Origin of the sequence: Butyrivibrio sp. NC2007 (genome assembly GCF_000421405.1) — a bacterium.
Taxonomy (GTDB): Bacteria; Bacillota; Clostridia; order Lachnospirales; family Lachnospiraceae; genus Butyrivibrio.
In genome coordinates, this window is sequence record NZ_ATWY01000015.1 from 1 (window position 1) to 57671 (window position 57671).

The following is a 57671-nucleotide window of genomic DNA, read 5'->3' on the forward strand; positions in this document are numbered from 1 at the left end:
GATTCATACAGATTCCCCCTTTGCTCATTATATCAGCAAAGACAGCCTAATCTGTGTCCACATATCGGAAATGTAATAGATATTTCCAGGAAAGTATATTTTTTTACTGCCCATTTCGTGTCCACGTCTTGAATCTGCTGCAAAAATACTGCCTAAACTGTTTAATGACGTGTCCACTTTCTAGGGTCCATTTTACATTTTTCATTACGGTATAAATTCAATTTTTTCATCAGGACAGTAAGACTTCTCGCAACAACCTGTTTTTCATTACGGTATTTTTGAAGTTTTTGCTCTGGGACAGTAGTACTTCATTGATCAGCCTGATTTTCATTACGGTATATATTCAATTTTTCCTCCAGGACAGTAGCATTTCCCAATCACCCCATTTTTCATTACGGTATAATTTCAATTCTTCCGCCAGGACAGTAACATCTCCCGTAATCAGCGCTCTCCCCTGCCTACACCTCGCCGGATACCTCCACGCCGAGCTAAATTTGCACAAGAATTACTCAGACCGGAACGCATTCTAAATGCGATACCGTAGCTCCTGCCTCTGCGCCTGGTAAAGACAATCCCCTTCGCCTTCACTCCTCCTGCCTTCCCCCTTAGTGACCTAAATGCATAAAACGCCGGGCGGTCAAGGATGCGCTGCTTTTTAGCGCACTTTAGCTTGTCCTTGACGGCCCGGCGTTTTATGCTACAATCCCCTTGGCAGGGGAAGGCAGCTGCTATTAAATTCATCGCAAGTTTTCCCAACCTCTTACGATTATTCCTCTTCCTCATCTATATCATCCATCTCATCAAATGCGATAATGGAATCAATGATATCCTCGAAGTCCTCCTGAAGTTCCTCCAGAGTATCACCTTCATAGGTGTATATACGATCGTCTATCTTCACCTCTCCTGTATAATAGTCACACTTTTCATCATAATTGACAGTTCCGACATAGCCTTCATATTCCAGTTTATCCATCACTTTATCTTCCTTGTTGATTCACCTATTATCAGCTCACCCGGGAACACGATGTGCTTGTGTCCGGATTCCTTGTCGATGATACTGAACAGAAGCTTCATCGCTTCCTTGGAAATATCTACCATGGGCTGCCTGAGTGTGGTAAGTCTCGGTACGCAGTACTCTGCGATCTCCTGTCCGTCGTATCCGACAACGCTTACATCCTCGGGAACCTTGATCCCTGAATCTGCCAGGGCTCTGAGAGCTCCTACTGCCAGCACATCTGAAATGCAGTACAGTGCAGTAAACTTCTCTCCCGATTCAATAAGTGCCTTGGTAGTATCGTATCCGTTACTGAATGTATAAATTCTTCGGTCAACGTATCTGATGAGCTTCTCGTCAGGCTTAATCCCGTGCTTTTCAAGAGCGCCGAGATATCCCTTAAGACGGAGCTTAACGATTGAAGGTGTATCGCTTCCCTCGGTCAGGATCGCAATCTTCTTGTGTCCAAGACCGATGAGATATTCAACGACCTTAAAGCTCTCTTTCTCATCATCAACAGAGACTGTTGAGTACTCGTTTCTGCTGAGGTCATCTGCGATATCGGAGCCGATGGTTGCAAACACAACAGGGACGCTGAGCTGCTTGATCTTCTCAGCTGAGTGCTTGGCTGCTCCGCCCATAAAGATGATTCCGCGAAGACGCTTTTCTTTCTCAAGCTCAAGCGCCACGTCAACTTCGTCCTCGTGAGATTCAACGTGTCTCATTACCAGAGCATACTTTCTCTCCTCAACTTCCTTCTCAACTACCTCGATCATAGGAGCAAAGAAAGGATTGGTGATTCCCCTTACAAGAACTGCGATACACTTGGCATCCGTTCTCTTAAGGTTCCTGGCACTGTTGTTGGGGATGTATCCGGTTTCCCTGATAACCTCCATTATTCTCTTTTTGGTTTCGGGATTGATATCCGAATGATTATTTATAGCCCTTGATACGGTGCTGACACCAACACCGCATCTTCTGGCTATTTCTACAATTGTAATTTCTGACATTAAACATTAACCTGCCAATTTATTATTTGGAAAGTCTTCTGTAAATCCTTGCAAAGTCATGCATCTTAGCGCAAAGCTCAGGTGAGAGTGCATCCTTCTTCATTCTCCAAACCCAGTTTCCACCGAGGGTTGAAGGAGTATTGATTCTTGCATAACCAGGAAGTTCAAGATAATCCTGCATAGGAATTATAACAGTATCCGACACACTTGCAAAGCTTGCTCTTATTGTAGCCCAAACAGCATCCTTGCCTGTCTTGATTCCAAGATATTCCTTGGCAAATTTCTTGTCATCTCTCGGAAGCTTGTCAAACCAGCTTCTGGTGGTGTCGTTGTCGTGAGTTCCGGTATAAACGATGCAGTTATTGGTATAGTTGTGAGGAAGATAATCGCTCTCTTCCCTTGAATCAAAAGCAAACTGCAGAATCTTCATTCCGGGATAGCCTGTCTTTTTAACAAGCTTGATAACAGAAGGTGTAAGGAATCCAAGATCCTCAGCAATTACCTTCTTATCTCCGAGCTCTTTCTTCATGGTTTCAAAGAGCTTGTAGCCCGGGCCCTTTCTCCACTCACCGAACTCAGCTGTAGGATCACCGTAAGGAATTGCATAATACTCATCAAATCCGCGGAAGTGGTCGATTCTTACAACATCGTAAAGCTTGTAGCAGTGAGCAATTCTCTTCATCCACCACTTGTAGCCTGTCTTCTCATGGTAGTCCCACTTATAAAGAGGATTTCCCCAGAGCTGGCCTGTAGCAGAAAATGCATCGGGGGGACAACCGGCAACATCAATGGGAGTATTCTTTTTATCCAGCTGGAAAAGCTCCGGATTAGCCCAGGTATCAGCACTGTCAAAAGCAACATAGATCGGGATATCTCCAATGATCTCAATTCCGTTGTCGTTGGCATACTTCTTAAGAGCCAGCCACTGCTCAGAAAACAGGAACTGAAGGAAGCAGTAGAAGTCAATCTCCCCTGCATACTTCTCCTTGGCCTGTTTCATAGCTGCAGGCTTCCTGAGGCGTATTCCCTCCTCCCAGGTATTCCATGCTCTTCCGTCATAGTCATTCTTGAGCGCCATGAAAAGAGAATAGTCAGCAAGCCAGTCATTGTCGCGTTTTTTCTTGAATGTCTCAAAGTCTTTTTTGAGTTTGTCTGCATTTTTAGCCTTACCCATGTTCTCGTAGGCTTTCTTAAGCAGCACAAACCTTGATTTGTACATCTTCTCATAGTCGATGTACTCCTCAGATCCACCGAAGTCGCACTTGTCAGCATCTTTTTTTGTCAAAAGACCTTGTTCAATAAGTGTAGTTATATCGATAAAATAAGGATTTCCCGCAAATGTTGAAAAAGACTGATACGGCGAATCGCCATAGCTTGTGGGACCTAAAGGAAGGATCTGCCAGTAGCTCTGTCCGGCCTCCTTAAGGAAATCCACAAATTCATAAGCCTCCTTAGAAAAAGTTCCGATTCCGTACTCGGAAGACAGCGAGAAAATAGGAAGTAATACTCCGCATTTTCTGCCTGATTTACTGTTTGCCTTTGCCATATCTACCCTCTCCTTTTGCGTAAAACCTGTAATTAGTTTAAATGAGCTACGGAAATTTTACCGTTACCGGTAACGTTTCCATAGCTCTACTTTACCACATTTTTTGAAACTTTATCAAGAAAATTTCTATTAATTCTGATTCTCTTCAAAAGCACTTTTCTTGATGCCCCAAATGAGGTTCCTCCACTGATCAAGCTGATCCGGTGTCATGAATCCGTTTGAGGTTCCCATGTATCCGATCTTGTAGGATGCAAAAAGAAGTGCATTTTTGATGGCATTTACACTGTCACCTGTCTCCATATAGTAGTGAAGGAAGCATGCAAACAGCGCATTTCCTGCACCTATGGTATTTACAACCTCATTGGTCTTAACTGTGTTGTAGTGAACCCTTAGGTCTTTTGTCTTGTCAAAGAGAATAAGTCCCTCACTGCCCTGTCCGAGAATGATGATCTCTGTTCCGTAGGTCCCGGAAATACGGTCGATGAACTCGTACGGATCCTCGGTCAGCGTATCATCACTAAAGTACAGAATCTTCGCGGGTTTTAGGAAGTCGGTGTTGTACTTCTCCTTCTCGGGATTATAGTTTCTGATATTAACTGCAACCGGCTTATTGTGCTCTGAAGCCACCTTGGCAAACGGTCTGCAGAAATTGGCATTGGCAAGCACCATCATATCGCATTCCTCTGCAATAGGTGGCACCATGGACATATCATAAACATTGTCTCTAAGGTCCTTGATATCCTCAAAGATCTGCTGTTTTCTGTCCTTGTCATAGAGAACAACCTCAGTAGGTGTAGCCTTCATCTGAGGGATTATGTACTGGGTTGAAAGAGTGATCTTGCGATCGTGCGGATTTATCAGGCTAAGGTCCTGATTTCTTCCCACAATGGACATGAAGCAAACGTCGTCTCCGAGCCACTTCAGCGCCAGAGACTCGTTGTATGCATCGCCGCCCATGGCTGTAAAAATGGAGTCGGTGGCACTGGTAAGAGGAGCATAGCTCACAGGAATCTTATCAACTCTTACGATGGTCTCAATCTGTGTAACACCTGCTACTAAGAACTTGCTCATATAACCCTCCTTGTTCTTATGATGTCATAGTCTGCATCATATCAACATATTCTGTGGCCTCCTCCAAAAAGAAGTCAGCCCTGAAGTTCTCTGATAGTACGGATTTCTGTATAAGCCCGTCTATTGTGTAATCAAGTATCACCCCAACTTTTTCGAAATCGATCCCCGGTATAAAGGTGGTAATATCCGCCCTCTCCCTCAGGGCGTGCATTATCCTCTGATATTTCTCACGTCTCTCACTAATAACCGAGACAGCTTCAATATCAGTTTCTTCATCTGCTTTGTTCAGGAAAAGAAATATGAAAGGATACTGGGACATTGAATTTGCCTTGGCAGAGAGGATCTGTTTGTAGAGTTCGAAATATCTGTTCTCACTCTTTTCCACATTGGCTGTTAGCTCCAGTGTCACAAACCTTGTTGCATAGTCATACAAAAAGGCATAGAGTCCTATCTTGCTCTCAAAGTAGTGGAACAAAAGCCCCTTGCTGATCCCCGCTCCTTTTACGATCTCATCCGTGCTGGCATGTTTGTAGCCATACTGGGAAAAGACCTTTAGAGCTGAATTTATCATTCTGTCCTGCTTTTCTTTTTTTAACTCCCAAAACCTGTCGTTCATGGAATATCCTCATTCCGAGCGAATTGACTAAATCAGTCTAAAACTAGTTTACCATTTATAAAAAATCACATCAAACGATTTTTCGTTATTTATCAAATTTTAATACTCAGGTCTTTTATTTAAAAACAAATTGTATTAAAATTTAAATAACCGTTTGAAATAGGAGGGGAGCTAAAAATGTCCAAGAACAACGCATTCGGTAAGTTCGTTTTATTCTGTGCCGCTGCCGGAGCTGCTGCAGCCGGAGCATATTACTATCTCAGCAAGAGAGAAGAGGAAATCGCAGACAGTTTTGATGACGATGATTTCGACGATTTCGACGACTTTGATGATGACGAGGATACAAGCTCAGACTCAAAGTTCGGTTCACGTAAATATGTTGATATCACAAAGTCCGCATCAGATTCCGATTCTGAAGAGGCTCCTGCAGAGCCTGAGAAAGAGCCAGAAGCTGAGGCTGAGGCTAAAGAGGATCCTGAAGAGTCAGAAGAATTCTTCGACGACGAGGATAAATAATTATTATGAACATGAATAAATCCCTTACAGAGTGATCTGTAAGGGATTTTTATTTTGCTTATATTTATTCTTTTTCCATCAGCATTTCCTTGAGTACTCTTGCCTTGTCCTTAATCCTGCTGTTGGCAACCCTTGATGTGAGAATCTCGCCTATCATCTTGGATGCCATATCTCTCTGGCCCGTCTCAACAGCCAGGGCAGCCATCAAATAGTCAAGTGTTGTGGCATCCATTCCTGCAATGGGGAATTCCTCTGTCTGTCTGGCCATTGCAAAACCGTTAAGGGCATTTACCAGAAGCTCTTTTTCCTGAGCATCATTCTCTGCCTTCCTGGTCTCGTAATCGTCATCGTTAGGGTCAAGTCTCTGGGTCTCTCCTCTGATAACCCAGGCTGATTTCAAGCAGATATATGCCTTTTCACTGTTCTTGGCCTTCTTGACCACAGCGTTTGCCAGGCATAGCTGGTAGAGCCTCTTGGCATACTCATAGGTGTAGACAGGATCTTTGCAGGGCTCGTGCTTATAGTTCATACAGATCTTAACTCTGATGTCATCAATCTGGTACTTGGTGAGGTTCGGGAAGTATCTGCCAAGAGCAGCATATCCGCAAGCAGGGCAGGCAATTACATCATATTTGTTCTGATCAAGCTCCTCATAGTCAGGTCTAAGATCTATATCCACGTTCTTAATTTTGACCTTACCTGTTCTTACGGTCCTTGCTTCAAAATCAGAATCACAGACCGGGCATTTATATTTTTTATCAAAGAGATAATCCTCTTCGTTCACCAGCTGAAGTTTTTTCTTGGGTTCTTCCTTTTTGACTACCGTCTCCTTTTTTCTGGGATCCTCAAAAAGTGCTTCTCCTTCGATATTGCCAAGCCCAAGTTTTTCAAATCCGGAAAATATGCCCATACCTACACCTCTCCTTAAAAGTTAGTTTTTAGGTAGCACGAATGAACTCTTAAGTGAAACTATTCTGTTAAATACCGGTGCTCCCTCTTTTGAGTCCTTGCAATCCACACAGAAAAATCCGTTTCTGACAAACTGGAATTTCTCAAAAGCCTTGGCGTTTGCAAGCTCCGGCTCAAGTTTAGCATTCTTAATGACCTTGATGGAATTGGGGTTAAGATTAAGAGATCCGTCTTCCTCGTTGTAAACACCCTTCTCCTCATCAATGATGTTCTCGTAAAGTCTTACCTCTGCGGTAAGTGCCTCCTTGGCAGCTACCCAGTGGATTGTTCCCTTTACCTTTCTGCCGTCCGGGCTGTCTCCGCCCTTGGTTGCAGGATCATATGTACAGTGAATTTCTGTGATATTGCCATTCTCATCCTTCTCAAAGCCTGTACATGTAACAAAGTAAGCGTTCATAAGTCTTACTTCGTTGCCCGGGAACAGTCTGAAGTACTTCTTTGGAGGCTCCTCCATGAAGTCTTCTCTCTCTATCCAAAGCTCTTTTCCGAATGGGATCTTACGGCTTCCCATCTCAGGAACTTCCTTGTTGTTCTCGATATCAAGGTACTCTGTCTCGCCCTCAGGATAGTTGTCGATGATGAGCTTAACAGGATCAAGAACTGCCTGCATTCTCTTTGCCTTGAGCTTTAAGTCCTCTCTGATGCAGTACTCGAGCATTGCATACTCTGCTGTCGCCTGTGCCTTACTGATTCCGCACATATCAACGAACATCTTGATTGACTCGGGTGTAAAGCCTCTTCTGCGGAGTGATGCGATGGTAACAAGTCTTGGATCATCCCATCCGTCAACAATTCCGTCCTCTACAAGCTTCTTGATATATCTCTTTCCTGTAACCACGTTGTTGAGGTACATCTTGGCGAACTCAATCTGACGTGGAGGATTCTTGTATTCGCACTCTGTCTTAACCCAGTCGTAAAGAGGTCTGTGGTCCTCAAACTCCAGTGTGCAGAGTGAATGTGTGATACCCTCGATGGCATCCTCGATAGGATGAGCAAAGTCGTACATAGGATAGATGCACCACTTATCTCCGCATCTTGCGTGTGACATGTGAGCAACACGGTAGATGATAGGATCTCTCATGTTGATGTTAGGTGATGCCATATCGATCTTGGCACGAAGAGTCATAGCTCCGTCAGCAACCTTGCCACTCTTCATCTCTTCAAAGAGGCGAAGGTTCTCCTCTACGCTTCTGTCTCTTCCGGGATCGTTCTTGCCGGGCTCTGTGAGTGTTCCTCTGTATTCTCTGATCTCATCTGCTGTGAGCTCTGAGATATAAGCCTTACCCTTCTTGATGAGCTTGACAGCATCTTCATACATCTCATCAAAATAATCGGATGCATAAAAAAGTCTGTCCTCGTAATCTGCACCAAGCCACTTAACATCCTCGATGATGGCATCCATGAACTCGGATTTCTCCTTGGTAGGATTGGTATCATCGAATCTCATGTTGAACTTGCCGTTATACTCCTTGGCCATTCCGTAGTTGAGAAGTATACTCTTGGCGTGACCGATGTGCAAAAAGCCATTGGGTTCGGGCGGGAAACGGGTTACTACGTGATCGTACACGCCTTCCGCGAGATCCTTGTCGATGGCTCTTTCTATAAAGTTCCTGCCTGAGCCGCTTTCTTCCTCAGGATTTTCGTTTACTTTTGTAATTACTTCATCTGCCATTTACTTTATTAAACCAACTTTCTATAAAAATGTTTACATTCTATTGTAGCATAAACCTACCGGTTATACACATACTTTTCCTCAAAGGCTGCACGGCGCAGTGGCTTATCATAGTAATAGCCCTGAATGTAAGTAACGCCCATGCTCTCAAGGATCTCCATCTGCTCTTTGGTCTCAACACCTTCGATGCAGATATCTGCGCCGATGGATTTTCCCATATCAACCATTGAACGGACAAATGCCTTAGAGTATTCATCCTTCTCTAAATTTTTTACAAACTCTCTGTCAACCTTGATTATGTCAAAAGGCAGAGCTCTTATGCTGGAAAGAGCAGAATAGCCTGTTCCGAAATCATCAAGGGCAAGTCTTATTCCCATATCCTTTATATCAAGGATGGTCTGCTTGGTCCTTGCAAGGTCGTTTATTGCGAGCCTTTCTGTGATCTCAAGGATCAGGTTCTCAGGCTTTAGATTGTTTTCCTCAAGGCAGTTCTTTATGATATCCAGGATATCGTTCTGCATGATCTGCACAACAGAGACATTTACGCTAATGGCAAAGTCACCGTTTCCTGTTTCGTTCCACTGCCTGCAGCACTCGCAAGCTTTTTTGAGCACGTGGTTGCCAATCGGAGTGATAAGTCCAAGATACTCAGCAAGAGGTACGAATTCATCGGGGCTTAAGAAGCCAAGCGACTCGCTGTTCCATCTGACAAGAGCCTCCGCTCCGAGGTGCTTTATCTTGCTCTTCTTTCCTTTGCCCTTTGCCTTGTCATTATAAAAGACAGGTTGGAAGAAAACTTCAAACTCATCAACCTTCTTGGAGATGGCTTTGTGCATGTTCTTCTCAAGATCTATTCTGTGGATGCTGGAGGAATCGATGTTGTCTGAGTACTCCGCGATCCTGTTCTTGCCGGACTTCTTGGCCTCGTACATGGCAACATCTGATTTTCTGATAAGCTCGGATACATTGTCGCCGTGCTCCGGGAACTTAACAACACCCATACTCATGGTGCAGTAGTAGTCGCTGTCCTTGAGATACCATGGCGTTGCGAAGGCATTCTTTATCTCCTCAACGATCTTGTCCATCCTGTGATAGCTCTCAGGTGGAACTATGATTACAAACTCATCTCCGCCCATACGATAGCAGGAATTCGTGATTCCTTCTATCCTACTGATGGCTTTCGAGATATCCTGAAGAAGGGTATCACCGTACTGGTGGCCCAAACTGTCGTTTATATGCTTAAAGTCGTCAAGGTCAAGGTACATAAGAGCACCGGTCTTGCCGGTAGTTCTTGCCTCATCCACATATTTTGCAAGGTCCTTTTCGCAGCACATTCTGTTGAAAAGACCTGTCAAAAAGTCTGTATATGCCTGCTGCTCCATACGTTTCTGGTACAGCTTCTTTTCAGTGATATCGTAAATAGCGCAGAGTGAAACAGGTCTTCCGTCCACCCACTTGATCCTTGTGTAGTAGACGTCGTACCACTTCTCTCTGTCTCTGTGATGTACTTCGTAGTTTCCGCTGTGGCTTCTTGAGGGAATATTTCCTTCAAAGAGTTCAACCAGTCTGTTCTCTGTAAGTTCCTTGCTAAAGTTCTTTTTAAAACTCCTGTTGGCAAAGAGCAGGATTCCCGTACCTATATCCCTTACGTAGATTGAACTTCCCACGTTATCAAGGACCGCTTCCAAAGAGGCAAAAGAGCTTGCCAGCGAATTGGTCTGCAGTCTCTTGGTTATGATACTCTGCAGGATCCTTATGGAGTCATTTATAAACTTAATGTCATCAATGGACCAGACTCTGTTCTCCCTGTTCTCGGTAAGACACGCGTAGAAGGCAGGGTTTCCGCCAATCATGATGGGCATTGCCACAAGAGCCTTGATGCCGAGGTTGTCAATCTGTTCTCTTTCTCCGGCGTTCATCTGAGTGTCGCTGGATATAGCTATCGCCTTGGAACTTCCAAGGAACCAGCAGACCTCCTGATCAGTGGTATTGGAAAAGAGCTTTGGAACTCCGGGCTGTGTCCACTGAACGATGATGTCCATGAGAGTTCCGTGATGGATCTTGCAGGTAAAGGCATTACTAATCTGGAGATAACTGCAAAGCCTTGAAAGGACCTGAGCCATTACCTCCTCTATACCCTCGTCGCTGTCAAGGAGAGATACGATCTCTGTCATGATCTCTGCTCTGTGGAAGGAGCTTGTCATCTCCTTTTCCTGAGCCTTGCTCTCCTCACTTATTGCAACAGCTTTAGACCTTGATGCCTCAACTTTGATGAGGATGTCCAAGGTCTCTCTTAACAGATTGAGTGTCTTATAAAATTTGCTCTCGGAAATCTGATACTGGAAATTGTCAATAGGTGGATAGTGATAGAAGCTCTGATCATACTGGGCATCTGTAAAGAGTCCGCAGACTATCCAGACAGCTTCAATCCTGTCAGCACCACCAACCGCTACCGCAGCGAGCCTGAGATTGGGGATCTCTGTGATCTCCACAGCCTGATCCTCAAGGTCGCTCTCGGAAACCCTCATACAGATGTTGTGGATCCTTATGGGGGTTACATATTTCTGAATTATATCAATCTCGTGTGAATTGCCGGAGAACTCTGTAATAGGAACGCCATCCCCGTCAAGACACTGTACATAGACACCTGCCATCTCACAGAACATATCCTGCCAGGTCTGCAGTTCCTGCCTGTTTTTTGGCGCAAGTTGACCAAGAGCTCCCATCTCCTTAGAGCCAGAGCCCTTGCTTTGTGCCTGCATAAGTTCTGCTGGTGCTTTTGTGTCGCGCATGCAAGCTCTCCTTGCACTTAGATTTTTAACATAAGGTAGTTCTGCTCTCGCGCCGGTGATTACTTGTCGTCAACGCTATAGTTAGGAGCCTCTTTTGTGATCTGAATATCATGTGGATGTGACTCACGAAGAGCTGCGGAGGTCATCTTGATAAATCTTCCGTTCTCTTTAAGTTCCTCGATTGTACCGCATCCGCAATATCCCATACCTGAACGAAGTCCGCCCATGAGCTGGAATACTGTATCTTCAACTGTTCCCTTGTAGGCAACACGTCCTTCAACGCCCTCAGGAACAAGCTTTTTAGCATCTTCCTGGAAATAACGATCCTTTGATCCGTTCTCCATGGCTGCGATGGATCCCATTCCACGGTAAACCTTGTATTTTCTTCCCTGGAACAGTTCGAAGTCTCCGGGAGCCTCGTCACAGCCTGCAAACATTGAACCCATCATTACGATGTTAGCTCCTGCTGCAATAGCCTTGGTAATATCGCCAGAGTACTTGATACCACCATCAGCGATGATCGGAATACCATACTGCTTAGCCATTTCGTAGCAGTCCATAACTGCAGTGATCTGAGGAACACCGATACCTGCAACCACACGTGTTGTGCAGATAGATCCGGGTCCGATACCTACCTTGACAGCATCTGCTCCTGCTTCGATAAGGTCTTTTGTTGCAGCTGCTGTAGCGCAGTTTCCTGCGATAACCTGAAGATCAGGGAATTTCTCTTTTATCATGCGAAGACATTTAAGAACGTTCTCTGAATGTCCGTGTGCTGAATCAAGAACAATAACGTCAACCTTGGCATCAACAAGAGCTGCTACTCTGTCGAGGCAGTTTGCTGAGATACCAACACCTGCTCCGCAGAGAAGACGGCCGTGGTCGTCCTTGGCTGAAAGAGGATATTTGATGGTCTTTTCAATATCCTTGATCGTGATGAGTCCTACAAGATTGTAGTCATCATCTACGATAGGAAGCTTCTCCTTCTTGCTCTTTGCAAGAATGCTCTTTGCTTCCTCAAGTGTAATGCCTTCCTTGGCTGTAACAAGGTTTTCGCTGGTCATTACATCTTTTATCTTCTGTGAGAAGTCTTTTTCAAACTTGAGGTCACGGTTTGTGATGATACCTACAAGCTTTTTGCCCTCTGTGATAGGCACACCTGAAATTCTGAACTTAGCCATGAGAGAATCGGCATCTGCCAGTGTGTGCTCCGGAGAAAGTGAAAATGGATCTGTGATTACGCCGTTCTCTGATCTCTTAACCTTGTCTACCTCCTCAGCCTGAGCCTCGATAGACATGTTCTTGTGAATGATACCGATACCGCCCTGTCTAGCCATGGCGATGGCCATTCTGTGCTCTGTAACTGTGTCCATTCCTGCACTCATCATAGGAATGTTGAGTTTGATCTTCTTGGTAAGATATGTGCTAACATCTACCTGATTAGGTATAACCTGTGAATATGCCGGTACTAAAAGTACGTCATCAAAAGTAATTCCTTCGCCGATAATCTGTCCCATTGTCTCGCTCTCCCTTATTCTTTTCAGTCAGTAAACACCTTGCGAGGTGCTACGTTTTTAACAGCTGTTACAAATTCTGCATTTGGTTCGAATATAACCTTTTCTTTTCCATCATATATAAAGGTATATGTAGGATCAGGCTGGCGGTCCTTCTGTCTTGCAGAGAAATCAACCACCTTCAGGGTTTTATTCTTAAACTCATCGAGATGATAGGAACGAGACGGAGCCATAGCTTCAATCTTGTTGACGTCGTACTTGGCTACATTCTTACGTCTGCTCTTATTGAGGATCTTGTCAACTGTAATCTCCCTCTCACAGTACTGATACTCAAACTCGATATTTGCATTCAAAGTAAGGAAATAATACAAAACTCCTGCACCGATGCACAGGATAAGACCTATGATTCCTAACGGACTGATGACTGATAAAAGAAAGAAAATAATTGCCACAGCAAGAGATAAAAAGCTGAGAATCTTCACCATTGGTGACGCTTTGCTCTCTACCAGGCACTCAACATAATTGTTATCGATACCCATTACAGAACTCATCCTCCTTAAAAAATATCAATTTTAACGATTATGTTACTTTACTTTTCCCAATCTTTCAAGCGTTTTTCACCGTTCTTACCTATCATTTCTATTATATCTGTTTTATCGTAAAAAATGTATTATTTATTTGTAAACTATTGTTTATAGCTAACTTGACAGTTTTCTTTATTAAACGTAAAATTCTCGAATGAGTCCTAAGAAATTCAGGAGGATATTTACATGTCAGTACGTGATGAAATAAAAGAACAACAGAAAAAGCTTAAAGGTCAGGGCTTTAAAGCCCACTGGGATTACTTTTGGGAATACTATAAGATACACACCATTGTGGCGATCGTAGTTCTGATCTTTGTGATCATTACCATAAGAGATGTTACGGACAACAAGCCTTACGCAGTATATTCTATGTTTATCAACAACCGTGGCATGGACACTCAAAACATACTTCAGGATGGTTTTGCAGAATATGCAGGTATTGATACAGAAGAATACGCAGTTATAGTTGATACATCATCAAACTTCATGTCTTCTATAGTAGATACTACTTCTGTTGCCACCAGCGAGAAGCTCATGGCAATGCTTGCAGCACATGAACTTGACACAATAGTTGCAGACGAAAACACCTTCGGTCGCTACGCTTCACAGGATACATTTATTGATCTTAGAACTTTATACAGCGAGAGTGAACTTGAGAGTTTTGGCGATAAAGTTTTCTACGTAGATCAGGGATACATTGATTACCTGAACTCAGATGAGTACACAACTTACATCACTTCAGGTGAATATGACAAGAACAACAAATACGCAGTGATGGCTGCAAAATACGAAGAGGATTTCACCTACCAGAAGGTTGCTAAAGAGGATATGGATGATCCGATTCCTGTTGGAATCATTCTTGATAACTCTGCAGCACTTAAGAGCTGCGAGGCTTTTCCTGATGAAGCTCCGATTGTTGGTATTGCAGTAAACTCTCAGAGAATTGATAACGCTAAGTTATTTCTTGAATATCTTATGAAGTAAAAAAGTGAGTCAGTGGGGACGTTTCAGTTTGACTCATTTTGCCTGGCAAAATGAGTCAAACTGAAACGTCCCCACTGACTCACTTTTATTATCAAAGAGCTGTTGAAACAAATATATCGTAAATAGCTTCAATCGCCTTCTCAAAATCCCTATTCTCAACACCAATAATAATGTTAAGCTCTGAAGATCCCTGATCGATCATGCGGACATTGACGCTGGCGTGAGCAAGTGCAGAGAAGATTCTTCCTGCAGTTCCACGTGTTGACTTCATGCCACGTCCCACAACTGCGATAAGAGCAAGATCTGACTCGATCTCAAGCATGTCGGGATGAGCGAGCTTGTGTATCTCTGATACAACTGCCTGCTCCTTCTCGATGAATTCGTCCTGCTGTACGAATACAGTCATGGTGTCGATTCCAGAAGGAACATGCTCGATGGAAATGTTCTGATCTTCAAAAGCCTGAAGGACTTTTCTTACGAATCCGATCTCTGAGTTCATCTGATCCTTAAGAACGTTTACACAGCAGAAGCCCTTCTTACCGGCAATTCCGGTGATGACATACTTGGACTTTTTAGCTGTTGACTCAACGATCCATGTACCCGGATCATCAGGCTGGTTGGTATTTCTGATATTGATCGGGATACCCTCTTTTCTTACTGGGAAGATCGCATCCTCATGAAGAACGCCGGCGCCCATGTATGCAAGCTCTCTGAGCTCTGTGTATGTGATGGTCTCAATGTACGGAGGCTTATCGATGATCCTGGGATCTGCAACAAGGAATCCTGAAACGTCTGTCCAGTTCTCATATACATCTGCCTTGGTTGCTCTTGATACGATGGATCCTGTGATATCGGATCCGCCTCTTGAAAAGGTCTTTATGCTTCCGTCAGGATATGCGCCGTAAAATCCGGGAACAACGGCCTTTGGAGTCTTCTCCAGTTTCTTGGCCATCAGCTTATTGGTTTTCTCTGCATCGAATTCTCCGTTTTTGTCAAAAGAAATAACGGTAGCAGCGTCAACGAACTCATAGCCAAGGTATGCTGCCATAATGATTCCGTTAAGGTACTCACCTCTGCTGGCTGCATAGTCACTGCCTGCTTGTGCCTTAAAGTTCTTTTCAATGGTCTTAAACTCACCTGAAAGATCCAGCTTTAATTTAAGTCCCTTGATGATCTCATCGTAGCGGGCCTTGATATCTGAAAGCTGCTTACTAAAGTCCTTGCCCGCCTCTGCCAGGGCGTAGGTCTTGTAAAGCATATCTGTTACCTTAGTGTCCTTTGAATTTCTTTTGCCGGGTGCTGAAGGTACTACGTACACTCTGTCCGGATCGGACTTAATGATGTCACCTACCTTCTTGAACTGCTCTGCACTGGCCAGTGAACTTCCGCCAAATTTTACAACCTTTTTCATTGCTCCATCTTCCTTCTATGTTATTTATTCATCAGTAAAGTCTGATGTAACCCTTAACGCTGTCAAACTTCCAAAGCTTCTCATCAAAGTCTTTTTCTGAAATATCATCTGTAATGAAGGCAAACTCGTTATATACGTTATCGCCTGTAACTTCCTCGATACCGTGTCCGAAGATCTCAAAGGCCTGTTCCTTGTACTCAGCTGCAACTCTTACGAAGAACTTTCTTACTGCATTGTCCTTAGGAGAAAGAACTGCCTTCTCTGCATTTAAGTTTACGTCGATGTGCTTGCCCTTGTGTTTGATTATATCGATAACATCAGCTACTACTGCACTTGCTGTAGCGTTCTTACCCGCGCCTCTGCCGTAGAACATAACGTCGCCAACCATGTTCCCGTGAACGTTGATGGCATTGAATACACCGTTTACGTTCGCAAGAGGATTCTCATAAGGGATGAGGAACGGTGCAACTATTGTAAAGAAGCCGTTCTCGTTCTTCTTGCACATTCCAAGGAGCTTAATGGCCATTCCAAGGGTTCTTGCATAGGCGAAGTCCTCGATGCTTATCTTGGAAATTCCCTCTGTGTAAATATCTTCATAATTAACGTGTTTTCCACTCATAAGGCTTGAGAGGATAGCTATCTTACGGCATGCATCGTAACCTTCCACATCGGCCTCAGGATTCTTTTCTGCATAGCCCTTATCCTGTGCTGCCTTAAGGACTGTTGCAAATCCTGCACCCTCTTTGTCCATCTTGGTGAGGATGTAGTTGGTTGTTCCGTTTAAGATACCTGTGATGGAATCGATCTTCTCATGCTTAAGAGAATCATTGATGGTTCTAAGAAGAGGAATTCCGCCGCCTACGCTTGCCTCAAACAGATAGCTTGCTCCGTTCTTCTTGGCAAGCTCAACAAGCTCAGGTCCGCGTGCTGCAACCAGCTCCTTGTTGGAGGTGCAGACACTCTTTCCTCTCTCGAGAGCACTCTTTTCAAAAGAGAATGCCGGCTCAATTCCGCCCATTGTCTCACAGATAACTTCTATCTCAGGATCGTCAAGAATGATGTTGATGTCGTGAACGACCTGTGTCTCATGCTTATCACCGGGGAAGTCTCTAAGATCAAGAATGTACTTAAGTTCAAGCTTTTCCCCTGCGCTTTTTTCGATTTCGGCTGCGTTGTTGTCAAGAACATCAACTACTCCGCTTCCTACTGTACCGTACCCTAATACTGCTACCTTTGCCATATCTTCCTCCTTATGTAAGCGTAGCACTTCGACCGGTAATATGTACCTTGTGCACGCCTTCAGTCTTTTCCATGATGGAGATCATCTCCATGATATCTCTTGTTTCAGGTAAAACCTGGATGGTGATTGAAATAGATGCCACACCGTTTAGTGGTATGGACTGATGTATGGTAAGAATGTTTGCTCCAAACTCAGCTATGAGGTTGAGCACATATGACAGAAGTCCCACCTCATCATTCATCTGGAATGTCAGGGTAAGTGTTGTACCCTGAAGGCTGTCGTGGAACTCATATATATCTTCTTTATATTTGTAAAAAGAGCTGCGGCTGATTCCAAGTTGCTGGGCTGCCTCACTGGCTGTCTTGACCTTCCCGGATTCGAGGAGTTTCTTGGCCTCGACCACCTTGAGCAAAACCTCAGGTACCGCCTGCTTTCTGATTACATAATATCCTGTATCCTGCTGCACTGCTATGTCTCCATAAGTGTTTTTGTATCGCGGACATTTGTCTGCATGAGAAAGATTTTATCACAGTGAAGTTTTAAAGGCAAGCAGAAATGTTTATAAATATTCAAAGTTTATACATTTTTCTTTGTACATTATGACAAAAATAGGACCACAGCCTTTGCCATGGTCCCAAAACATCATATTCGCTATATCTTATTTATTGAGCATCCGTGCTTTCCATATTCTCTTCTGTGCTTGTTACAGCCTCTTCTGAAGCAGTTTCTTTTGCTCCCTCATCTGCTACCGGCTCCTCCATTGTCAGGCCGTATTTACCACCAAGGAAAAGAAATCCTGCATATCCGTTCTTATCAAGAAGAGATATAGTATCCTCTCCCGCAGGAATCACAAAGCTAACACGATTGCCCTTGTATTCCCCGTCAAGAAAACTTACATAGAGCGAAACGTCAGGTCTTTCTTCAAGTGCCTGCATTACCTGTTTGTTGAAATTTATAAACACAGATGTCTTAACCTTAACTGTTGCATTCTCAGGAGCAGTCTCAATTCGTCTTGCAACATCCCCCTGGAAAGCATAGTATGCAGATATAGGTCTGAAGTACCATATCTTACCGCATTCAGGACACATGTAATTGATAGTACCCTCAGCAGATTCACTCTCATTCATGATTGCAACCCACTTAAAATGATGTATATGAGTAGGGTCATTCTGAAGCGCTTTCCTCTTTGCTTCAGCCTCTTTTGCCGCCTGCTCTTCTTCAGTTAACTCCGGCTCATCTTCCTTATTTTCTTCCTGAGCATCTGCAGCACTCTCTATAGTCGTAGCCTCCTCAGCTCTTACAACCTGTGCATTAGGCGCAGGTAAAAGAACTGTGGAAAGAACAATAAACGCAGATGAAAATACGATGGTCAAAACTCTGTTAGCTTTCATTTATCTAAACCTCACAGTACTTGCTATTTACAGTTCCAAATATAGTTTATCACTCTTTTTTATCTCTATCCATCATATTTCAATTGGTTGTTCCAAGCTTATTAGCGAAATATGAGAATCTTGAACAACCATCTTCTGTCGCCGATCCTACATCTTCTCATACATAGTTATGTGCATTGGATCTTTCTACTGAATTTCTCATGATTAGATGTTTCTATATATATGGACAGGAACAACTTCAGGGTATAGAAAACCTTTGTAGGAAAAAATTACATTTGCGATATTTCTATATATAGACGCAGATATGGCATTGAGGTATAGAAATTCAAAGGAATTGAAATCTTTCTCAATCGCATATTTCTATATATGCGTCTAAAAGTCGCTTTAGGATATAGAAAATCATGGAATCAAAGATTTTCACAAGACGATTTTTCTATATATTGAAGCTAAAAGTGGCCTTAGGCTATAGAAAATCCAGAAATCAAAAATTCCGTCCGCTGTGGAAAATACTCTCGCCGGAGGTCCTGTGGGCTGCCACAGCTAAATAGCTAGACCCGCAGCGTAGTATTTTTTCGTGAATTCATGAGTCTTCAGAGGGCGCTTTGCAGCTTCTGCCCATGGATCATCCATAGAAGATGCAAAGCGTTCTATGAAGGCCATGAATTCCGACAAAAATAGTCCGCGAGGAGGATAGCCATTTAGCTGTGGCAGCCCACAGGACCTCCGGCGAGAGTATCCCCTACACAAAGCGAAAAGCCATGACGTCGGGGAACGCCATGGCTTTTCAAAAACGCTTATAAAAGGAAAGAGTAAAATAGGAGGATAGCTAATTTATCATCCCTTTACTGCACCGGCTGATACGCCACCTACGATGTACCTTGAAAGAAGGAGGTAGATAACGATAACCGGGAAGATGGATGCAGCTATCATGATGTAGATCTGACCCATATCGAAACGGAGCCAGTCAGCACCACGGAGCTGTGCAATCATAACAGGAAGTGTCTTCTTAGTATCAGTGTGAAGAATCAGGGCCGGTGTGAAGTAGTTATTCCAGCTTCCTACGAAAGCAAAGATCATCTGTACACTGATAGCCGGCTTAATAAGCGGCATTATGATTGTATTGAATGTTCTGAACTCTCCCGAACCATCAATTCTTGCAGCCTCAACCAGTGACAGAGGCAGGTTACTCTCCATGTACTGCTTCAGATAGAAGTAAGTAACAGGTGATGCAATTGCAGGAATGATAAGAGGTACGATTGAGTCGTCCATTCCAAGTCTTACGATCAAACGCAGGAAACCAAGGGCGGTAACCTGTCCGGGAATCATCATGATTGCCAGAATAAATGTTGCAATAGCAGCTCTTCCCTTGAACTGATATGTATTGATAGCATATGCAGTCATAGCTGAGAAGTATGTACAAAGCACTGCTGTGCAAACTGAAACGATAATACTGTTTAAAAAGCCTCTTGCAATAGGAATAGTTCCGTTTATAAGGCTTGACCAGTTATCAAGAAGATGTGTGCTGGGAAGTACTGTGAATCCCAGTGTCATCTCTGAATGTGATCTGGTTGAGTTAATAAGCAAAATGTAGAACCAAATGAGGCAGAGGAACGAAAAGAATATAAGTGTTATGTAAGCGATAGTTCTTCTTACTCCAATTGGGACTCCATGGGGTTTCATTGTTGTTTCGTTATTCATCCCTATTTCCTCCTTAATTCTTTTCTTTTGAACTGTTAATTCTGAATACTACAAGGCTCAGAATACCGGTTACAACAAACAAGAATACTGACAAAGCACCACCACGGCCTACGTCCTTACTTGTAAGATATCTGTTAAGGAGCATGATTACTGTGGTAAGGGCATCCATAGGATTACCACGACCGTTTGTCAAGATCTGAGGAACATCGAACATCTGCAGACCACCGATAAGAGATGTGATCAGCACGTAGATGAATATAGGACGGAGAATAGGCATTGTGATCTTGAAGAATACCTGTGAAGCTGTAGCTCCGTCAACCTGAGCAGCTTCATAAAGTGATGAGTCGATACCAAGCATACCTGCCATAAGGAGGATGGTTGTATTACCGAACCACATCAGGAAGTTCATGAGCATAACAAGAATTCTTGAAGCACCCACAAACTGGAAGAACTTGAAAGGCTCTTTTATAGCACCGAGACTCAAAAGAATCTGGTTTACAGGGCCGCTGTCTGAGAACAATGCAAAGAACAGCATTGAAAACGCTGATGCCATGATCAGGTTAGGCATGTAGATAACTGTCTTAAAGAATCTCTGACCTTTAAGTCTGAGTGAAGGATCTGAGAACCAGTAAGCCAGTAAAAGAGCTATAACGATCTGTGGGATGAAACCACCAACCCACATGATGAGTGTGTTACCTAAGTATTTCCAAATCTCCGGTGTGGTAAGCAGGTTAACATAGTTGGCACCACCAACAAAGTTAGGTCCGATCTGCTTAAGTCCGGAACGATAGTTCTCAAAGAAACTGTTATATATAGTTGAAAACAGTGGAATAAGGCTGAAGATGATATATGTAACAAAGAATGGTATAAGGAAAATATATCCCCAGCGGTTAAACTTAACCACGTTATGATTGGCTTTAGTGGACTTATTTTTGTCCATACCCTTACCTCCGCAAATATTTTACTCTTTACCCTTGGATTTTTAAGAAATTGCCTGCCGGATAACCCGGCAGGCAACTTATTTTTGAAATACTGACACTTATGCAGAAATTATCTTGTAAGCTCAGGATATCTCTGAAGTGCAAGTGTGTAGAACTGCTCAAGAGCCTCATCATATGTAGCATAGTTGCCGTTGATGTAGTCGCCCATAGCTGTCTGGAAGTCACCAAGAAGTCCCTGGTCATAAGCTGTAAGGTTAGCCATGTCGATGTTGTCAGCGCCTGCACAGAACATCTTAAGAGGGTTCTGTCCACCAAGAACTGCGTTCTGGTAAGAAGGATCGTTTGCAAGCTCTTCCATAACAGGTCTGTTGTTTACGAAGTCATTGTCCTTAAGAACGATGTCCTTCATAACTGCAGGATCCATTGTCATCTTTCTCATGATATCAGCAACGAGTGATGGGTTATCTGTTCCAGCTGCTGCACAGATCCATGTTCCGCCCCAGTAGAAGCCCTGAGGTCCCTCTGTAGCTGCCCAGCCACCATCGTGAGCTACTGAGCCATCTACGTCAGCTGCCATACAGAAGTCGATCAGCCAAGCTGGTCCAAAGTAAGCGAATACCTTTCCTTCAGGATAGAATCCCTTGTTCCAGTCCTCACCCCACTGGCCCCATGTGTTGCAGTAGCCAGCATCTGCAAGCTTCTTAGAATCCTCAACCCACTTCTTAAGGTTGTCATCAACCTGGATCTGTGTTCCGTTAACCCAAGGAAGCTTAGCGTTGTTCTGATATACACGGAATGTATCAGCTGTTGAAGAGATTACATCGTAACCAGCCTTGTCAAGCTCACCGGCTGACTCGAAGAACTTATCCCAATCTGAGAACTTAGCCTGGATCTCTGCAGGCTCATCTGTTCCGAATACTTCCTTAGCGATCTCTCTGTTGTAGATCATAACACCAGGGCAGCCCTGCCATGATGTTCCCTTAAGAACGCCGTTAGAATCTGTAACAACATCCTGTGTGTATGTGTACTGATCCTTGAGCTCATCATCTGTGATTCCAAGATCCTTAATAGGCATTGTGTAATCTGTGTCTGTGTACTTAACTGCATAGTCAGCCTCTACAAGGAAAAGGTCAACCTTGTCATCTGCTGCAGCGCTATCCTGTGCAAGAAGAAGCTCATCAAGTCTGTTCTGGTAAGCGTTCTCCTCGTTAGGAGTGATCAGCCAGTTAACTGTTACATCACCGATCTTACCTGTTGTTCCATCAACTACCTCATATCCAGGATAGTGATCTGTAAGACGGCTCTTGAACTCCTCGTTCCAAGCTGAAATGTTGAGAACCTTGCCCTCATCAGCTGCAGGTGTCTCTGCTGCTGCATCAGCTGCAGGTGCTTCTGCTGCTGCATCTGCTGCAGGTGCCTCAGCTGCAGGTGCCTCTGTTGCTGCAGGTGTCTCAGTAGCTGCAGGAGCTTCTGCTGCAGATCCGCAAGCTGAAAGCATACCAGCTACCATTGTTGTTGAAAGTAATACGCCAAGTATTTTCTTTCTCATAACTACTTTTACCTCCCTTTTCTCTTAAAAGAATTTTGAGTTATATTTAAAACGGCTATGGCCATTTTAAACCGGGTTAATATTGGCGACTGACTCGCCCTTTTCCAAGGTTCCTTCTACCACTATCTGTTCGATAAGTGTTCCCTTTGGATTATTGATAAGATCTATGAGTTTGCTTGCTGCAACTCTTCCTATCCTGTCTGTGTCCTGAACTATTGTTGTCATAAGAGGACTTATTCTTCTTGCAAGCTCTATTCCATCGTATCCTGCAACGGATATATCCTCCGGAATCTTAAGTCCCTTTTGTCTTATGGCATTCATTCCGCCGAAGGCTGCAAAATCATCTGAATACATAATGCATGTTGGCGGATCAGGCAGTTCCAAAAGTTTGGTAGTAGCTTCAAAAGCTTTCTCTGTATTTCTGTACGGGCTTGATACCATGTACTCATCTCTTACCGGTACTCCCAGATCCTGGAGAGTATTGTAAAAACTTGTGAGTCGTGACTGAGTAACTGCTGTGTTCTCGAGTCCGTGTACGTATGCTATCTTACGATGTCCCTGTTCATATATATAAGTAACAAGATCTCTTATTCCCTTAATATTGTCAGAGACAATTGCTATTCTGTTGTAGAAAGTGTGGTCTATTGTGACCACCGGGATGTTACTCTTAATAAGTTCATCCACTTCCGGGTCCGAAAACTCTACACAGGCAATGACCACTCCGTCGAAGCCTCTGTAAATTGCATGGGACAGATAACTCATCTTGTTGGTTCTGGATCTGTCTCCATTAATAAAGGTAATATCGAAACCTTCCTGCTCAGCCTTTTTCTTAAAGCTGTCGAGCACATGTGAGAAGTAGTCGTGGGTAAGTCCACTGTTGGCTTCGTCTACAAAGAGCACTCCGATATTATTTGACCTGTTTGTCTTAAGTGCCTGAGCAGCTGCATTGGGGTGATACCCAAGCTTATCAGCTATCTCCCTTACTCTTTCCTTCGTTTCCTTACTAATATCGCTGTGATCGTTAAGCGCTTTGGAAACAGTTGCTATTGACACTCCACAGGCCTTCGATATGTCTTTCAATGAAACAATACGTCTAGCCATCTGTTTATCTCACGTTTCTCACTTAATCGTTTTCGTAGTTTCAATATACAACGAAATTACTCTAAAATCAAGTTGAGTTTTTTAGTTTTTGTGCAATTTTGATATTTTTGTGAGTCTTTTACAAATTTGTAAGCGTCATTTCATATATTTTTCTAAGTTTGTCCATAATTTGTTCATATTTCTTTTAAACGTTTTCGAAACAAATGCACTATCCATGCGGCTTTGTAAAAACTTACACGCATAAGTAAACGTAAACCTAGTATTTATGCGCTTTGCACCAGATTAAAAAAAGTTGAAATTTGTATTGAAATCATGTACATTTACATATATAATACACCTAGAATTTTATCGAAAACGTTTAAGTTAACAGGAGGTTACCAATGAAGTACGGTTATTTTGACGACAATGCTCTCGAATACGTAATAACTACGCCCAAGACTCCACTTCCATGGATCAACTATCTGGGCAACAAAGAGTTCTTTTCACTCATCTCCAATACCTGCGGAGGATATACATTCTATAAGGATGCCAAGCTCCTTCGTCTTACAAGGTATCGTTACAACAACGTTCCTTATGATAACAACGGTAAGTACTTCTTTATTAAAGACGGCGATACCATTTGGAATCCCGGATGGCAGCCTGTAAAGACCACTCTGGACAGCTATGAGTGCAGACACGGTCTTGGCTACAGCACATGGGTTTCAACCAAGAACGATATCGAGGCTAAGGTTCTCACCTTTGTTCCGATGGACGATAACTGCGAGGTTTCAAAGGTAACTCTTACTAATAAGAAGAGCAGCGATGCCAACATAACCCTCTTTTCATATGTAGAGTGGTGTCTGTGGAACGCAGATGATGATATGAAGAACTTCCAGAGAAACCTTTCAACCGGTGAAGTTGAGGTCACAGACGGTGGAAGTGTTATCTATCACAAGACAGAGTACAGAGAGCGTCGTAATCACTACGCAATCTACGGCGTAAACACCAAGGTTGACGGATTTGACACAAGCCGTGACGACTTCCTTGGAGCATACAACGGACCTGACAGTCCTGATGCTGTTGCAGCCGGCAAGTGCACAAACTCCATGGCAAGCGGATGGTCTCCTATCGCAGCTCATCAGATCAACGTATCTCTTAAGCCCGGCGAGTCCAAGACCTTCGTATTCACTCTCGGATACATTGAGAATCCTGAGGATGACAAGTGGGAAGCTCCTTCTGTTGTCAACAAGAAGCCGGCAGTTGCAATGCTTGCCAAGTACAACAACGAGGCAGCTGTAGATGCAGCTCTTGCAGAACTTAAGAAATACTGGAGCGAACTCCTTTCAATCTACCATGTATCTTCCAACAATGAGAAGGTTGACCGCATGGTTAATATCTGGAATCAGTATCAGTGCATGGTTACATTCAACATGTCAAGATCTGCTTCCTACTATGAGTCAGGTATCGGCCGTGGAATGGGATTCAGAGATTCCTGCCAGGATCTTCTCGGATTCGTTCACCTTATTCCCGACAGAGCAAGACAGCGTATCATTGATATCGCTTCTACTCAGTTCCAGGATGGTAGCGCATACCACCAGTATCAGCCACTTACCAAGAAGGGTAACTCAGATATCGGATCAGGCTTCAATGACGATCCTCTGTGGCTCATTGCCGGAACAAGCGCATATATAAGAGAGACAGGCGACCTTTCAATCCTTGATGAAATGGTTCCTTTCGATAATGATATGAGCGTAGCCAAGACCCTTATGGGACACCTTAAGTGCTCATTCGATTTCACAGCAACACACAAGGGACCTCATGGTCTTCCACTTATCGGACGTGCTGACTGGAACGACTGTCTGAACCTCAACTGCTTCTCAGAGCATCCGGGTGAGTCTTTCCAGACCTTCGGACCTTCTGAGGGACCTGTTGCAGAGTCAGTATTCATCGCCGGAATGTTTGTTAAGTACGGTGAAGAGTATGCAGAGCTTGCAGAGCTCAAGGGCGATACAGCCGAGGCTGAGCGCGCAAGAGCTGAGATCAAGAAAGTTTACGATGCAGCAACAACAGCCGGCTGGGACGGCGAGTGGTTCGTTCGTGCTTACGATGCAAACTCCAACAAGGTTGGATCAAAAGAGTGCGAAGAGGGCCAGATCTACATCGAGCCTCAGGGCTTCTGCGTTCTTGCAGGAATCGGTGTTAAGGAAGGTCTTGCTGAAAAGGCACTTAAGAGCGTTGAGGAGAGACTTGATACCAAGTACGGAATCATGATCCTTCAGCCTGCATATACCAAGTACCACTTAGAGCTCGGAGAAGTCAGCTCATATCCACCGGGATACAAGGAGAACGCCGGAATCTTCTGCCACAACAATCCTTGGGTTTCAATCGCTGAGACCGTTCTCGGACACGGAAACAGAGCTTTCGATATCTACAAGAAGACATGTCCTGCATACGTTGAGGAGATCAGCGATATCCACTGCACAGAGCCTTATGTATATTCACAGATGGTTGCAGGAAGAGACGCTAAGTTCCACGGACAGGGCAAGAACAGCTGGCTTACAGGTACAGCTGCATGGACCTTTGTAAACATCTCACAGTACATCCTTGGTGTTTACCCTACTCACAAGGGACTTTCCATCAATCCTTGTGTACCCGAGGACTTCGGTGACTTTACTCTCACCAGAAAGTTCCGCGGAGCAACCTACAACATTTCTGTTAAGCAGAACGGTGCTCAGAAGGGCATCTCCAAGCTCACTGTAAATGGCAAGGAAGTTGAGGGCAACATCATTCCTTACGAGGAAGGTGTTAAGGAATACACTGTAGAAGCTATTCTCGGTTAAAAACCTTCTTAAATACAACTAAAAATCAAAACCGGAGAGCCTGAGCGCGTTTGACGCGCTCGGGCTTTTTGGTTGCGCAAAACCTATCATACGTGTTAAAATAAAGTGTTAAGTCGGAGGTTTATATGAGCACAGAAAAAAAGCCCAGAAAACACAGACATAAGAGACACTATACCTTCATGGTCATATCCGGTGACTCTGATGGCAGTACCAAGAGACTCCATCTGAACCACTTCAGGACACAGCTGCTGGCTTACACAGCCTTTGGTATAGCGCTGGTTATTATCTGTTATATAATCTACTCTGCCATCACCATAAACCATCTTCGTTCCATTGAACTTGAACAGAAGGCACAGATTGATGAGCTGACAACTGAGAGCGCAACCCTGGAGGCCTCAAACGGAGAACTCGAGACCAAGGTTCAGCAGCTTTCGGCAGCCCTCAACCAAAGGCTTGAGGATGAGCAGATTTCAGCGGAAGAAGCAGAGACACTGGCAATTCCTACAGGATTCCCTTTAACAGGAACTGCATCTATGACTCCCGCTGTGGATGATCCAAACGAGACCAAGGTCACCAAGATCACCGAGGACAACAAGGACACAGCCACAGGCAATCCGCTGGTACTATTTGATTCCGCTGCCGGTAACAGCGTCATCGCAGCAGGCTCCGGAACAGTACAGACCGTTACCACAGATGTAAAGTTCGGTAACATGGTCACCATCGACCACGGCAACGGTTATATCTCAATTTACAGAAATATGGGCGATCCTCTTGTCACAGAAGGATCTGCCATAGATAAGGGTGATATTATCTTCGTTATATCTGAAGACAACACAACACTCGGCTATCAGATACAGCAGAATGAACAATATATCAACCCGGAAGAACTAACAGAAATCAACGGGTAATGGCCCGAATATCAAACGGAGGAAATATCATGTTTGGAAGCAAAAAAGACAACAGTGTAGATCCTGCTTTAGAACAGGTGGGAACCATCATTGGTCCCGGAGCAATCCTTGACGGTCCGCTTACAACCAAAGATTCAACCAGAATCGACGGTACAGTAAACGGCAACGTGACCATTAGTGGTGCTCTCATCGTGGGTCAGGAAGGCAAGATCACCGGAACGGTTTCAGCAATGAATGCCTATGTTGCAGGCGAGATCACAGGTAATGTATCCGCTCCTCAGGGCAAGGTTGAGATCAGCGATACCGGTAAGGTTATCGGCGATGTTACCTGCAAGGGAATCATCATTGATGAGAACGCAGTATTCCATGGAAATTGCGAGATGACATCCATCGACAAGAGCTCTGCAGCAATTGCAAAAGAGCGCGCGGTTGCCGACAAGTCTTCTGAAGAAACCACAGAAGAAAAGAAAGACGAAAACAAAGAAGAGAATAAAGAAGAAAACAAAGAAGAAAACAAATAAGAGAAAAGAGGAACCTTAAGGCTCCTCTTTCTTAATTTTGTTCAGTCTTTCATTAACCATATAGATCAGATCATCCGGGAACATCTTGGATATATGATTCCAAATACTGTGGAAGCTCATAGCCCCTCCTGTCTTCATGCGATCTGCCATGGAAGGATTTATAAGCGACATGGGCTTTGCCACCAGTTCCCGAATTGTGTCAAAGCCCTCCGGATATCTGTAAACCTCTTCCAGAGGATCATATACAGAAAGATATCCTTCATTGACCACCAATTCTTTTACAGCAGTCTCCTGTGCACCGTTTGTCACTGAAGCAAACCACTGCGTAACTGCCTCCGAAAGGTTCTTTTCCTCCTTGTAAACATACTCTGAAGGAATGCTCTCCACCTTCTCAAATATCACACTATCTTCAAGACCATTTCCACTTACCAAAACAGTGTTTGCTCCGCCAGACAGCTCAACAGGCTCAAATACAAAGCATGTCTCCCCCCTCAATGTCTGCATGCATTCTCCGTTCACAAAAAGAGAAAGCTCCTTGAGGTTACTGTATGCCTTGACACTCACCTTCTCTTCATAGCGTTTTGTAAACCTCTTTCCACATACATAGATGAAAGGTTCCTTAGTCCAAAGCGCCTTGTAAAGATAGAATGCCTGCTTTTTTACCTTCCTGTCATAGGTTACAAGGCCCTTGTTATTTCTGCCCTTGCATCCGCCTTCATCCCTGTTGTCCGCAGCAAAGTCAAACATATTCCAGAGCCATGTGCCCCAAAGATAATCTCTTTTTCCAAAAGCTTCAATAGCCTTTTCATGCACCAGGGCCTGGTATTCCTCAGTGTAATCCTTGACCTTGGGTTCTGCACTGTGCCAGCTCATCACTGCTTCTGCTCCATATTCACTGATGCCAAGAGCAATATCTTTCAGTTCACCATGCTTTTCATCGGCAAAGATGCCGTGATCATCAGGGCCACCTTCGTACCATCCCTTGTACTCGTTATATGTCGCAATATCCGTATTGTGGAAAAGAGGACTTGAAGTGCTTGTCATTCCTACATTGGCGATGGTGGTAAGTCGTGTAGGATCCATCTCTTTTGCAATAGCATTAAGCTCAGCCAGGATCCTATACATCTCCTCGTTTTCTCCGCCGATTCCGATCTCATTGGCAACGCCCCAGAAACAGATAGATGGGTGATTAAAATTCTGCACGATAAGCTCTTTTAGCTGGCTCCTAAGATTCTCATCAGCTTCTTTTCTGCTATCATATCCGCTTATGAACGGAATCTCAGCCCATACCACCAGTCCCTCTTTATCGCAGAGATCATAAAAATACGGAGCCTGCTGATAATGCGCAAGTCTTACGGTATTTGCTCCGATTTCCCTGATGAGCCCCATATCCTCGTCATGTTCTTTGGAAGTGATGGCCCATCCCATATCTTCTCTGTCCTGATGTCTGCACACACCTCTCAGGGGATATGAATTTCCATTGAGGAAAAAACCTTTCTCAACATCAACATTAAAGCTCCTGAAGCCAAAATCAGAAGAGATTTCATCAAAGTCCATTGTGACAACTGCTTTATAAAGATGAGGATCACAAAGACCATTCCACAGATGCGGAGAAGGAACAGTAAGTTCTACCTCTGTCGGTTGTCCGCTCTCATTGCAGCTAACGGTCTTTTCTGCCACTTTCTGAGTATTCTCACCGTTCACATCATAAATTGCAACAGTACATGTCTTCTCTTTGGCAAGGGCTATGAATCTGACCTTAACGGTATCCTCAGAAGGAGTGATCATAAGAGCATCTGTGCCGTATTCATCCACTTTGAAGTGCTCGCCGTTGTCAAAGCAGATTATCTGAACACCCCTGTAGAGTCCGCCAAAGAAAGTAAAATCCGCAAACATGGGATATATCGGAAGATCCTTACTGTTATCGACCATTACAAGAATCTCGTTATCTCCATCCTTAATCTTACCTGACATATCTAATGTAAATGCAGAAAATCCTCCGTCATGGCTTCCGATAAGAGAGCCGTTTAAATACACATCAGCTCTTTTGCTTGCTGCGCCAAACCTGATATAAATATTTTCTCCAAATCCCTGAGGTATATCGTCTGAAGCAAACTTTCTTCTGTACCATGCTCTTCCCTGATAATAATCATTGCCGCCATCCTGTCCGTCAAATGCATTATAGGTATGAGGAAGGCTTACCTTTTCAAAGGAGTCATTCTCTGATCCGATTGGCTCCATATCTCCTTTATAAAATTCCCAGTTTTCATTAAATTCTATTATCCTTCTCAATTTCCACCTCACTCAAATTTCTTTACAAAACCGTCTGCTTCTTCATAACAGTTCCAAAGTGCCTCCCTGCCTGAGGCATTGGGATCTCCTGACTTAATAAAGTCGGTCCAGTACGTGATCATCTCCCGGGATAGGGCATAGTCTTTTTCTTCCAGAGGTCTCCAGCAGTATTCAAGGCTTCCGAACACATACCAAAGCTCTGCAGAGTGAAAAGAGCCTGCATCATCCCCGGGCATCTTACGGTCAAAATAGTATACATAAGCTTTTCCGCCATTGTCCGAAACTTTGCCTGCATAGGATATATTGGCAAGATGCATGGGATTGTTATCAGCTCTTTTCTCCGCATTCCCCTCAGTTGTAATGTCATCACCGTTGCACCCAAGGATATATGGGATTTTTAGGTAATGCCCCTCATCCGTAAGCTTATCAAGACTGTCTGTCAAAAGTTCTCCGTCCAAAACAGGCACAACGGGCATTCCCTTCTTTTCCTGAAAACTCCTGCCTATGGTAGCACCTATCTTCTCGATCAAAACATCAGAGGGAGTGTTTATGAGCTTATCAAGCACATCCCTTTTGTCAGAGACATCTGCTCCAAGCTCTTCAAAGAGCATCTCAGCGATCTCTGCTGCCTTATCAGGGGTCCTAAGCTCCCCGAGAGGATTTTTATAACCTCCTCCACTCTGCAGTATCATTCCACTGACAAGTCCTTCAAGCCGTCCCGAAAGAGCCAGCGCTTGAAGGCTCATCGCACCTGCCGACTGTCCAAAAGCTGTTATTTTATCCGGATTCCCTCCGAAAGATGCGATATTCTCTTTTACCCATTTGAAAGCCATGAGCTGATCCCAAAGTCCATAATTTCCGCCGGCTTCATTTTCTCCATTAACAGCAAGATATGGGTGACACAAAAAGCCCAGAGCTCCAAGTCTGTAGTTTAAAGTTACTATGATAACATTTTCCTGCACAAGTTTATCACAGACAAATGGAAGATTACTGCCTGCACCTGAAAGAAAAGCGCCTCCGTGAACATATACAGCTACAGGAAGTTTTGAATCTGCATCTGCATTCTGTGGTACCCATATATTCAAATACAGGCTGTCTTCACTCTGCGGAACATCAAACTCAGGATTTGAGTAAAACTCCTTATAATAAAAACCACCTCTCTGAGGTCCCTGCAACGACCTGTCGCGGAAGTGGTCTGCCTTGTATACGCCCTGCCATTTATCAGGCTCTATAGGCTTTTTAAATCTTAAATCTCCGATGGGAGCCTTGGCATAAGGAACTCCCTTATAAACTATGCATCCTCTCTCACGGATGCCCTCAATTTCTCCATATTTAGTCTTAACAAGCATATATATTTCCCCATTTATCAGATTTTGTTCTGCTGCCTGAATTCCTGTGGTGTCATTCCGGTATGTTCCTTGAAGGTCTTGGTAAAATATGACGAGTAGGTAAATCCGACTCTGTTGGACACATCAGTAACCGAAAGCGAAGTTTTTGAAAGAAGCTACTTGGCAACGGCAATTCTCTTTTTAACTATGTAGTCACTGATAGCCAGACCGGTTTCTTTCTTAAATATTCTTCCTAGATATCCGCTGCTGACATGCACCATGGCAGCAAGTTCATCCCTCTGTAGATTTCCCACAGAGAGATTTTCAGCTATCAGCTTTTTAACGGTATCAACAATGCTCTCAGGTGATTCAACCGCGCTATCCTCGGCAAGTTCCGAGAAATCCACAGATTTCTCCTCAAGAATGATCTTTTTCTCAATGCGGGAAATTATCTCCTCAAGCTCATCGTAGGGAATAGGTTTTAAAAGATAATCTTCTACCCCGAGGCGCAGAGCCTCCTGAGCATACGCAAATTCCGCATGCCCTGTATAAAACACAGCCTTTACTCCGGGCTTATTTTCCCTAAGCCACCTGATCAGCTCAATGCCGTTTCCGTTTGGCATTTCAATATCGGTTATCAGGATATCAATCGGATACGTCTTAAGCATTCTTACTGCTGTATCCTTGCTGTGGCACTTATAAATTTTTTCAACGTCCAGTTTCTCCCAGTTGACGCCCTCTTCAAGGCCAAGTAGTGCCGGTTCCTCGTCATCTGTCAACAGGATGTTAAATTTCTTCATAGGTCATCATCCCCAAAACTATCATTCATTGTAATGCACGGAATTCTGATGGTGGTAAATGCACCATCTTCGTTCTTAAGTTCAATTTGTGCCTTATCGGCATATATCAGTCTAAGCCTTCTGATGATATTGGTAAGGCCCACATGTCCCTCATCGCTTACATCCTCAAGGTCCGCATTAAGGACATGATCAGGATATCCTGCTCCATTATCATGGACTGTGATCATCATGTATTCCTTATCATCATCTGCTTTGGCTCTTACTTCTATAACAGAATTTTTCTGAGATGAAAATGCGTATTTGACGGCATTTTCAACGAAGGTCAGGATAATAAAAGGAGGCACCAACGCACTTAAAAGTTCATCAGGAATATCAATATCCATCCTGATTTGCTTCATATACCTTATTTCCTGGATCTCCATGTAGTATCCAAGCTGCTCCAGCTCTCTGCTGAGCTCAACCAGTTCTCTTGTATCCTGGAACATATACCTTGAGTAACTGACTATAGCCTTTGATAATCTCTGTATTGTCTCAAAGTCCTTGCGCTCTGCAAGCGAATAAATAATGTTTAAAACATTGGCAAAAAAGTGTGGCTTAAGTTGCTGCTGAAGATACTGCATTGTAGCCTTCTGTGCTTCAAGCTCCATCTCATACTTCTCAATCTTAAGCTGCCCCAGCCTGCTGCTCATGTGGTTAAAAGCCCTCACCAGAACATCAAGCTCTTTTATAAAGAATTCCTCATCTACCGTGGCATCAAGATCTCCCTCTGATATCTCGTTCATTTTATCCGAGATGGTCTCGATGGGCTTTTCAATGTTTTTCCGCAAAAGAACTATGGACAGAGGGAAGAGAAGCATTATTAAGATTGAAACTATAAGGAACACCATATCAAAGGTGAACGTGTCTTTTAATATATCCGCCCTTAACGTAAGCGAGCCAAAATAGTAATTTCCCTGCCCCGAAACGTATCCGGTCTGAAGATATCTTTTCCCGTTAACGGTTATATATCTTCCCTCATTCTCCGAATTTATTGTGCAGTCCAAAGGCGCCGACGAGAATATAATATTCCCGTTTTCATCTGCAGCAAAAGAGATGCTCTCCTCATCGAAAGAAGCCCTCCCCAGCGTGTTTAGTATCTCTCTTTGAGAAACTCCGACCACCAGGTAACTTCCGTTTACCTTAAGGACTCTGAGCATCTGATTGCCATAATCACTGGGCCAGATCATATATCTTTTTATCCCGGACATATTTCCGTCTTCAAGATAGTCTGACAGAGTCTGCTTGATCTGGTTTCTGACCTTTATGTCTTGATCTCCTCCGACCTCAAGCCATTTAAATTCATCTTCCCTGTCGGTATAAAGCATAATGTAATCTATCATTGCCGACCAGGTCCAGATACTTTGAAGTGACTTAAGGACCGCTGATCTTGCGCTTAAGAGCGAGAGCGGATCTTTTTCGTTTTTCAGGGAGTAGTATAGCTGCGAAGTGGATTGTGTCGAATCGCTGTATAGCGCTTCATTTACAAAGCCGTCAACCATCTGAAGAGAGTTCTCTATACCAACCGCCGAGATGGTTATACTGTTTCTGATCCCGTTCTCTGTCCGAAGTGTAATATTCCTTACAAGAACAGTGTGCAGGATCAAAAACATCGACACAAAAAGGATCGTCGTAACAAGCCAGTATTTTCTTAACCATCTCTGCAGTGATGTCTTTCTCACCGTAGTCTCCTCTTAAATCAGCCTTTTACCGCTCCAACTGTAAGTCCCTTCATATAGTACTTCTGGAAGAACGGATAGAGAACAGCCATAGGTATCATACCTACAACCGCAACTGCCATACGAATTCCAAGTGTGGGGATATTGCTCTCCATTGCTACGCTTGATGCATCTGCTGACTGGGAAAGGTACTGCACGTTTGTGAGCATGTTGTTGAGCAGCGCCTGAATACCGACAAATTCTTTATCTGTTATGAAATAAAGGCTGTTCTTCCAGTCATTCCAGTACATAAGAGCCTTCATAAATCCGATTGTTGCAATGATGGGTGTACTAAGGGGCAGTACAATCTTAAAGAATATCCCAAACTCAGTCATTCCGTCAATTCTTGCGCTCTCAAGAATCTCTTTTGGAATATTGTTGGCAAAATAAGTTCTTGTGATCATGATGTGGAATGCATTACAGAGCATAAAAGGAACGATCAGTGCAACAATTGTGTTTTTAACATGGAACATACTGGTCCACATCATATAACTTGGAACAAGTCCTCCGGAAAAGAGCATTGTGAAAAGGACGTAAAAACTCAGCAGTCCTTTTCCCGGAAGGCCGGGTACTGTAAGTGTGTATGAGATCATGGTTGTAATAACAACACTGATCAAAGTACCGATAAGCGTAACAATTATAGTTATAAAATATGAGTGGAAAATACTTCCCTCACCAAATATATATTTGTACGATGTAAAATCAAAATTTTTGGGGAATATCGAATACCCATACTTCATTATATCAGCTTCTGCAGTGATTGAGGACATAACAAGAAGGGCAAGCGGAAATACCACCAGTATTCCCATGATGATCATTACCACATGGGCTAAAATCTGAAAACCTGTATCTTTCTTAACCATTTCGTGCCTCCAATCAGAACATTGCGTTTTCTTTGCTCAGCTTTTTAACCAGAGCATTAGTTATAAGAACAAGGGCAAATCCCACAACCGACTGATAGAAGCACGCTGCTGCACTCATTCCCATATTCGCTGTGTTCATAAGTCCTCTGTAAACATAAGTATCGATAGTCTGTGTAACATCTACGATAGCGCCTGAGTTAAGGGGTACCTGATAGAACAGACCAAAATCCGAGTTGAATATCTTGCCTACTGCAAGAATTGTAAGTGTAATGATAGTCGGTATCAGGCAGGGAATCGTGATCTTTGTAAAGCAGTGCCATCTGCCTGCACCATCAAGGCTTGCAGCCTCGTAAAGTCCGGGATCAATAGCCGACATATTCGCGAGGTACAAAATACAGTTAGTTCCTGTAATCTGCCACAAATGCACAAAAGTCAGAAAGAACGGCCACCATTTCTTTTCACTGTAAAAGGCTATCGGCTCAAGCCCCATAGGCTTTAATATATGCATGTTGATGTAGCCTGTGTCTCCCGCGAGGATCGCATTTACCAAGTAAGATACGATAATTATGGACAGAAGACTTGGGAAAAGAATGAGCGTCTGATAGACCTTTCTGGACATATTGCTCTTAAGTTCATGGAGAAGGTAGGCTACTACAATCGCAAGAACCGTCCCCAGAATTATGAACACCAGGTTATAAAGAAGGGTATTTCTCGTCATGATCCAGGCATCAGAACTCTTAAACAGGAATTTGAAATTATCAAATCCCACTTTTTTGCTGCCAAATATTCCGCCTTTGACAGTGTATTTCTCAAAGGCCAGTATCAGCCCTCCCATCGGAATGTAGTTGTTGATAAAAAAGTACACAACTGCCGGCAGTGCCATTATATAGAATGGAAGATATTTTCTAATTTGTTTCCATATATTTTTCTGTTTCATTTTCAAACCTCATCTGTACTATCTAAAAAGCACCTGTTTTTGGGTAAAAAAAGGGCACAGCACAGCTTTCACTGTAATCTGCGCCCTTAAATCTCAGTTTATTCTGTTCAGCTGTTTCTTACTGTGCAAGGAAAGCGTCGAGCTGTGCCTGCTTCTCTGCAATCACTGTGTCGAGTCCTGCACTCTTAAGTTCATCAATGAACTTGGGAAGGTCAGTCTCCGGATCAAGTGCTCCGCACTCAAGTCCGATCTGGTATTTGCTGCATACGTTGTCGAGCTGTGTGATCTCGTTTGTTACGTTCTCTGTGTTGAAAGAGAATCCAAGTGCTACTGACTTGGGAGAATTGTTGTTGCTCTCTAAAAGAAGCTCAGAATAATCAGGGTTCTCTCCGGTCCAGCGGATCGCGTTTGTATTGTTGATCGCGCTTCCGAGGTGATATGTGCAGGATGAAGGATTCTGTCCCTCAAGGTAACATCCCATACCGTTTTCATCGAGCTGATAGTGAACTCCCTCAATACCGTACTTGATAAGTGTTCCGAGCTCGGGATCTGTGAACCAGAGGTTCAGGAACTTAACTGCAGCCTCAGGGTGCTCAGAGTTGGACATAACCGTATATGTTACGTTGTTGTATGTTCTTGATACCGGATCACCGAGCATTACTACATCAATGTCCTTCTGGCAGGTAGTTGACTGATAGAACGGTGTGTTGAAATCTGTCTGACCAAGAGTTGAAAATGCTGCATCGTTCTTGGTAAGAGCTGTGAAGGAATCTGTCTGTGTCTGGATATCCTTGTTGGTGTAGCCGTTTACATACCAGCTGTGCATCACATTGCAGAGCCCTGCATACTCATCTGTCTCAAAGAGGTCTACTACATCTTTGGTCTTGCCGCCATCCATAAGGACTCCGTATACATTGCCGAGAGTGTCCCATGTTCCATAGTTGAAGTTTGCTGCCTGGTTGCCGTTGTTTGTTACAAAAGGTGTCATGTCAGGCTTTGCTTCCTTTACAGCTGCAAGCACTTCGCCCCAGTCCTCAAGGGTCTTAACATTTGCAACCATATCCTGAAGTCCGAGTTCCTCCACCACATCCTTGCGGTAGATGATACCCATGTTCCATGCATAAGAAGCATAGATCGGAATCGCATACTGAACGCCTTCAACCTGGCCGCCCTTAAGGAATTCTCCCTCCGCAGCGATGATGTCCTGTCCGTACTCGGGAAGAAGATCTGTCAGATCATATGCAGCTCCCTGGGAAACAGCGTTGAGATATCCGCCGTAGTTGACGAGGACATCCACATCCTCTGTTCCGCTGAGGAAAAGTGAGTACTGCTGGAACCACTGACCCATCTCATAGGTCTTGATGTCAAGCTCAACACCGATCTTCTCGGTAGTGATCTCATTGACCTTCTCAAGGACAGTTGCGATATCATCGGTCTTTCCTGATGTGGGAAGATACATTGTGATCTTTTCAATCTCCTTACTCTCTGACTCCCCTGCGCCACTCTCTGTGGCAGCATTTGTTGCTGCTGGTGTGGAATCTGATGTAACCCCCTCATCAGAACCGCAACCGGCGAGAATTGTTCCCGCCATAACTGTGGATAACAATAGGCTTAAAAATTTCTTTTTCATTTCCTTTTCCCTCCTGTTGATAGTCTCAATTCTACTCAACCGGAAATTAAAAAAATATCAAAATCGAAACCTCAATTTATAATTTGAGAACCTGTTATTATAAATTTAAAAGAGGCTGTGAAAATGATTTCTCATTCTGCACAGCCTCTGTATATCAGTGTTTTTCTCAGTCCTGCATTCTGGTAAATACCAGCTCGTAACCGTCATCTCCGTAGTTAAGAGATCTGTTTACTCTACTGATTGTCGCTGTAGAAGCTCCGGTCTTCTCAGCTATCTCAAGGTATGTCTTCTTATCTCTGAGCATTGAAGCAACTTCAAATCTCTGTGAGAGCGATAAAAGCTCATTTACTGTACACAGATCCTCGAAGAAGCTGTAGCACTCCTCTTTATTTTGCAGGCAGAGTATTGCATCAAACAAGTGATCAACAGCATCTGTTCTGATTTTTTTGTTCATTTCTGTCCCTCCAACTGATCTGATTTGCTATTAACTATATTCCGTTAATAATGCTTTCATGCTTAAATATTTTATCACGCTAAAACTTTAAAGTAAAGCCCGACTCATATATGCTTTTTCCATGTCATTATTTGTTATATAATAAGATTAATATTTTGCGTTATTATGTTTATTTGATTGTTGTATATAGTTAGCGCCTACATTTCTTGATGAGGAAGACATATGAAGGACGTTAGTTTTTACGATATAGTCATTTCAAAAAAAGACCAGAAAATAGTGTCGGCAGATGCCTGGATCTACGACCAGTTCGGTAACTACGCAGTTAAGCCCATGAACGAAATGATAGCCCCGGAGGATATGGAAATCTATCAGAATAACATCAAAAACTGCGATGGTAACTGGTACCCCAGTAAGATAATCTGCCCTCATACCATGTATTACACCTACATGAAGGCGGCAAAAGAAAACGAAAACTTCATAAGGCTTACTATTGTGAATGCTGCAGATCTTTTAAATGCTCACAGCTCCCTCATGAGAGTCATAAATATATTCCAGGCTCAGCTGGATATGTACGAGGATGTTTACTTTGTATATACCCCGGGCGAGGACAATATCAGTGTTTTCAATACAGAAGTTTCTGATTTCCAATCAAGGCTCTATTCTCCGGAAGAATTCGAACAGATACTGCTCTCCAGAGCAGAGGGTGAACAGATTGACAGCGTAAAAGGCTTTATCACTAAGGTTAAATCAGGTGTTGGCAGAAGTACTACCACCGTAAAAGGAAATCTTTTAAATGATGATCCCGATGTTACACATACCGTCCTGGATGAATCCTTTGTTTTCTATGACAAGGATACCAAGGGCGTAGTTGGTCATATTCAGCTTTTAAGAAGCAGCGGAGCTGTAAAGATAAACAGCATCAAGCACGATTCAATGACCGGGCTTCTTGATAAAAGTGATATCCTGAGGATCGCCAAAGAAAGGATTGACGACAGAAGGCTTGAAGGCACTGCCCTTGCGATCATTGATATTGACTTTTTCAAATCAGTAAACGACACCTTTGGCCATCAGTTTGGTGATGAAGTCATCAAAAGAACTGCCAGCATCATATCAAACGAGATCGACACCGATGGTATTTCAGGGCGATTCGGAGGCGATGAGTTCCTTGTTGTTCTATACGATATCTCTTCAGAAAAAGAGCTAAGGGCTAAACTCAGGGCTATTAAAAACAAAGTCACCTCCACATTCCCGGATAAGGGAATCGACAAAGACAATCCTCTTTCTGTTTCTATAGGTGCAGCAGTTTTCCCTAATGACGCAGATAACTACGATGATCTGTTTGAACTCACCGATCACTGTCTGTATCTTGCCAAGGAAAAAGGCCGAAACAGATATATCATATACACGCCTGAGAAACACGGAACTCTGGAAGAAATAAGACAAAAGCAACAAAATACCCGAAAGATCAACGAAAGAGATAACTCCTATGGCGATGTCATCGTCAAGATGTTCAACATGGCTCTTCATGACAAGGATAGCACCGTAGAACAATACATGTCAGAATTTGCCGAGGCCTTTGATCTTCAAAACGTCATGTTGTTTGTTGGAGAACCTTTTAAATACAGATGTTCCGCAGGAAGCGACGCTATAACTGACCAAGTTGCAACAGATTTCGTTGTACAAATATTAGATAGTCCTGAACTTGAACAATACTTTGCGCTGGACGATTTCGTTGTTATAAACCGCCTTGAAATGCTTCCGCCTTTTGCCCATAACATCAAGGAATTCCTGACTAAAAGAGAGACTTACTCCATAATTTACACCAGGTTTTTCGACAAAGATAACAGAAAATGCATATTCATCATTTCCACAGTCGGAAAAAGAATTTTGTGGAACCAGACACACTTTAGATATTACAGGGCTTTCACTGACCTGCTTTCGCTCCATTCTCTCGGCTGAAATTGCTTTACTTTTGACCACTTATGTGATATCGTAAATATGTTGTCATAGACAACATAACATTTTATTTTTTTATTTTTATTGGAGGTATTACGATGAACAAAGGTACTGTTAAGTGGTTCAACAACCAGAAGGGTTACGGCTTCATTTCTGACGAGGCTGGAAATGATGTATTCGTACATTATTCAGGACTCAACATGGAAGGTTTCAAGTCTCTCGAAGAGGGCGCTTCTGTAGAGTATGATGTAATCCAGGGCGAAAAGGGACCTCAGGCCGTAAACGTAAACAAGCTTTAATTCAGAGTAACTAAAGCATTTAATCAGACTACAAGGTGCCTTATTCTAAAATAGATTTATTTTGAATTTGCAATATTGTAACAATGATTAATCATAAGAACCATCTGGTGTAGACCAGATGGTTCTTTTGAGTTTTCTTATTATTTTTATTTACACGCTTCTATTACATCTTTCATCTTAAGGCTTCCGCCAAAGATATCAAGCGCACTTCCCACGGTGGCGTCGACCTTTCCGTTTCCAAGTCTTTTCAAAAGCTCTATATCACTGCAGCTCTTTATACCACCCGCGTAGGTCACTGGTTTTTTAGCCCATTGTCCAAGGATTGTGGCTACATTTTCTTCTATGCCTTCCTGTTTACCTTCCACATCAGCTGCATGTATAAGAAATTCATCGCAGTAGTCCGAAAGATCATCCATAGTATCTGCATCAAGTTTAACATCAGTAAGCTTCTGCCATCTGTCAGTGACTACAAAGTAATCATCTTCAACTTTCTTACAGGAGAGATCCAAAACCAGTCTCTCTTTTCCTACTGCCTTTACCAGCTTTTTAAGATTAGTCTTATTGATACGGCCATTCTTAAATACAAAAGAAGTGACTATTACATGCGAAGCCCCGGCTTCTATAAACTCTAAGGCATTTTCATCCGTAATGCCTCCGCCGATCTGTAATAGCCCGGGAGTTGCTGTAAGTGCCGATATTCCTTGCTTTTTAGTCATCTCATAGAAAGGACTTCCCTTGGGATTAAGCAGAATGATATGGCCTCCGAACAGTCCCAGTTCCTTGTACATTCTGGCGTAGTAATCAGCGCCTCTTGCAGACACGAAGTTCTCAGAAGCACTATCTCCTTCATCTTGTAGGCTCGATCCGACTATCTGTTTAACTTTGCCGTTGTGAATATCAATACAGGGCCTGAATCTCATGTATCACAAACCTCACTGAAGTACATCGCTCATATCGTACATTCCTGCGCTCTTTCCTGCCAGGAACTTGGCTGCCTGAATGGCACCCTTTCCAAAGATAGCTCTTGAATATGCTCTGTGAGAAAGCGTTACGACCTCGTCGTGACCGGCAAAGATAACATCATGATCACCAACGATGGTTCCGCCACGGACTGCAGAGATTCCAATCTCTTTTACAGGGCGTTTTTCTCTTCTTGTGCTTCTATCGTTAACATATTCATACTCATTGTTCAAAGACTCATTGATCGAATCAGCCAGAGCAATAGCTGTTCCCGAAGGAGCATCAAGCTTCTGGTTGTGGTGTTTCTCTACGATCTCAATATCAAAGCCTGCTGCTGCAAAGAGAGGAGAAACCTCCTTGAGCACTTTGATAAGTGCATTTACACCTACAGACATGTTGGCTGACTTAAGAACTGCAACCTTGGATGAAGCCTCTTTTACCTTATCAAGCTGCTGCGCTGAAAGGCCTGTTGAACAGAGAACTACAGGAATGCCCTTATCTGTGCAGTAGTCAAGAAGTCCGTCCACTGCTGATGCATTTGAGAAATCAACGATTACATCTGCATCTATGTTGCACTCGGAAAGGCTCTTAAATACAGGAAAATCGTAAGTGTTCTCGCCAAAAGCATCTACACCTGCAACTACCTGAATATCCTGATCTTCCTTGCAGAGATCTATAATCACATGACCCATACGGCCGTTACAGCCGTGCATTATCATTTTTACCATCACTTAACCTCCAGGCCGAACTTTATCATCTCTTCTTTAAGCTTCTCCTGATTCTGTGGTTCCATCTCTGTGAGAGGAAGGCGAAGCGGTCCTGCGTTAAATCCGATCATCTTAAGCGCTGACTTAACGGGGATAGGATTAACTTCTGAGAAAAGAGCTTTTACAAGAGGATAAGCCTTGAACTGAAGCTCACGTGCTGCAGCAAAATCGCCGTCTAAACACTTCTGGCAGATCTCGTGTGTCTGTCTTGGTGCAACGTTTGAAAGAACTGAGATTACGCCAAGTCCACCAACTGACATGATTGGAACGATCTGGTCGTCATCACCTGAATAGAGGTCGATTGCGCCCTCTGCAAGCTGCATCATCTTGATGGTCTGGGAAATATTTCCTGTTGCATCCTTGATGCCGACGATGTTCTTGTGCTCTTTTGCAAGCTTGACAGCTGTCTCGGGAAGGATGTTGCATCCTGTTCTGCTGGGTACGTTGTAAAGAATGATCGGAATATTTATAGCATCTGCAATGGCTGAGAAGTGAGCAATAAGTCCGCCCTGAGTAGCCTTGTTGTAATATGGAGTTACCTGAAGAACACCATCTGCTCCGTACTCCTCTGCAAGCTTTGAAAGCTCGATTGCTGTCTCTGTGCAGTTAGAACCTGTTCCGGCGATGACAGGGATTCTCTTTGCCACCTTGTCGATACAGAACTTAACTACTTCCATGTGCTCTTTTTCTGACATGGTTGCTGCCTCGCCTGTTGTTCCGCAGACGATGATGGCATCTGTTCCGTTTGCGATCTGGAATTCGATCAGTCTCTCGAACTCCTCGTAATTAACCTCTCCATTTTCTTTGAACGGAGTCGCGATGGCAACTCCAGCGCCCTTAAATATAGCCATATTTTCCTCCTTCTGTGAACAAATTAGATAAAGAAAGGCTCATCAGATATTCTGATGAGCCGCCAAAAGCCTAACAAAAAATAGCCATAATGATTAAGCTTATTGATAGCGCCCCATCTTGCGATGACAGTCATACAGCTCTTAACTGTATGCCCAAGCATTCAGCTTACAGGTCACTGAACCTTTCGGCATATTTACCTTCCACTTCGTTTCACCTGCTCCTGTAGCATCCGCGAAGTTACTCATTAAATATGCAACCTCTATCTAATGTCTTATGTGTTTTTTAAATAGTACAACGCAGGTCAATAACCTGTCAATACATAGGCATTTTTTACCATAAAGTCAGCATTAAATGATCGGCCTTAAGCTCCTGTAACAGTGACGTTTTCTATCTTTACGGCACTTGGAATAAGAGTTGTGTCATACTGCTTAAGCTCTTTTGAGAGTCTTACATTCTTTATAAGGTCTGAGAGAGTTCCGGAAACAGAGCCTCCGCTTACAGGTGTTACCTTATCTCCCTCATGCCAGTAAGCAAGCCTTATCTCTCCTGCGATGTCTCCTGTTATTGGGTCCACACTGAAGTCTGAGAACTCAACGGGCTCAAGGTAGTTGCCACACCTGAGTTCGCTCTCTGAAAGTGATCCGCCTTCAGCAGCGAAGTTACTTGCTATAAAGGAATCCGTAACGCCGAGGTAGTATCTGAACTGAGCATCTCCCCAGAAGTTCTCCGGAACGTTTTCCTTTAAGATATACATGTCACGTATCTCAGCGCCCTGAGAATCTACAGGTGCATTATATGAGGAATTGGGAAGGTCTTTTACTGCCTTGATGGTGAAAGTATCACCTTCTACATTTTCGCAGATGGCCTTACCCTTCTCCCAGTCTGAGTATCCGCGGTACTTAAAGGCTGCGTGCATCTTCATGGCAAACCACTTGAAGATTTCTACCGCATCAGCTGTTGTAAAAAGAACTGTCGCCTTATCCAGTGCTGGTGTCGGAACCGTTACAAGTCTGTCCTTACCAAAGCTTAGGGTCTTCGAGATCTCTTTTACCAGGTTGTCCTTGTCGCAGGTTCCTGAAGTATACATACGATAAAGCTCAATCTCGTGCTCATCGTTTCTTGCGTTTACAACGACTTCCACCGTTGAGCTGGGGTAGCTGACAGTAACATCAACGCCCTCTGAGTTTACGTATCTTCTTGTGTTGCTCTCTGCAAAAATCTCGTAGGAGTTGATATCCTCACCTGAAGTTTCGGGAATCTGCTGCATAGCTTCGATGAAGTCCCTGGCCATCTGCGCGGGATCAAACTTCTCTCCGCCGCCCTCCACCTTCTTTTTGTTGAGCTCGTAGTATGGGTTCTTTACATATTGGGCTCTCTCGTAGAGATCGGCTATTATCTTCTTAGCTTCCTCTTCTGATGCTGTGGGTGATATCTCCTGAGTTGCGCTTCCAAGGAATTTCCCATCCTCATGCTTTCTGTAAACTGTGACACCGATATGCTCGACATCACGGACTCTGTTCTGGTCCAGCTCGTGCTTTATAAAGTAAAACTCCCAGGCGCTTGTGCATTTATCTGTAACTTCAAAGCCGTCAACACCCTGAGCTTTTAAAAGTTCAATTATTCTATCTGTCATTATCTGTTTCCCCTTTTATCCAAGTTTCGCTACGGCTTTAAGATATGGGCCTCCGTCAACGGTCTTGACCCATTCCTTGTGTCCTTTACCGCAGGCGCCGTTTCCATAGGATTCGTAGTCTGTGCTGGCCATGGAAATTGAGCCCAGAAGATCGGGCACATATCCGGTCATGATAACAGGTGAAACAACCTTGCCTGTGAGCTTACCGTCAATGATCTCGTATCCTCTTGCCACGATGCACTGAATTCCCCAGTGCTTGGGATCCTCCATACCTGAATCCATTCCGTCAAGAAGATAGCCCTTCTTAACGCTCTTTATCATCTCTTCCTTGGTGGAAGTTCCGGGATCAAACATAGTATTGGTCATTCTGGTGTAAACCTTGTGCTCGAAGTTCTCTCTCTTGCCGTTTCCTGTGGGCTTTGTTCCGAGCCTTAAGGCTGCGAGAGCATCGCAGACACCGGTCTTAAGGATTCCCTTGTCGATCTCTACAACATCGCCTGCAGGAGTTCCTTCATCATCAAAGGCATAGCTGGTAACGTCTCTTACGCACTTTGCTCCCTCATGCATGGTAACGATGTCTGAGCCGACTCTTCTTTCGATATACTCTGCTCCGAGAGCTCTCTTTTTAACAAACATATCCATCTCAACGCCATGGCCAAAAGCCTCATGGGCAATGAGTCCGGAGATCTCGGGAGTTGTGATGATCTCATACTCGCCGGGGATAACGTGGTCGGCACCGAGAGTATCGTTAAGTCCTCTAAAGCTCTCTTTTACCACCTCTCCCATTCCGTCAAAGATCTCAGGTCCCAGCCTGTCAGAGATTCCGCTGAAGGACTGGTCGCTCTTGCCATCCCTTGCGCCGATCATGAATACAGCTCCCTCTGAATAAACATAGCTCTGACGAAGATCCTTATTAGCTGTAAGGAACATCTTGCAGATATGAGTTGACTGAGCCACGCAGTTGCAGTCGATGACTTCATCGGAGAGAGAAACGCCCTCATCGCTGAATTTCTGGAGCTTGTCAACCAGGGCTGAAAGATCTGTCTCCTCAGGAAGCGAGCCTGTCTCCATCTCCACAAAGAGCTCCTGCTTCTCATCATCAAGCTTGGGAGTGTTGTAGATTTCAGACTTAGTTGCCGCAAGGACGGACATCTGGGCATCAAGAACGCCCCTCACTTCAGCCGCCATGTCTTTTGCCCTCTCAGGATCAAATCTGTTAAAAGAGTATTCGCTGTAAAGGCCATCCTTGTAGACCCTGATGACGTTTCCTCTCTCAGTGGTAAGTGTCGATCCGCTCACGGACTTAACGCGCTGTGAAACCCTGACATTAAAGCCAACGGAATCCGTTGAAAGAACGCTTACATAGTCATAACTCTTTGCAAGTTCTGCTATAAGGTCTTTCAAACCAGGCGCGATATCATTTAAATATGTTGAAAATTTCGCCTTCATTTTTTCCCCTTTTCTTTCACAAATTGGTTACTTTTTGCGCAACCATGCTTAATTTTATCATAAAAGGCCCTTGTTTTCTGTGAAATTTTTATGTTGAACAAGTAATATACGCGTGCTATAATTCCTTAGTTTGAAATGAATGTGTTTTTTCTATATTAAGGAGACAAAAGATTTATGAAGCAGACTAGAAATGATGTAAGGAACGTAGCGATCATTGCCCATGTAGACCATGGTAAGACTACTCTTGTAGACGGACTTCTTCGTCAGAGCGGAATATTCCGTGAAGGTCAGGAGGTTGTTGAGCGTGTTATGGATTCCGGCGATATTGAAAAAGAGCGTGGAATCACCATCATGTCTAAGAATACAGCTATCACATACAAAGATATCAAGATCAACATCATCGACACCCCCGGCCATGCTGATTTCGGCGGAGAGGTTGAGCGTGTACTTAAGATGGTTAACGGCGTTATCCTTGTAGTTGACGCTTTCGAAGGTCCTATGCCCCAGACCAAGTTCGTTCTTGGAAAGGCTATGGAACTGGGACTTCCCGTTATCGTATGTATCAACAAGATCGACAGACCCGAGGCAAGACCTAATGATGTTATCGATGAGGTTCTTGAACTTCTCATGGACCTTGGCGCTGATGACAAGCAGCTCGACTGCCCATTCGTATTTGCATCAGCCAAGGCAGGTACATCTTCACTTAGCCTTGATGAGGCAGGCACAGATATGAAGCCTCTTCTCGATACTATCATCAATTACATTCCTGCTCCTGTAGGCGATCCTGAGGCCAGCACACAGGTACTTATCAGCACCATCGACTACAACGAGTACGTTGGACGTATCGGTGTAGGTAAGGTAGACAACGGCGTTGTTAAGGTTAACCAGGAAGTCGTTGTTGTAAACCACCACGACCCTGAGCGCCGCGTTAAGACCAAGATCGGTAAGCTCTATGAGTACGACGGACTTGGAAGAGTTGAGGTTCAGGAAGCCAAGATCGGTTCCATCGTTGCCATCTCAGGTATCGAGGACCTTAAAATCGGTGATACACTTTGCTCAGTTGATAATCAGGTTGCAATTCCTTTCCAGAAGATCTCAGAGCCTACAATTTCAATGAACTTCATTGTTAACGACTCTCCTCTTGCAGGACAGGAAGGTAAGTACGTAACCAGCCGTCACCTTCGTGACAGACTCTACAAGGAGCTCAACACAGACGTATCCTTAAGAGTTGAAGATACAGATACAACAGAGACCTTCAAGGTTTCAGGAAGAGGTGAGCTTCACCTTTCAGTTCTTATCGAGACCATGCGTCGTGAAGGCTTTGAGTTTGCAGTAAGTAAGGCCGAGGTTATCTACCACACAGACGAGCAGGGCCACAAGCTTGAACCTATGGAGAAGTGCTACATCGACGTTCCCGACGAGTTCTCAGGAAGCGTTATCCAGAAACTCGGCGAGAGAAAGGGTGAGCTTGTAAACATGGGTGCCGGAAACGGTGGCTACACAAGAATCGAGTTCAACATTCCTTCCCGCGGACTTATCGGATATCGTGGTGAGTTCATGACAGATACAAAGGGTAACGGAATCATCAATACAATCTTCGACGGATATGCACCTTACAAGGGAGATATGAACTATCGTAAGACAGGATCCCTTATCGCATTCGAGAACGGTGAAGCAACTGCATACGGTCTTTTCAATGCTCAGGACCGTGGACAGCTCTTTATCAAGACAGGTGACAAGGTATATTCAGGAATGGTCATCGGAACCAGCGGAAAGAGCGAGGATGTTGAGGTTAACGTATGCAAGACCAAGCACCTCACAAACACAAGAACATCTGCATCCGATGAAGCACTTCGTCTCGTTCCACCTCGTGTAATGAGCCTTGAGCAGTGCATCGAGTTCATCGACAACGACGAGCTCCTTGAGGTAACACCTACAAGTCTCAGAATCCGTAAGAGAATTCTTGATCCTACACTTCGTAAGAGAGCAGGCTTCAAGAAGAACAACTGATAATAATAAAAGCAAGGACCGGTTAATTCGGTTCTTGCTTTTTTCTTTTATAATATGTAGTAGCCCTTGTCACCTTCGGTGATGTTTATCTGGCCTTCGCACTTTTGCGTCAGGCCATTTTTTATGGTCTCAAGGTCCGACTCTTTTACGCAGATATCAAAGCTTACATCCGCTTCATATCTTGAATCTGCGATAGCTATGTTATTCTGTCCAAGGTAATACTGGACATTATTTATCATGTTATAGCCAACGGTCAGTGTGAGCTTTTGGGAAAAGACCTTTTCCCCCACCTCAGCATCTGCAAGAGCCGCCTGTGCTGCCTGAGTGTAGGCCCTGACAAGGCCTCCCGTGCCAAGGAGCACTCCTCCGAAATACCTTGTGACAATTATCAGGGCATTGGTGATCCCTGCTCCGTTTATGACTTCAAGTATAGGCTTTCCTGCTGTTCCCGAAGGTTCGCCGTTATCGCTGCACTTTGAGATCTCGCTGTTCTCTCCTATTACATAGGCGTAGCAATTGTGCCTCGCATCCCAGTACTTCTTGGATATTTCCGCGATCTTTGCCTCGGCCTCGTCAGTGCTCTCGACGTTGTAAACAGCGCCGATGAATCGAGACTTTTTCTCGACGATCTCGCCGACTCCGTCTTTAGTTATGACTTTGTAAGATTCTCTGCTCATAAAGTGAGTATACCATAATTTTGCTCAAAACGAGGGATGTGGTATAATAGATTGGTTTAATAGTTTTAAAAATATGCGAGGAAAGTATATGAACTATGGTAAAAGAGGTATCGTGCAGCAGGCAAGAGCGCTGAACTCCGGTACCGACAAATGGGGAAAGAAATTCAGTCTTTTCGGTTTTTATATTATGCTGGCGCTGATCCTTGGAGTAGTAATTATCGGATCAAGTGCGGGAATCGGTGTTTTCAACGGAATAAGAGACAATGCTCCGGATATTTCAAATATTGATGTTACGCCGAGAGGTTTTTCAACCTTCGTCTATGACACCGACGGCAATCAGATTGCCAAGCTCGTATCAACAGATTCAAACCGTATCCCGGTTACAGGGGACATGATTCCCGAGCTCCTCTCAAAGGCCTTTGTTGCCATTGAGGACGAGAGATTCTATGAGCACAACGGTATTGATATCCAGGGTATCATCCGTGCAGGTTATGTAGGTATCACAACCCGTGATTTCTCACAGGGTGCTTCTACCATTACCCAGCAGCTCTTAAAGAACAGCGTATTCTCCGGATGGACAGACGAGACATTTCTGCAGAGTGTAAAGCGTAAGATTCAGGAGCAGTACCTGGCCGTTCAGCTTGAGAAGAGAATGTCCAAGGAGGATATCCTTCTCAACTACATGAACACCATCAACCTTGGCCAGAACACACTGGGTGTACAGGCTGCATCACTTAGATATTTCAACAAGCCTGTTTCAGACCTTAACCTTTCAGAGTGCGCAGTAATTGCTGCCATCACTCAGAATCCGAGCAGGTTTAACCCCATCACCCATCCCGAAAAGAACGCCGAGCGTCGTACCAAGGTCCTTAACAACATGCTCAAGCACAAGTTCATCACCCAGATTGAGTATGACACTGCTCTTGCAGATGATGTATATTCAAGGATCCAGAACGTCAACCAGGAGACCGGCGGAGATTCCACCATCAACTCCTACTTTGTAGATGCTCTTACCAACGACGTTATCGATGATCTTATTGCAGCAGGTTACAACGAGACTCAGGCCTACACCCTTCTCTACAGTGGCGGTCTTAAGATTTATTCGACACAGGATCCGGACATCCAGAGAATCTGTGATTCCGTATTCCAGGATGAGAGTAATTACCCCGAAGGCACCAAGTACCTTCTTGCTTACGAGCTTTCAGTACAGGCTCCTGACGGAACCGTGACCAATCACAGCAGTGAGATGTTCCAGTCATACTTTAAGCAGCAAAAGAGCTCTTTTAACATGATCTATGACTCCCATGAGTCAGCAGAAGCTGCTATTGAGGAATACAAGTCCGTAGTCATGAACGAAGGCGACGAGGTTCTGGGCGAGAAGATCACCCTGACTCCTCAGCCACAGGTTTCAATCACTGTTGAGGAACAGTCCACAGGTTATATCGTAGCCATGGTAGGCGGACGTGGTCAAAAGACTGCCAGCCGTACCCTCAACCGTGCTACCGACTCCTACCGTCAGCCGGGTTCAACCTACAAGGTTCTTTCAACCTATGCTCCCGGTATCGACAGCGCAGGACTTACTCTTGCTACAGTATTTAATGATGCTCCGTTTGCCTACGCCAACGGAACGCTTGTTAGAAACTGGTGGGGTTCATCCTACAGAGGCCTTAACACAGTAAGATCAGCCATCAGGGATTCCATGAACGTAATCGCAGTTGAAGCCCTTACGCTCATTACTCCTCAGCTTGGTTTTGATTACCTTAAGAACTTCGGATTCACGACCCTTGTAGAAAAAGAAGAGATCAACGGACAGATCTTCTCCGATATCCAGCAGTCAACGGCTCTGGGCGGACTTACCAAGGGTGTTAAGAACTTTGAGCTGAATGCAGCTTATGCTTCTATCGCCAACGGCGGTGTATACATCAAGCCCAAGCTCTACACCAAGATTGTTGATCACGACGGAAATGTTATTTTAGATAATACCTTGCCTGAATCAAAGCGTGTTTTAAAAGAGACAACCGCTTTCCTTCTGACAAGTGCAATGCAGGACGTTGTCACCAGTGGTACCGGTGGTTCTGTAAACTTCGGAACCACAGCCATTGCAGGTAAGACAGGTACAACCTCAGACTACAACGACGTTTGGTTTGCTGGTTACACTAACTACTACACAGCAACAACCTGGGCAGGTTATGACAACAACGCCAAGATGACTGTTTCAGCAGAGAAGAACCTTGCAAAGACCATGTGGAGAAAGGTTATGGAGCAGGTTCACAAGGACCTTCCTTATTCCTCATTCACCACTCCAAGCGGAATCGTATCCGCCACAGTTTGTGCAAGATCTGGAAAACAGCCTATAGCAGGCCTTTGCGACGGAACTCTCATCTCCGAGTACTTTGAGGAAGGTACAGTTCCAACAGAGAGCTGCGATGTACACTACGGCGGAACAATATGTGCTCTCGACGGACTTCCTGCTACAGAGCAGTGTCCTTTCAAGGCACAGGGCGTATTTGAACTTACACCTGAAGTTCCACCGGCACTTCAGTCAGGCTTTGTAAACTACACGCCGGGTAATTCGGCATATACAACTACTACCAATGAAAACGGAGAAACCGTTATGGTGCTAAACCAGTGTCGTCACACTCCCGAATACATGCAGCAGGAGGGCATCGAAGGCATCATCCAGGGCGAGAGGCAACTTCTCCAGGACGCAGCTGCCGCAGCAGCTGCTGCAGCAGGCGAAGGTGCTCCGGCGGAACAGCCGGCTCAGGAGACCGTGGTTGACCAGGTTCCGGAGAACGTAGCAGCAGGCAATTAAAATAAAGACCAAGGGAAACAATTCCCTTGGTCTTTTTATGAAATCAGAGAAGTGAGTCACTGGGGATGGTTCAGTTTGGCGTGAGTCAGCGGGGACGTTTCAGTTTGACTCATTTTGCGAATCAAAATGAGTCAAACTGAAACGTCCCCGCTGACTCACGCCAAACCGAACCGTCCCCCTGACTTACTTTTCTTAGATAATCTTATGTTTCCGAATAAAAATATTGTAGTACACCAAATACAGCATCGATGTCACAGCCCACGTAATGGGGTAGCTCATCTCCACCATCTCCAGTGTTCTGTTCATCGGGAACGCAAACAGTATCCACAAAACCCTGAGGACACATACACCACTCATGGTAATGATCATCGGGAAAAGAGCATCTCCCATGCCCCTTAGAACTCCCGAGAAAATCTCAACACCGATGTATATCACGTAAAACGGAGCCAGAAATCTTATCATCTGGAACCCGATCCTGATAACCTCTTCATTCTTAACAAATATCCTTAATATAAACTCCCCAAACACGCACAGGAAAGTACTCAGCGGAATCGTCAATATCAATGCTATAAGAGCGCCTTCTCTTGCAGATCTTCTGACTCTGTCATAGCGTCCTACACCGTAGTTTTGTCCAGCAAAGGTTGTCACGGCAGTTCCCAGAGAATTCATGGTCATCCAGAAGAGCACGTCGATCTTGCCATACGCTGCCCAGGCGCTGGTTGCGTCTTTTCCAAAGCCGTTTATGGCCGCCTGGATAAGAATGTTTGAAAGGGTGTACATGGTCGACTGAAGCCCTGCAGGAATTCCTATACGGACTATCTTTCCAAGGAGCTGTCCGTCAAACCTGATCTTTGTAAGGGTAAGCCTGTAGGAATCCTCACTCCTTGCGAGCATCGCCATAACCAGAACAGCGCTGATGAGCTGACTTAGGATCGTAGCGACAGCCACACCCGTAACGCCGTATACATCACCTCTTTTACCAAATCCAAGTCCTATAACAAACAAAAGGTCCAGAATGATATTAAAGAAACTACTGATAACCAGGATGATAAGTGGTCTCTTGGAGTCTCCCACCGCCCTTAATATTCCGGCGCCCATGTTATAAACAAGGTTCGGGATCATTCCAAGGAAGTATATGCGCAGATAGATGATAGAAGCCGCTTCCTGCTCGATGGGCGTGTTCATGGTCCTGATTATCCAGGGCGATGCCAAAACGCCGATCAGGGTGATCACAAGCCCTCCTGCCATAGCCAGCGCGATTGAAGTATGAACCGCCTTCTCTACCTCTTCTTTTCTGGCAGCGCCGTAGTACTGTGAAATTACTACCGCCGCGCCGGAGGAAAGTCCCATAAAAAAGCCGACGAACAGATTGACTATCATGGCCGCCGATCCGCCTACAGCTCCCAGAGCATCGCTGCTTACTGCCCTTGAGACAATGACCGCGTCTATTGTATTGTAAAACTGTTGAAAAAAGGCCCCCAGAAGAAGTGCAAAGAAATACGAGAGCATGTTCTTCCAAATGGGTCCTTCGATAATGTTGTTATTCTTCATGTTTTTTTCTATTTCTAACTCCTCGCTAACCTATTATACGAAAATACCTATAAAAGTAAATAACATTTTGTTGTATAATAATTTTATATTGTGATACCAAGGAGGAAATTGTATGAGGAAATTCACTGTTAAAACAATTGTTGCAATTGCCATTGGCGCAGCTCTCTTCTTTGTTCTCGGAAGATTTGTTGCAATTCCAAGCCCGGTGCCGAACACTAACATTTCAATCCAGTACGGACTTCTGGCATTCATCGCCGCTGTATTCGGACCTCTTGCAGGTGCTCTTGCGGGACTTATCGGACACTTCTTTATCGACTTCAGCTTTGGCTGGGGCGTATGGTGGAGCTGGGTTATCGCTTCCGCAGCATTTGGCTGCCTCATGGGAATCTTCAGTAGCAAGCTCAAAGTTGACGAAGGCGAGTTCGGTGTAAAGGGAATCATCACCTTCAACGTAGCGCAGGCTATTTCTCATGCGCTTGCCTGGATCGGCATTGCTCCATGTCTTGATATTCTCATGTTCCAGGAGCCTGTAAACAAGGTATTCCTTCAGGGTGTTACAGGTGCTATCATCAACATCATCACAACAGCTATCGTAGGCACACTTCTTTGCATCGCTTATTCCAAGACCATTCCTAAGAAGGGTAGCTTAAAGGAAGAAAATTGAGTAAGACTATCATTGAATTTAAAGAACTGGGATTTCAGTATAGAGCGCAGGCAAACCCTACGCTCTATAATATTAATCTGAAGATTGAAAAAGGCGAAAAGGTTCTCATCGCAGGTCCTTCCGGTTGCGGAAAGTCCACCATGGCAAACCTGATAAACGGCCTTATTCCCTTCTCCTACAAAGGCGAGATCACAGGATCTCTTCTTATCGACGGCAAAGAGTCAAGGGATATGTCACTGTTTGATATCTCCCACATCGTGGGCACGGTACTTCAGGACAGCGACGCACAGTTTGTAGGCATGACCGTTGCCGAGGATCTGGCTTTTGCCCTTGAGAACGACTGTATCGAACAGGGCGCCATGAAGGACAGGGTAAAAGAGATTGCGGATATCCTAAACCTTAAGGCAGTCCTAAGGCATGCTCCCTTCGAGCTCTCCGGCGGACAAAAGCAGCGCGTATCTGTAGGCGGTGTAATGGTAAGTGACGTGGATCTGTTTCTCTTTGATGAGCCACTTGCAAACCTTGACCCCAAGACCGGCAAACAGGCCATTGAACTCATCGACGATCTCCAAAAGAGAACCGGAGCAGCCGTCATCATCATCGAGCACCGTATAGAAGATGTCCTCCACAGGCCCATCGACAGAGTCGTTCTGATGAATGAGGGGCGCATTGTCTCCGACACTTCTCCCGATGAGCTTCTGTCCAGCAAACGCCTTGCAGACTGCGGAGTCAGGGAGCCTCTGTATCTTACCGCGCTTAAATATGCAGGAATAGAGATATCCCCTGATATTCATCCTTCATCTCTGACAGGACTCACTCTGTCAGACGATCACAAGGAAAAGGTAAGAGATTTCTTCAATCAGAATCAGGCAAAAGAGAAGTCTTCCACCTCTGATAAACTGCTGGAGGTAGCCGACTTGTCTTTTACCTATGAAAAGACAAATAAGCGGACCCTGAATGATATATCCGTCAGCATAAATAAAGGGGAAATGGTAGCCATCGTAGGCACCAACGGCGCCGGAAAGTCCACCTTCTCCAAGGTCATCTGCGGTATGGAAACCCAGGACCACGGAACCATAATGTTTGACGGCCTGGATTTTGCCACTCTTTCCATTAAAGAGCGCGCCGAGCATGTGGGCTATGTAATGCAAAATCCCAATCAGATGATCTCCAACGTCATGATCTTCGATGAAGTTGCCATGGGTCTTAGGCTCAGAGGCGTTCCGGAAGACGAAGTTAAGACAAGAGTAGAAAAGGCTCTTGATATCTGCGGACTTTATAAGATGCGCAACTGGCCGATTTCAGCGCTCAGCTACGGCCAGAAAAAGAGAGTTACCATCTGCTCCATTCTTGTCCTTGAACCCGACATGATGATCCTGGACGAGCCAACAGCCGGACAGGATTACAGAAATTACACCAAGATCATGGAGTTCTTAAAGGGACTAAACGAAAGAGGCATCACCATTGTCATGATCACTCACGACATGCACCTTATGTTGGAATATGCGGACAGGAGCATTGTCTTTTCAGATGGACGTATAATTGCCGATATGAGCTGCGCCGAGGTCCTGACAAACAAAGATATTGTAGACAGAGCAAGCCTTAAAGAGACAAGCCTTTATCATCTTGCAGGAAGCTGTGATATCAGTGACGGAACCGGCTTTGTCCAGAGTTTTATTTATTACGAGAGAAAGAACGTAAGAAAGCATGAATAATCTCTTTAACTATATTGAAAAAGAATCTCCGATACATAACCTAACGGGCGCAACGAAGCTTGTGTGTCTGCTGCTCTGGAGCCTTGCTGCCATGACGACTTACGACACCAGGCTACTTGTGGTGCTGGCAGTTCTTGGAATAGCTCTTTTCCCTGTCGGTAAGATCGGGATAAAAGACGTATCCTTCATGCTGTGGTTTACTCTTGTATTTCTGGTACTGAACACCGTTTTGGTATATGTGTTCTCACCTCAGCATGGCACAACTGTTTACGGCACCTGTACTTATTTATTCGGGCTCACCGGACACTTTGCACCGACAGCCGAACAGCTCTTTTTCCAGTTCAACTATATACTTAAATACTTTGCGACGATCCCCTTCGTGCTTCTATTCGTCTGCACAACAAACCCAAGCGAATTCGCCGCTTCCCTGAATAAGATCGGAGTCAGCTACTCCGTGTCCTACTCAGTTGCACTGGCTCTTCGCTACATACCTGACATTCAGAAGCAGTATCACGAGATCAGTCAGGCTTCGCAGGCAAGGGGCGTTGAGCTCAGCAAAAAGGCATCTCTGGTTAAACGCCTTAAATCAGCTTCCGCCATCCTTATTCCTCTTATTCTGAGCAGTATGGACAGGATCGAGATCATATCAAATGCCATGGAGCTGAGGTGCTTTGGTAAAAATAAGAAAAGAACCTGGTATATGGCCCAGAAATTTAAGCCGCTGGATTATCTCTGCATCATCGTGTGCGCGCTCCTATTTGCGACTTCTATCGCTCTTACGGCCATAAACGGAAGCAGGTTCTATAATCCCTTTATTTGAATCATTTTAGGAAATAAAAAAGGCGCTTCATGATAATTCATGAAACGCCTTTTTCGTGCGGATAACAGGACTTGAACCTGCACGGTCGCCCACTGGAACCTAAATCCAGCGCGTCTGCCAATTCCGCCATATCCGCATAAACAACAAAATCCCTACTCTCTAAAGAATAGGGATCGAATGAGACACGGGGGATTCGAACCCCCGACAACTTGATTAAAAGTCAAGTGCTCTACCACCTGAGCTAGTATCCCATATAAACAAAAATGCGGCTCAAAAAAGCTAGGAAACTGGGCCAGCCGGATTCGAACCGTCGTATGCAGCAGTCAAAGTGCTGTGCCTTACCGCTTGGCGATGGCCCATTATCAGCAGTAACTACTGTGAACTGAGGGTGGCTAGAGGGACTCGAACCCTCGGTCTCCAGAACCACAATCTGGCGCGTTAACCAACTACGCTATAGCCACCATATAAAAATGTGCCCGAAGGGATTCGAACCCCCGACCCACGGCTTAGAAGGCCGTTGCTCTATCCAGCTGAGCTACGGACACATGTGCTGTCACCTTTCGGTGAGAGCGGGTGATGGGAATCGAACCCACGTATCCAGCTTGGAAGGCTGGTGTTCTACCATTGAACTACACCCGCGTGTGTATTCAGTTGACGGCTTGATGGATTAAATCGGGGTGACAGGATTCGAACCTGCGACCCCCTGCTCCCAAAGCAGGTGCTCTAGCCAAGCTGAGCCACACCCCGTTCTGCAAGCTTAACATCTTAAGCCGTAACGCAATAGCTATTATATAACGGTACGGAATTAGTTGTCAACACAATTTTTAAATTAAAGATATTTTATTTCGAAAGCCACGTCCCCACTGTCTTTTAAGGTGATCACAAGGTAGCTCGGACGCCTTCCTTCCTGTCTTGGATAGGATAAACTTCCGGGATTAAAGAGGTAAACACCGTCCACATATTTTGCAACGGGTTTATGTGTGTGGCCAAAAAATATCATGTCAGCCCCTCTGGAAATCCCCTCGGATTTAATGTTCTCCAGATCCATGGAAACCAGATAGTGATGGCCGTGAGTAGCAAAGCAGTGATGCCCGCCAAGGTCGAACTCTATCTCCCTCTTGAGGTCGGCAAAAAAGTCATTGTTTCCGGCAACGAAGTACACAGGGCAGTTTGCTGCAAGAGCAAATTTCCCCTCCGAGCCCTCAAAATCACCACAATGAATAATGCCATCCACCGGCTCTTCTATATCCAGCACATCATAAAAATTGTTGTCATGTCCGTGAGTATCACTCACCACCAAAATCTTCTGCATTAATTACCACCGCAACTTATTTCTCAAGCTCTTTTCTAAGAAGAGCCTCTATCTCCCTGAGCGCCTTACCCCTGTGGCTTATGGCGTTCTTTTCCTCACCTGATATCTCTGCGCTTGTCTTGCCATATTCCGGCAAAAAGAAAATAGGATCATAGCCAAAGCCGTTCTCTCCGGCGATGCTGTAAGCAATTCTTCCTTCCATCTTGCCAAGGGCATCGAGCTTTTTGCCCTCCGGAAGCGTTGCTGCTATTGCGCACACGAATCTTGCGCTCCTGTCCTCATCCTT

At 44.4% G+C, this 57671-nt stretch carries 47 protein-coding genes, 7 tRNA genes, 1 pseudogene and 1 riboswitch (1 of these 56 running past the window's edge); of the genes and pseudogenes, 12 read left to right on the plus strand and 43 right to left on the minus strand.

Annotated features, from left to right (window positions below):
• Positions 1-766: 766 nt before the first annotated feature.
• The 5 genes from G632_RS19970 to G632_RS21325 form a co-directional block, all read right to left on the minus strand.
• Positions 767-973, minus strand: coding sequence for a hypothetical protein (locus tag G632_RS19970; protein WP_022769570.1), 207 nt, complete (start codon positions 971-973; stop codon positions 767-769).
• Positions 973-2004, minus strand: coding sequence for a LacI family DNA-binding transcriptional regulator (locus G632_RS0112345; RefSeq protein ID WP_022769572.1), 1032 nt, complete (start codon positions 2002-2004; stop codon positions 973-975). The genes G632_RS19970 and G632_RS0112345 overlap by 1 nt, the downstream gene beginning before the upstream one ends.
• A 22-nt stretch (positions 2005-2026) precedes the next feature.
• Positions 2027-3550 carry a 4-alpha-glucanotransferase gene (gene malQ / locus G632_RS0112350; protein WP_022769573.1) on the minus strand — a complete coding sequence of 508 codons (1524 nt, stop codon included), beginning with the start codon at positions 3548-3550 and terminating at the stop codon, positions 2027-2029.
• Positions 3551-3679: 129 nt separating this feature from the next.
• The gene (locus tag G632_RS0112355; RefSeq protein WP_022769574.1) at positions 3680-4621 is read right to left on the minus strand and encodes a carbohydrate kinase family protein; all 942 of its coding nucleotides are present in this window, start codon (positions 4619-4621) and stop codon (positions 3680-3682) included.
• Between the two features lie 16 nt (positions 4622-4637).
• Positions 4638-5237 carry a TetR/AcrR family transcriptional regulator gene (locus G632_RS21325; RefSeq protein ID WP_022769576.1) on the minus strand — a complete coding sequence of 200 codons (600 nt, stop codon included), beginning with the start codon at positions 5235-5237 and terminating at the stop codon, positions 4638-4640.
• Between the two features lie 177 nt (positions 5238-5414).
• Here G632_RS21325 and G632_RS19980 point away from each other — a divergent pair, with 177 nt between their 5' ends.
• Positions 5415-5753, plus strand: coding sequence for a hypothetical protein (locus G632_RS19980; RefSeq protein ID WP_022769577.1), 339 nt, complete (start codon positions 5415-5417; stop codon positions 5751-5753).
• A gap of 64 nt (positions 5754-5817) precedes the next feature.
• Here G632_RS19980 and G632_RS0112370 read toward each other — a convergent pair whose 3' ends face one another.
• The 5 genes from G632_RS0112370 to G632_RS0112390 are packed head-to-tail and all read right to left on the minus strand — an operon-like array spanning position 5818 to position 13251.
• A complete protein-coding gene (locus G632_RS0112370; protein ID WP_022769578.1) occupies positions 5818-6663 on the minus strand; it encodes a DUF2225 domain-containing protein in 846 nt (281 codons plus the stop codon).
• A gap of 21 nt (positions 6664-6684) precedes the next feature.
• Positions 6685-8394, minus strand: coding sequence for a glutamine--tRNA ligase/YqeY domain fusion protein (locus tag G632_RS0112375; protein WP_022769580.1), 1710 nt, complete (start codon positions 8392-8394; stop codon positions 6685-6687).
• 56 nt (positions 8395-8450) lie between these two features.
• A complete protein-coding gene (locus tag G632_RS0112380) occupies positions 8451-11186 on the minus strand; it encodes a putative bifunctional diguanylate cyclase/phosphodiesterase (protein ID WP_022769581.1) in 2736 nt (911 codons plus the stop codon).
• A 59-nt stretch (positions 11187-11245) separates the two neighbouring features.
• Positions 11246-12703: an IMP dehydrogenase gene (guaB, locus tag G632_RS0112385; RefSeq protein ID WP_022769582.1), complete on the minus strand. Its 1458-nt coding sequence runs from the start codon at positions 12701-12703 to the stop codon at positions 11246-11248.
• A 23-nt stretch (positions 12704-12726) separates the two neighbouring features.
• Entirely contained in the window at positions 12727-13251 is a 525-nt protein-coding gene (locus tag G632_RS0112390) for a DUF6106 family protein (protein ID WP_026512567.1), read from the minus strand.
• 219 nt (positions 13252-13470) lie between these two features.
• Between G632_RS0112390 and G632_RS0112395 the strand changes: the two genes are divergently transcribed.
• Positions 13471-14268 carry a hypothetical protein gene (locus G632_RS0112395; protein ID WP_022769585.1) on the plus strand — a complete coding sequence of 266 codons (798 nt, stop codon included), beginning with the start codon at positions 13471-13473 and terminating at the stop codon, positions 14266-14268.
• Positions 14269-14359: 91 nt separating this feature from the next.
• On the opposite strand, the gene G632_RS0112400 is transcribed toward G632_RS0112395, so the two are convergent.
• The 8 genes from G632_RS0112400 to G632_RS0112435 all read right to left on the minus strand — a co-directional run bounded on the left by G632_RS0112400 (position 14360) and on the right by G632_RS0112435 (position 23587).
• The gene (locus G632_RS0112400) at positions 14360-15679 is read right to left on the minus strand and encodes an aspartate kinase (protein WP_022769590.1); all 1320 of its coding nucleotides are present in this window, start codon (positions 15677-15679) and stop codon (positions 14360-14362) included.
• Positions 15680-15710: 31 nt separating this feature from the next.
• On the minus strand, positions 15711-16919 hold the full coding sequence (locus G632_RS0112405; protein ID WP_026512568.1) for a homoserine dehydrogenase: 1209 nt from the start codon (positions 16917-16919) through the stop codon (positions 15711-15713).
• Between the two features lie 10 nt (positions 16920-16929).
• Positions 16930-17385 (minus strand): ACT domain-containing protein, encoded by a 456-nt coding sequence (locus tag G632_RS0112410; protein ID WP_022769593.1) that lies wholly within the window; start codon positions 17383-17385, stop codon positions 16930-16932.
• A gap of 196 nt (positions 17386-17581) precedes the next feature.
• Positions 17582-18310, minus strand: a complete 729-nt coding sequence (locus G632_RS0112415; protein WP_022769594.1) for a hypothetical protein — start codon at positions 18308-18310, stop codon at positions 17582-17584.
• 834 nt (positions 18311-19144) lie between these two features.
• Complete coding sequence (locus tag G632_RS0112420) at positions 19145-20008, minus strand: carbohydrate ABC transporter permease (RefSeq protein WP_022765070.1); 864 nt, start codon at positions 20006-20008, stop codon at positions 19145-19147.
• A gap of 13 nt (positions 20009-20021) precedes the next feature.
• The gene (locus tag G632_RS0112425; protein ID WP_022769597.1) at positions 20022-20948 is read right to left on the minus strand and encodes a carbohydrate ABC transporter permease; all 927 of its coding nucleotides are present in this window, start codon (positions 20946-20948) and stop codon (positions 20022-20024) included.
• Positions 20949-21058: 110 nt separating this feature from the next.
• The gene (locus tag G632_RS0112430) at positions 21059-22498 is read right to left on the minus strand and encodes an ABC transporter substrate-binding protein (protein WP_022769598.1); all 1440 of its coding nucleotides are present in this window, start codon (positions 22496-22498) and stop codon (positions 21059-21061) included.
• Between the two features lie 66 nt (positions 22499-22564).
• A complete protein-coding gene (locus G632_RS0112435; RefSeq protein WP_026512569.1) occupies positions 22565-23587 on the minus strand; it encodes a LacI family DNA-binding transcriptional regulator in 1023 nt (340 codons plus the stop codon).
• A 392-nt stretch (positions 23588-23979) separates the two neighbouring features.
• On the opposite strand from G632_RS0112435, the gene G632_RS0112440 reads away from it, so the two are divergent.
• From G632_RS0112440 to G632_RS19985, 3 genes are all read left to right on the plus strand, one after another.
• Positions 23980-26418 (plus strand): GH36-type glycosyl hydrolase domain-containing protein, encoded by a 2439-nt coding sequence (locus G632_RS0112440; protein ID WP_022769601.1) that lies wholly within the window; start codon positions 23980-23982, stop codon positions 26416-26418.
• A gap of 125 nt (positions 26419-26543) precedes the next feature.
• Positions 26544-27326, plus strand: a complete 783-nt coding sequence (locus G632_RS0112445; RefSeq protein ID WP_022769602.1) for a murein hydrolase activator EnvC family protein — start codon at positions 26544-26546, stop codon at positions 27324-27326.
• Between the two features lie 29 nt (positions 27327-27355).
• A complete protein-coding gene (locus G632_RS19985) occupies positions 27356-27847 on the plus strand; it encodes a bactofilin family protein (RefSeq protein WP_022769604.1) in 492 nt (163 codons plus the stop codon).
• A gap of 15 nt (positions 27848-27862) precedes the next feature.
• Here G632_RS19985 and G632_RS0112455 read toward each other — a convergent pair whose 3' ends face one another.
• The 9 genes and pseudogenes from G632_RS0112455 to G632_RS0112490 form a co-directional block, all read right to left on the minus strand.
• A complete protein-coding gene (locus tag G632_RS0112455) occupies positions 27863-30139 on the minus strand; it encodes a glycoside hydrolase family 2 protein (RefSeq protein ID WP_022769605.1) in 2277 nt (758 codons plus the stop codon).
• 8 nt (positions 30140-30147) lie between these two features.
• A complete protein-coding gene (locus G632_RS0112460; RefSeq protein WP_022769607.1) occupies positions 30148-31488 on the minus strand; it encodes a carboxylesterase/lipase family protein in 1341 nt (446 codons plus the stop codon).
• Positions 31489-31505: 17 nt separating this feature from the next.
• A pseudogene (locus G632_RS22685) lies at positions 31506-31631 on the minus strand (helix-turn-helix domain-containing protein); the annotation flags it as partial.
• Positions 31632-31643: 12 nt separating this feature from the next.
• Positions 31644-32267, minus strand: coding sequence for a response regulator transcription factor (locus G632_RS0112465; RefSeq protein ID WP_022769608.1), 624 nt, complete (start codon positions 32265-32267; stop codon positions 31644-31646).
• The gene (locus tag G632_RS0112470) at positions 32264-33985 is read right to left on the minus strand and encodes a sensor histidine kinase (protein WP_022769609.1); all 1722 of its coding nucleotides are present in this window, start codon (positions 33983-33985) and stop codon (positions 32264-32266) included. The genes G632_RS0112465 and G632_RS0112470 overlap by 4 nt, the downstream gene beginning before the upstream one ends.
• Positions 33986-34002: 17 nt before the next feature.
• Positions 34003-34884, minus strand: coding sequence for a carbohydrate ABC transporter permease (locus tag G632_RS0112475; protein WP_022769611.1), 882 nt, complete (start codon positions 34882-34884; stop codon positions 34003-34005).
• A gap of 13 nt (positions 34885-34897) precedes the next feature.
• A complete protein-coding gene (locus G632_RS0112480; protein WP_022769612.1) occupies positions 34898-35821 on the minus strand; it encodes an ABC transporter permease in 924 nt (307 codons plus the stop codon).
• Positions 35822-35939: 118 nt separating this feature from the next.
• The gene (locus G632_RS21330) at positions 35940-37451 is read right to left on the minus strand and encodes an ABC transporter substrate-binding protein (RefSeq protein WP_022769613.1); all 1512 of its coding nucleotides are present in this window, start codon (positions 37449-37451) and stop codon (positions 35940-35942) included.
• Between the two features lie 166 nt (positions 37452-37617).
• On the minus strand, positions 37618-37905 hold the full coding sequence (locus tag G632_RS0112490) for a YerC/YecD family TrpR-related protein (RefSeq protein WP_022765063.1): 288 nt from the start codon (positions 37903-37905) through the stop codon (positions 37618-37620).
• Between the two features lie 222 nt (positions 37906-38127).
• On the opposite strand from G632_RS0112490, the gene G632_RS0112495 reads away from it, so the two are divergent.
• The gene (locus G632_RS0112495) at positions 38128-39864 is read left to right on the plus strand and encodes a GGDEF domain-containing protein (RefSeq protein ID WP_022769615.1); all 1737 of its coding nucleotides are present in this window, start codon (positions 38128-38130) and stop codon (positions 39862-39864) included.
• Positions 39865-39959: 95 nt separating this feature from the next.
• Positions 39960-40160, plus strand: coding sequence for a cold-shock protein (locus G632_RS0112500; protein ID WP_013281837.1), 201 nt, complete (start codon positions 39960-39962; stop codon positions 40158-40160).
• A gap of 146 nt (positions 40161-40306) precedes the next feature.
• Here the strand turns inward: G632_RS0112500 and hisA are convergent, their stop codons facing one another.
• The 5 genes from hisA to G632_RS0112525 all read right to left on the minus strand — a co-directional run bounded on the left by hisA (position 40307) and on the right by G632_RS0112525 (position 45821).
• Positions 40307-41080, minus strand: coding sequence for a phosphoribosylformimino-5-aminoimidazole carboxamide ribotide isomerase (gene hisA, locus G632_RS0112505; protein WP_022769616.1), 774 nt, complete (start codon positions 41078-41080; stop codon positions 40307-40309).
• A gap of 12 nt (positions 41081-41092) precedes the next feature.
• Complete coding sequence (dapB, locus tag G632_RS0112510) at positions 41093-41848, minus strand: 4-hydroxy-tetrahydrodipicolinate reductase (RefSeq protein WP_022769617.1); 756 nt, start codon at positions 41846-41848, stop codon at positions 41093-41095.
• Positions 41848-42738, minus strand: coding sequence for a 4-hydroxy-tetrahydrodipicolinate synthase (gene dapA, locus G632_RS0112515; RefSeq protein ID WP_022769619.1), 891 nt, complete (start codon positions 42736-42738; stop codon positions 41848-41850). The genes dapB and dapA overlap by 1 nt, the downstream gene beginning before the upstream one ends.
• A 98-nt stretch (positions 42739-42836) precedes the next feature.
• Positions 42837-43009: riboswitch (Lysine riboswitch) on the minus strand.
• A 91-nt stretch (positions 43010-43100) separates the two neighbouring features.
• Positions 43101-44372 carry a metallopeptidase TldD-related protein gene (locus tag G632_RS0112520; protein WP_022769620.1) on the minus strand — a complete coding sequence of 424 codons (1272 nt, stop codon included), beginning with the start codon at positions 44370-44372 and terminating at the stop codon, positions 43101-43103.
• A 15-nt stretch (positions 44373-44387) separates the two neighbouring features.
• Positions 44388-45821 carry a TldD/PmbA family protein gene (locus G632_RS0112525; RefSeq protein WP_022769621.1) on the minus strand — a complete coding sequence of 478 codons (1434 nt, stop codon included), beginning with the start codon at positions 45819-45821 and terminating at the stop codon, positions 44388-44390.
• 174 nt (positions 45822-45995) lie between these two features.
• On the opposite strand from G632_RS0112525, the gene typA reads away from it, so the two are divergent.
• Positions 45996-47831, plus strand: coding sequence for a translational GTPase TypA (gene typA, locus G632_RS0112530; protein ID WP_022769623.1), 1836 nt, complete (start codon positions 45996-45998; stop codon positions 47829-47831).
• A gap of 47 nt (positions 47832-47878) precedes the next feature.
• Here typA and G632_RS0112535 read toward each other — a convergent pair whose 3' ends face one another.
• On the minus strand, positions 47879-48508 hold the full coding sequence (locus G632_RS0112535) for a YigZ family protein (protein WP_022769624.1): 630 nt from the start codon (positions 48506-48508) through the stop codon (positions 47879-47881).
• Between the two features lie 88 nt (positions 48509-48596).
• Here G632_RS0112535 and G632_RS19995 point away from each other — a divergent pair, with 88 nt between their 5' ends.
• On the plus strand, positions 48597-51323 hold the full coding sequence (locus tag G632_RS19995) for a transglycosylase domain-containing protein (RefSeq protein WP_022769625.1): 2727 nt from the start codon (positions 48597-48599) through the stop codon (positions 51321-51323).
• Between the two features lie 192 nt (positions 51324-51515).
• Here the strand turns inward: G632_RS19995 and G632_RS0112545 are convergent, their stop codons facing one another.
• On the minus strand, positions 51516-52874 hold the full coding sequence (locus G632_RS0112545; protein WP_022769627.1) for an MATE family efflux transporter: 1359 nt from the start codon (positions 52872-52874) through the stop codon (positions 51516-51518).
• A gap of 112 nt (positions 52875-52986) precedes the next feature.
• On the opposite strand from G632_RS0112545, the gene G632_RS0112550 reads away from it, so the two are divergent.
• From G632_RS0112550 to G632_RS0112560, 3 genes are read left to right on the plus strand one after another with little or no spacing between them, the layout of a single operon-like run.
• Positions 52987-53538: an ECF-type riboflavin transporter substrate-binding protein gene (locus G632_RS0112550; protein ID WP_022769628.1), complete on the plus strand. Its 552-nt coding sequence runs from the start codon at positions 52987-52989 to the stop codon at positions 53536-53538.
• Positions 53535-55253, plus strand: coding sequence for an ABC transporter ATP-binding protein (locus G632_RS0112555; RefSeq protein WP_022769630.1), 1719 nt, complete (start codon positions 53535-53537; stop codon positions 55251-55253). Before G632_RS0112550 ends, G632_RS0112555 begins: the two co-directional genes overlap by 4 nt.
• The gene (locus tag G632_RS0112560) at positions 55246-56073 is read left to right on the plus strand and encodes an energy-coupling factor transporter transmembrane component T family protein (RefSeq protein ID WP_022769631.1); all 828 of its coding nucleotides are present in this window, start codon (positions 55246-55248) and stop codon (positions 56071-56073) included. Before G632_RS0112555 ends, G632_RS0112560 begins: the two co-directional genes overlap by 8 nt.
• Positions 56074-56129: 56 nt before the next feature.
• Here G632_RS0112560 and G632_RS0112565 read toward each other — a convergent pair.
• The 9 genes from G632_RS0112565 to rdgB all read right to left on the minus strand — a co-directional run.
• Positions 56130-56209, minus strand: a tRNA-Leu gene (locus G632_RS0112565).
• A 42-nt stretch (positions 56210-56251) separates the two neighbouring features.
• A tRNA-Lys gene (locus tag G632_RS0112570) sits at positions 56252-56324 on the minus strand.
• A 36-nt stretch (positions 56325-56360) separates the two neighbouring features.
• A tRNA-Gln gene (locus G632_RS0112575) sits at positions 56361-56432 on the minus strand.
• Positions 56433-56460: 28 nt separating this feature from the next.
• Positions 56461-56534: transfer RNA gene (locus G632_RS0112580), tRNA-His, on the minus strand.
• A gap of 10 nt (positions 56535-56544) precedes the next feature.
• Positions 56545-56618: transfer RNA gene (locus G632_RS0112585), tRNA-Arg, on the minus strand.
• 23 nt (positions 56619-56641) lie between these two features.
• Positions 56642-56712, minus strand: a tRNA-Gly gene (locus tag G632_RS0112590).
• Between the two features lie 33 nt (positions 56713-56745).
• Positions 56746-56820, minus strand: a tRNA-Pro gene (locus tag G632_RS0112595).
• A gap of 82 nt (positions 56821-56902) precedes the next feature.
• Positions 56903-57385 (minus strand): metallophosphoesterase, encoded by a 483-nt coding sequence (locus tag G632_RS0112600; RefSeq protein ID WP_022769632.1) that lies wholly within the window; start codon positions 57383-57385, stop codon positions 56903-56905.
• Positions 57386-57401: 16 nt separating this feature from the next.
• Positions 57402-57671, minus strand: the final stretch of a protein-coding gene (gene rdgB / locus G632_RS0112605) for an RdgB/HAM1 family non-canonical purine NTP pyrophosphatase (protein ID WP_022769634.1). Its footprint extends 354 nt past the window's final position; only the last 270 of its 624 coding nucleotides appear in the window; its start codon lies beyond the right edge, outside the window — the gene reads right to left on this strand; its stop codon occupies positions 57402-57404.

Coding starts and splice junctions, on each gene's coding strand:
- G632_RS0112460 (WP_022769607.1), bottom strand. CDS start 31,488: ATGCTTGTTAAGACTAAATATGGAGAAATTGAGGGCATCCGTGAGAGA.
- G632_RS0112545 (WP_022769627.1), bottom strand. CDS start 52,874: ATGAAGAATAACAACATTATCGAAGGACCCATTTGGAAGAACATGCTC.
- G632_RS19985 (WP_022769604.1), top strand. CDS start 27,356: ATGTTTGGAAGCAAAAAAGACAACAGTGTAGATCCTGCTTTAGAACAG.
- malQ (WP_022769573.1), bottom strand. CDS start 3,550: ATGGCAAAGGCAAACAGTAAATCAGGCAGAAAATGCGGAGTATTACTT.
- G632_RS0112465 (WP_022769608.1), bottom strand. CDS start 32,267: ATGAAGAAATTTAACATCCTGTTGACAGATGACGAGGAACCGGCACTA.
- dapB (WP_022769617.1), bottom strand. CDS start 41,848: ATGGTAAAAATGATAATGCACGGCTGTAACGGCCGTATGGGTCATGTG.
- G632_RS0112475 (WP_022769611.1), bottom strand. CDS start 34,884: ATGGTTAAGAAAGATACAGGTTTTCAGATTTTAGCCCATGTGGTAATG.
- dapA (WP_022769619.1), bottom strand. CDS start 42,738: ATGGCTATATTTAAGGGCGCTGGAGTTGCCATCGCGACTCCGTTCAAA.
- G632_RS0112375 (WP_022769580.1), bottom strand. CDS start 8,394: ATGGCAGATGAAGTAATTACAAAAGTAAACGAAAATCCTGAGGAAGAA.
- G632_RS0112525 (WP_022769621.1), bottom strand. CDS start 45,821: ATGAAGGCGAAATTTTCAACATATTTAAATGATATCGCGCCTGGTTTG.
- G632_RS0112445 (WP_022769602.1), top strand. CDS start 26,544: ATGAGCACAGAAAAAAAGCCCAGAAAACACAGACATAAGAGACACTAT.
- G632_RS0112380 (WP_022769581.1), bottom strand. CDS start 11,186: ATGCGCGACACAAAAGCACCAGCAGAACTTATGCAGGCACAAAGCAAG.
- hisA (WP_022769616.1), bottom strand. CDS start 41,080: ATGAGATTCAGGCCCTGTATTGATATTCACAACGGCAAAGTTAAACAG.
- G632_RS0112550 (WP_022769628.1), top strand. CDS start 52,987: ATGAGGAAATTCACTGTTAAAACAATTGTTGCAATTGCCATTGGCGCA.
- G632_RS0112520 (WP_022769620.1), bottom strand. CDS start 44,372: ATGACAGATAGAATAATTGAACTTTTAAAAGCTCAGGGTGTTGACGGC.
- guaB (WP_022769582.1), bottom strand. CDS start 12,703: ATGGGACAGATTATCGGCGAAGGAATTACTTTTGATGACGTACTTTTA.
- G632_RS0112415 (WP_022769594.1), bottom strand. CDS start 18,310: ATGAAAGCTAACAGAGTTTTGACCATCGTATTTTCATCTGCGTTTATT.
- G632_RS0112490 (WP_022765063.1), bottom strand. CDS start 37,905: ATGAACAAAAAAATCAGAACAGATGCTGTTGATCACTTGTTTGATGCA.
- G632_RS0112355 (WP_022769574.1), bottom strand. CDS start 4,621: ATGAGCAAGTTCTTAGTAGCAGGTGTTACACAGATTGAGACCATCGTA.
- G632_RS0112420 (WP_022765070.1), bottom strand. CDS start 20,008: ATGAATAACGAAACAACAATGAAACCCCATGGAGTCCCAATTGGAGTA.
- G632_RS19980 (WP_022769577.1), top strand. CDS start 5,415: ATGTCCAAGAACAACGCATTCGGTAAGTTCGTTTTATTCTGTGCCGCT.
- G632_RS0112345 (WP_022769572.1), bottom strand. CDS start 2,004: ATGTCAGAAATTACAATTGTAGAAATAGCCAGAAGATGCGGTGTTGGT.
- G632_RS0112400 (WP_022769590.1), bottom strand. CDS start 15,679: ATGAAAAAGGTTGTAAAATTTGGCGGAAGTTCACTGGCCAGTGCAGAG.
- G632_RS0112430 (WP_022769598.1), bottom strand. CDS start 22,498: ATGAGAAAGAAAATACTTGGCGTATTACTTTCAACAACAATGGTAGCT.
- G632_RS21325 (WP_022769576.1), bottom strand. CDS start 5,237: ATGAACGACAGGTTTTGGGAGTTAAAAAAAGAAAAGCAGGACAGAATG.
- G632_RS0112500 (WP_013281837.1), top strand. CDS start 39,960: ATGAACAAAGGTACTGTTAAGTGGTTCAACAACCAGAAGGGTTACGGC.
- G632_RS0112600 (WP_022769632.1), bottom strand. CDS start 57,385: ATGCAGAAGATTTTGGTGGTGAGTGATACTCACGGACATGACAACAAT.
- G632_RS0112395 (WP_022769585.1), top strand. CDS start 13,471: ATGTCAGTACGTGATGAAATAAAAGAACAACAGAAAAAGCTTAAAGGT.
- G632_RS0112440 (WP_022769601.1), top strand. CDS start 23,980: ATGAAGTACGGTTATTTTGACGACAATGCTCTCGAATACGTAATAACT.
- G632_RS0112535 (WP_022769624.1), bottom strand. CDS start 48,508: ATGAGCAGAGAATCTTACAAAGTCATAACTAAAGACGGAGTCGGCGAG.
- G632_RS19970 (WP_022769570.1), bottom strand. CDS start 973: ATGGATAAACTGGAATATGAAGGCTATGTCGGAACTGTCAATTATGAT.
- G632_RS0112405 (WP_026512568.1), bottom strand. CDS start 16,919: ATGGCAAAGGTAGCAGTATTAGGGTACGGTACAGTAGGAAGCGGAGTA.
- G632_RS0112495 (WP_022769615.1), top strand. CDS start 38,128: ATGAAGGACGTTAGTTTTTACGATATAGTCATTTCAAAAAAAGACCAG.
- G632_RS21330 (WP_022769613.1), bottom strand. CDS start 37,451: ATGAAAAAGAAATTTTTAAGCCTATTGTTATCCACAGTTATGGCGGGA.
- G632_RS0112390 (WP_026512567.1), bottom strand. CDS start 13,251: ATGAGTTCTGTAATGGGTATCGATAACAATTATGTTGAGTGCCTGGTA.
- G632_RS0112560 (WP_022769631.1), top strand. CDS start 55,246: ATGAATAATCTCTTTAACTATATTGAAAAAGAATCTCCGATACATAAC.
- G632_RS0112370 (WP_022769578.1), bottom strand. CDS start 6,663: ATGGGCATATTTTCCGGATTTGAAAAACTTGGGCTTGGCAATATCGAA.
- G632_RS0112425 (WP_022769597.1), bottom strand. CDS start 20,948: ATGGACAAAAATAAGTCCACTAAAGCCAATCATAACGTGGTTAAGTTT.
- G632_RS19995 (WP_022769625.1), top strand. CDS start 48,597: ATGAACTATGGTAAAAGAGGTATCGTGCAGCAGGCAAGAGCGCTGAAC.
- G632_RS0112480 (WP_022769612.1), bottom strand. CDS start 35,821: ATGAAACAGAAAAATATATGGAAACAAATTAGAAAATATCTTCCATTC.
- typA (WP_022769623.1), top strand. CDS start 45,996: ATGAAGCAGACTAGAAATGATGTAAGGAACGTAGCGATCATTGCCCAT.